Below are 56,718 nucleotides of genomic sequence, written 5' to 3'. Positions count from 1 at the left end.
GCGCGAAGATTGCTGTGTCGTCCCGAGATGAAAATGTCGACCCTGTCGGAACGTGTGTCGGACCAAGAGGGTCTCGTGTACAGGCCATCGTTAATGAGCTGAACGGCGAAAACATGGATATCGTCGAATGGGACAAAGACCCTTCAGTCTATATCAAAAATGCTTTAAATCCGGCTCAGGTCATTGATGTTCAGTTTGATGAAGATCAGCATTCATGTGTGATCGTTGTCCCGGACTATCAGCTGTCACTGGCTATCGGTAAGCGTGGACAGAATGTTCGTCTGGCAGCTAAATTGACTGGCTTCAAGATCGACATCAAATCCGAATCTGATATGGAAGCTCTTGCCAAAGAAGCAGAAGAGCTTAAAGACGATTCTTTCTTTAATGCTTTGAACGATGACAGCGAAGAAGCAGTGCAGCAGGCAGATGCCTTAGCTGATGCAGATACACTGTTTTCTGAAGATGAGACGATAGAAGTTGAAGCACTTGATGAAGAAGAAGTCTCTGACGCAGGAGATTCTACTGTGTATGCTCAAGATAACGATCAGCCTGATGCACAGCCGGGAGAACCTGTCATGGAAACAGACTTTCAGTCTGGTGAACTTGACTCAAACGATGCAGAAGATCTGATCGAATTTGCTGAAGAAAGAGACGGCAGAGGCGAAGAGGATGCAACCGAAGCATCAATGGAAGAAATCGAAGAAGCGACATTCTCAGAAGATGATGAGTATACATTATCTGATGGTGGCGAAGGTGAGCCGCCGTTTACTGACACAGAAAAAAATACATTCCCAGAAAATCAGGAAACCACATTTTCTGATGATGAGAACTTGGGAAGTTAAGAGATCAATTAAGGTGGGCAGTTATGCAGAACCGTAAAGCACCAATGAGAAAATGCATTGCATCTGGAGAAATGAAGCCTAAGAAAGAGATGGTACGTCTGGTCCGAAGCAAGGACGGAGCCGTATCCATCGATCCTTCGGGCAAAAAGAATGGCAGAGGAGCCTACATCTCCCTCGACACTGCGCTGGTTCAGAAAGCGAAAGACAAAAAACTGATCAGCCAGGCGCTGAACGCAACGATCGAGCAGTCGTTTTATGATGAGTTGATCGAGTATATCGAGTACAGACAAGCGCGGATGGAAATTGAAAATGAACAATAAACAACGTGCATTAAATCTGATAGGCCTGTCCCAGAGAGCCGGTCAGCTGATATCTGGAGAAGCCTTGGTACTTCAGGCAGTCAGATCTAAAAAAGCAAAAGCAGTATGTTTAGCATCAAATGCAAGTGAGAACACGAGAAAGCAATTTTTGAATAAGTGTGAGCATTACGACATCCCAGTTGTAACAGAGTTCTCCAGAGAAGAGCTCTCTCATGCTTTAGGGAAGGATCGGACAGTATGTGCCCTTTTAGATAAAGGATTTGTGCATTCCCTTCAAAAATTGCTGTAAAATGAATGGGAAGGTGATTAAATGGGCAAAAAAAGAGTCTATGAATTCGCGAAGGAAAATGGTGTACCAAGTAAGAAAGTACTGGAAACAGCAGAAGGTCTAGGGATCAAGTACAGCAGTCACATGTCGACAATGAACGATGGGGATGTGGACAAGCTAGCTAAAGCAATTAAAGAACCGGTTAAACCTCAGAAAAAAGCGGAATCTTCCCAGTCTGGGTCAAAAGTATCTGCTCAGAATACAAGCAGATCGAACAACAGCAGGACTGGCCAGGCGAATCAGAATGCAAACCGCAATCAGCAGAAAAAATCGACTGGTTCAAATAGGTCACAGCAGAACAACCGACCGGCTCAATCGAACAAATCGAATCAGTCTGCCAACTCAAACAGACCGAATAACCGACCGAACAGTAAGTCTTCTGACAACCAGCCAAGCAGTAAGTCAGAAACTAAATCAAACAATAGAAAAGGACAATCCAACATAAATAAGTCTAATACTAAACCATCATCACAAAATAGAAATACGAATAAGAAACCGGACGCTAACCGTGCAGGGGCAGATGCTCCTAAACGCACTACTGACGAGAAACAGAAACAGCAGTTCGACAATAAGAAAAAACGCAACTCGCGTCAGCACCGCGGGATTCATGGCGGACCTGCAGGACGCAAGCGTAAAGGAAAAAAGAATCAGAAGTCACAGACACCTCCGACCCCACGTAAATTCAAAGAGCTTCCAAAAGTTCTTGAATATACTGACGGCATGACGATTGTAGAGCTGGCTAAGAAGATTCACCGTGAACCAGCTGAAATCGTCAAGAAGCTGTTCATGATGGGAGTCATGGCTACTCAGAACCAGTCTCTGGATAAAGAAACAATTGAACTTCTTGCAGCCGAATACGGTATGGATACAGAAGAAAAAGTTCAGATCGATCTGACTGACTTCGATACCTTCTTTGACCAGGAACCAGTAGAAGAAAACCTTGTTACCCGTCCGCCGACTGTTACTATCATGGGACACGTCGATCACGGAAAAACGACTTTACTTGATACTCTTCGGGAAACTAATGTAACAGAAGGGGAAGCTGGCGGAATCACTCAGCATATTGGTGCCTATCAGGTTGATGTAAACGGCAAGCTGATCACTTTCCTGGATACACCAGGACACGCTGCCTTTACTACTATGCGTGCGCGAGGAGCAGACATCACAGATATCGCAATCATCGTTGTGGCGGCTGATGACGGGGTTATGCCACAGACGGTTGAGGCGATCAACCATGCTAAAGCAGCTGGTGTGCCGATCATTGTAGCTGTCAATAAAGTTGATAAGCCGGGTGCCAATCCGGACCGCGTGATGCAGGAACTCACTGAATACGAACTTGTTCCAGAAGACTGGGGCGGAGATACGATATTTGTTCAGATTTCAGCACTATTCAACCAGAATCTGGAAGAACTGCTCGAAATGATCCTGCTTGTTGCAGAAGTAGAGGAGCTGAAAGCTGATCCTGAACGTCTGGCTATCGGTACTGTTATCGAAGCAAGACTCGACAAAGCTAAAGGACCTATTGCTACCCTGCTTGTTCAGGAAGGAACACTTAGACAAGGTGAGCCAATCGTTGTCGGGAATACGTTCGGACGTGTCCGTACTATGACAAACGATAAAGGGCGCCGAGTAAAAAGTGCTGGACCTTCTACACCAGTAGAAATCACTGGATTGAACGAAACACCACAAGCCGGAGACCGCTTCGTTGTCTTTGAAGATGAGAAGACAGCACGTCAAGTCGGTGAATCCAGAGCGTCTGCAGCAACAGAAGCGCAGCGTTCGACTACAAATAAAGTTACACTTGAGAATCTATTCGACAGTCTGGAAGAGGGAGAACTTAAATCAGTTAACGTTATTGTTAAAGCTGATGTACAAGGTTCGGTTGAAGCTCTGGCTGCCAGTCTTGAAAAAATCGAAGTTGAAGGCGTTAAAGTCAACATCATTCACACTGGAGTTGGAGCCATCAACGAAAGTGATATTACTCTGGCATCTGCAAGTTCTGCCATCGTTATCGGGTTCAACGTTCGTCCGACGATTCAGGCGAAAGAAAGTGCAGACCGCGAAGAAGTGGATATCCGTACTCACCGTGTCATCTATGATGCGATCGATGAAATCGAAGCTGCAATGACAGGGATGCTGGATCCTGAATTCGAAGAGAAAGTTACCGGTCAGGCTCAAGTACGTGAAACTTACCATGTGTCTAAAGTAGGAACGATTGCCGGATGTTTTGTTACTGACGGTGTGATCAAGCGTAACAGTTCCATTAGACTGATCAGAAATGGTATTGTACAGTATGAAGGGGAACTTTCAAGCTTGAAACGATTCAAAGATGATGCAAAAGAAGTAAGAAACGGATATGAGTGTGGATTGACGATCGAAGGCTATAACGATATCAAGGTTGATGACGTGATCGAAGCGTACGAAATGGTTGAAATCGAAAGAAAATAAATATATCCCATCAGATCCGAAATTATTTAAAAAGGACAGGTGAATACATTGCCGAACTATAGAGTAGGTAGAGTATCTCAGGAAATTCAGAAGGAAGTAACAGACATTCTCCGTAAACGAGTAAGAGATCCCAGAGTTGATGGAGTGACTGTAACAGGTGTAGACGTCACAGGCGATCTTCAACAGGCTATGATTTTTTACAGCATATTGTCTGAAGACGAGAGTGAAATAAAAAGCACTCAGGAAGGTCTTGATAAAGCAACTGGACTGGTTCGTAAGGAACTGGGCAGCCGTCTGACTCTGTATAAGACACCTGAACTGAAATTTTCAAGAGATGAATCGATTGCTTATGGAAACAAGATCGACTCACTTCTCAATCAAATAAAAAAAGAACATGAGGAATAAGTTTCTCTAACCAAATAAGCGATCAACTGAGCAGTAAAGAAGAGAATCTTTGTTTTTAAACATCGATTCTCTTTTCTTTTGCCAGTACATATATAAGCGGGTCAGAAGGAGGATATTATGGAAGGGATATTGCCTATATGGAAAGAAGCAGGAATGACCAGTCATGACGTGGTATTTAAACTGAGAAAGATTTTAAAGACAAAAAAGGTGGGTCATTCCGGAACCTTGGATCCAGATGTAGATGGCGTGCTTCCAGTAGCAATTGGAAAAGCCACTAAGATTATCGAGTACATGATGGACTCTGACAAGATTTATACAGGAGAAATTACATTGGGCTATTCAACTACAACTGAAGACCGCTCTGGAGACATCGTCGACCGTAGACCTGTTTCAGAAGCACTTTCTCTCGAATCAATTGATGCGGCGCTTGCTGCGCTGACCGGGAAGATTGAGCAGACGCCTCCAATGTATTCCGCAGTCAAAGTCAACGGCAAAAGACTTTACGAGTATGCCAGGAAAGGGGTCGAAGTCGAACGTCCGACGCGTACTATTGAGGTTCATGATTTTCAGAGGACGTCAGATCCAGTGTTTGATGAAAAGGAACAGATTCTCCGGTTTACCTTCGAAGTCCGTTGCGGAAAAGGGACTTACGTGCGTACACTGGCTGTAGATTTAGGCCAGTCCTTAGGTTATCCTTCACATATGTCTCAGCTTACACGTATCTCCAGCGGTGGTTATTCAAGCGAACAGGCCTTCACTTTAGCTGAAGTAAAGCAGCTTATGGAAGACGATAAAATGGACGCGGCGCTGTTTCCACTGGAAAGTGCGCTGACGGAAATTAAGAAACACGACCTGACGGAAGAAGAATATGCCAAGGTCAAGAATGGTGCACTGCTGGATAAAGCAGACTATGCATGGGATGAATCCGACCGGCTTGTTTTTATGAAAGAGAACAGAGCGGTCGCTATTTATGGCTCACATCCAAGTAAAAGTCAGTTTATCAAACCGATAAAAGTCTTACGAAATGAATAGTAGGTGGAACTCATGGAAATTATAAAGATTCATCATCCATATGATAAAAAAGATATATATTCCGGCGATATCGTTCTCATCCTGGGTTTTTTTGACGGGGTACACCGCGGACATCAGGCGGTCATAAAAAAAGGCGTACAGATTGCCGCTCAAAAAGGGATGAAATCGGCGGTCATGACATTCAACAGACATCCGGCTTTCGTTTACCGAAGCTTCGATCCGGACAAGCATAATTATCTGACTCCGTTGGATCGAAAAGAAAAGATCATGGAAAATTTAGGAGTAGATATCCTTTATGAGGTCGATTTCACATCCAGCTTCGGCCGTCTCTCACCGCAGGAGTTTGTAGATGACTATATAGTGAAATGGCATGCTAAAATCGTCGTTGCCGGGTTTGATTATACCTACGGAAAAGCCCACTTAGCCAATATGGATACCTTGCATGAGTATGCAGATGGGCGCTTTGATATTATTAAGGTGGAGAAAATGCAGGACGAACGAGATAAGATCAGCTCCACCCGTATCAGACGTTATATCGGTGAAGGTCAGATCGAACGGGCGAACAAACTACTGGGATACATCTATGAAACCAGCGGCTTCGTGATTCACGGGGATGCAAGGGGAAGAGAACTGGGCTATCCTACGGCCAATATCTATCCACACCCGTACGTCATGGTACCTAAACGTGGCGTCTATGCTGTCAGGATGCGAGTCAATGGAAAATGGCATGATGGTATGGCCTCAATAGGCTACAACCCGACATTCGGTCATCGGCCGAGCTATTCGATCGAAGTCCATCTCTTTGATTACAGCGAAGAGATATATGGCGAAGATGTTTCAGTCAAATGGGTCTCATATCTGAGAGACGAGATCAAGTTCGACTCTGTCGATGCTTTAATCGAAAGACTGGATCAGGATGAGATAGAAGCGAGAGAGAGTTTGGCAAAGGTCAAAATAAATCAGATTTAATTGTTGACAGACAAGAGTCTATTTGATAAATTATAGATGTATTAGCAGTCGGCTTGTTCGAGTGCTAATTTAATAAATAAATTGATGCGGTGTGAGTGCTCAGCTAGTAAATCAATACGTTTGAAGTCTGTCTTCGTGCCAAGGAGTGATGCACATGTTGACAAAGAGGCAAATAAATATACTTGATGCTCTCATCAGACTCTATACGTCTACAGGGCATCCAATCGGGTCGAAAACAATCATGACTGAAACGGCTATCGATGCCAGTTCCGCAACAATCAGAAATGAACTGAGCTTTCTTGAAAAACTTGGATTCATCCAGAAAACTCATTCGTCTTCAGGACGTGTTCCGTCGATGAAGGGGTACCGGTATTACATCGATCATCTCGTGAAACCTCAGGAAGTAGCTGAGGACAAGCTGCAGATCATTAATGAAGTCCTTGGTAATCATGTCAAGCAGATGGATGATATCATGAATCAGTCAGCCAAGCTGCTGTCCGACTTGACCAGTTATACTGCGATCGTTCTTGGGCCGAAAGCCGAGTCCAGTCGCCTGACCGGATTCAGACTAGTTGCCTTGAATGATAATCTGATTATGGCAATTGTTCAAACAGATGGCGGACTGATAGAGAATAAAGTCTTCAGACTGCCGAAACCGATCGATGAGTCTGATATGGTCAAAGTGGCCAATATATTCAATCAGCATCTGGTCGGCCTGCCTTTAATGGAGGTCGCTAGAAAACTGGAACAGGACATTCCGTTCTTAATCAGAAAGTATGCGTCCAATGCGATGGATATGTATCTGTCGCTTGAATCGGCGTTCAATGCTTCTGCAGAAGACCGTTATCATGTTTCCGGCAAGATGAATCTGCTGGATTTCACTGAAGACATGGACAAACAGCAGCTTAAATCCTTATATTCTCTACTGGACAATAAAGGAAACCTCAATGTGCTGATCGATCCGATTCATGAAGATTTCGTCGTGAAGATAGGTGACGAATTCGACAACGAACTGTTTACCAACTTCAGTCTGGTGACCGCAGCATATCAGGTCAGCGGCCATGGCCGAGGGATACTTGCCGTGTTAGGTCCGACCAGCATGTCCTACGATGAGACATTCGGCGTGCTGGATGTATTCAGAAAACAGCTGACACACACACTATTAAATTACTACCTGGAATAATAAGGAAAAGAGGAATGTCACGTGGATGAAAAAGATGAAAAAGAGTTGAATGAAGACGTATCGTCAAAACAGGAAGAAACAGCTGACGAAGACATTCAGCTTGAAAACGATGAGAAGTCCACAGAAGAAGAGAGCAGCGGGACTTCTGAACTGGAAGAAAAGCAGAAAGAACTGGACGACCTGACAGACAGATATTATCGTCTTCAGGCAGAACTGGCAAACATCCGTAGACGTAATCAGCGGGACCGCGAAGAACTTCTTCGCTACAGCTCACAGTCTCTGGCGAAAGAACTACTTCCTGCACTGGACAATATCGAACGTGCTTTAAGTATCGAAGTCGATACTGAAGCAGGAGAAAACCTGAAAAAAGGTATTGAGATGGTCTACAACAGCCTGCAGCAGGCCTTAGAAAAAGAAGGGATTGAAGTAATCGATCCTGTTGGAGAACCGTTTGATCCCAACTATCACGAAGCGTATACGCAAGTACCTGCGAATGAAGATCAGGACAGCAATGAAGTGGCTCAAGTTTTTGAAAAAGGCTATAAACTGCACGATCGTGTGTTACGTGCAGCCAAAGTATCAGTTACATTATAAAAAAATTCTATAGAAAGCAAAGGGTGATTTAAAAATGGGTAAAGTAATCGGAATCGACTTAGGAACAACGAACTCAGCAGTCGCAGTTCTTGAAGGCGGCGAAGCTAAAATTATTCCTAACAAAGAAGGAAACCGTACAACACCATCTGTTGTAGCATTTAAAAATGGAGAAATACAAGTAGGGGAAGTGGCTAAGCGTCAGGCTATCACAAACCCGAACACTGTCATCTCTATCAAACGTCACATGGGTGAAGATTTTAAAGTTGAAGCTGAAGGCAAGACGTATACTCCTCAGCAGGTGTCAGCATTCATTCTTCAGCACTTGAAAGATTATGCAGAAGATTACCTTGGTGAAGAAGTCACAAACGCAGTTATCACTGTACCTGCATATTTCAATGACTCACAGCGTCAGGCTACAAAAGATGCTGGTAAAATAGCAGGTTTAGAAGTTGACCGTATCGTAAACGAACCGACCGCTGCTTCACTAGCTTACGGTCTGGATAAAGTAGAAAAAGATGAAAAAATTCTGGTATTTGACTTAGGTGGCGGAACATTCGACGTATCTATTCTTGAACTGGGAGACGGCGTATTCGAAGTTTTGGCAACCGCCGGAGATAACCACCTAGGTGGAGATGACTTTGATGAAAAAATCATCGACTACCTAGTTGCTGAATTCAAGAAAGAAAACGGCGTTGACTTAAGTAAAGATAAAATGGCTCTTCAGCGTCTGAAAGATGCAGCTGAAAAAGCTAAAAAAGATTTGTCAGGTGTATCTTCTACACAAATTAGCTTGCCGTTCATCAGTGCAGGAGAATCAGGTCCATTGCACCTTGAAATGACTCTGACACGTGCCAAGTTCGACGAAATCACTGATGACCTGGTTACACGTACGAAGAATCCTGTCCGTCAGGCACTTAAAGATGCAGGACTGTCCAAATCTGACATCGATGAAGTCATCCTTGTTGGAGGATCAACACGTATTCCAGCTGTTATTGAAGCTGTTAAAGCTGAAACAGGAAAAGAGCCTAACCGTTCTGTAAACCCTGATGAAGTTGTTGCTATGGGGGCAGCTGTCCAAGGTGGAGTTATCTCAGGAGAAGTAAAAGACATTGTTCTACTTGACGTAACCCCTCTATCATTAGGAATCGAAACAATGGGCGGAGTATTTACTAAATTGATTGAGAGAAATACTACGATCCCAACAAGTAAATCTCAAGTATTCTCTACTGCTGCAGACAATCAGCCTGCGGTTGATGTGCACGTTCTTCAAGGTGAGCGTCCAATGGCTAAAGACAACAAGACACTTGGTCGCTTCCAGTTGACGGATATTCCACCAGCACCACGTGGTGTGCCTCAAATTGAAGTGACATTCGATATCGATAAAAATGGTATTGTAAATGTTTCTGCTAAGGATCTCGGTACAGGTAAAGAACAGAAGATTACGATCAAGTCTTCATCTGGTCTTTCTGAAGAAGAAATTGAGCGTATGGTGAAAGAAGCAGAAGAAAATGCAGAAGCAGACAAAAAACGCAAGGAAGAAGTAGAACTGCGTAATGAAGCTGACCAGCTTGTCTTCCAAATCGACAAGACATTGAAAGAACTTGAAGGTAAAGTTGATGAAGCGGACATCAAGAAAGCTGAAGAAGCTCGTGACGAGTTGAAAACTGCACTTGAGAACGATGATCTTGAAGAAATCAAGACGAAGCGTGACGCACTGAATGAAATCGTTCAGGAAATGTCAGTTAAACTATACGAACAGGCTGCAGCTCAGCAGGCAGAAGCTGAAGGAGCAGAAGGCGATGTTCAGACAGACGACAACGTAGTCGATGCAGACTTTGAAGAAGTAGATGACGAAGAATAATTGAAGTGAGATTTGAAGAGAAGAAAGCACTTTTAAAGCACCACAAATAAGTGCTTTCTTTCTTTTTGAAAAGAGATACAGAGCCCCTGTAGCTGCTGTGCAAGAAGCCTAACAATCGTAGGACTCAGCTCTACAGAGACGCGTGACAGTAGCAATGGAGGGATAGTATGCCTGAAAAAGAAGATTTTTATGACCTACTAGGAGTTTCTAAAAATGCTTCTAAAGATGAAATTAAAAAAGCTTACCGCAAGCTTTCTAAAAAATACCACCCGGATATCAGTGACGCTCCGGATGCCGACGAGAAGTTCAAGCAAATCTCGGAAGCCTACGAAGTGTTGAGTGATGACCAGAAGCGTGCAGCATACGATCAGTATGGACATGCCTCAACTGATCCGAACTTCGGTGCAGGCGGCGGCTTTGGTGGCGGGTTCGGCGGTGGCCAGGGTGGCTTCGGCGGCGGATTCGAAGATATCTTCGACCAGTTCTTTGGTGGGGGCGGTTCAAGACGCCGTAACCCAAATGCACCCCGCAAAGGTGAGGATCTGCAGTATGTCATGGATCTTAAGTTTGAAGAAGCTATTTTTGGTAAAGAAACAACGATTCGATACAATCGTGAAGAAACGTGTGATACGTGTGCCGGATCCGGTGCAAAACGAGGTACCAGCCCGCAGACCTGTTCGCAGTGTCAAGGTGCGGGTGCGGTAAACGTTGAGCGTAATACACCATTCGGACGTGTCATGACTCAGCAGACCTGCCCGACATGTAATGGATCTGGACAGGAAATCAAAGAAAAATGTACGACTTGTCACGGTTCGGGTCACACTAAAAAACAGCATTCTGTTAAAGTGACTGTACCTGCCGGTGTTGAAGACGGCAATCAGATGCGCGTGCAGAACCAGGGCGATGCCGGAGTCAACGGTGGCCCTTATGGCGACCTGTATGTCGTATTCCGAGTCGAACCATCTGAACTGTTTGACCGGAGAGGATCAGAAATATATTACGAACTACCGATCAATATCGTTCAGGCTACTTTGGGTGATGAGCTTGAAGTACCAACTGTACACGGCAAAGTGAAGTTCAAGATCCCCGCTGGAACTCAGCCAGGTACAACGTTCAGACTGAGAGGCAAAGGTGCACCAAGACTGAGAGGAACAGGTAATGGCGACCAGCACATCAAAGTCCGTGTCGTTGTTCCTGAAAAAGTCACTGAAGAACAAGCTAAACATCTGAGAAACTTTGCGCAGGCCAGCGAGTATGAGGACGTGGTCGAGCAGGTGGATGGCTCGTTTTTTTCGAGAGTGAAGGACGCCTTTAAAGATAAGAATAAATAAAGTGAAACGCGCTCTCATTAAAGCAGGCCAGTATGTCTGTATTAACGAGAGCGTGATTTTTATCGTATATATGATATATTCTATTATCTATAGATTTGAGTAAAGAAATGTGAAAGCATTCAGGTTATAAAGTGTGACAACAGAGACCAAGATCATTCAGTAGGTCAGACAGAGATTGTACTCTCTTGCCATCGTTGGTATAATAGTAAGGAATGTTTTTAGAGGAATGAGGAAAATATAGCAATGGATAAAAAACAAGCAAGAGAACGACAGAAGAAAATCAGAAACTTTTCGATCATTGCCCATATCGACCACGGGAAATCTACGCTGGCTGACAGAATTCTTCAGTTGACTCATACAGTAGCTGACCGTGAAATGCAGGATCAGCTCCTTGATTCCATGGATTTGGAAAGAGAGCGTGGAATCACAATCAAGCTTAATACAGTCGAAGTACAGTATCAGGCTAAAGATGGGGAAACTTATATCCTTCATCTGATCGATACACCTGGACACGTCGACTTCACATACGAAGTCTCACGTAGCCTGGCTGCCTGTGAGGGAGCCATTCTAGTGGTAGATGCGGCACAAGGCGTTGAAGCACAGACGCTGGCTAATGTCTATCTTGCACTGGATAATGAACTGGAAATCCTTCCGATCATCAATAAGATCGACTTACCTGCTGCAGATCCTGAGCGTGTAAGAAAAGAAATTGAAGACATCATTGGACTGGACGCAAGTGAAGCTGTCCCAGCCAGTGCTAAAAGTGGAATAGGGATCGAAGAGATCCTTGAACAGATCGTGGAGAAAGTACCTGCACCAGAAGGGGACATCGATAATCCGCTGAAGGCTCTGATCTTTGATTCTGCCTATGATGCCTATAGAGGGGTAGTCCTGAACATCCGAGTGATGGATGGTACACTCAAAAAAGGTGATACGATTCAGCTGATGAGTAACGGCAAGAAATTTGAAGTCACTGAAGTTGGTGTGCATTCACCTAAGCCAGTCGAAAGAGACGCGCTGATGGTTGGAGACGTCGGATACGTCACAGCTAACATCAAGACCGTCAAGGACACCCAAGTAGGTGATACGCTGACTTTAGCCAACAATCCGACAGATAAGCCACTGCCTGGTTACCGTGAAATGGTACCAATGGTATTCTGCGGTATGTACCCGACGGATTCTTCAAGATATGAAGACTTGCGTGAAGCGCTTGAACGTCTGCAGTTGAACGATGCGGCACTGAAATTCGAAGCAGAAACGTCTCAGGCTCTAGGATTCGGATTCCGTTGTGGATTCCTTGGCATGCTTCACATGGATGTTATCCAGGAACGTCTGGAGCGTGAATTCAACCTTGATCTGATCACAACAGCACCATCTGTTATTTATCACATCAACAAGACCGATGGCGAACAGATCACTGTTTCAAACCCTGCGGATATGCCAGAACCACAGGAAATCGAATCAGTAGAAGAGCCTTACGTCAAAGCGACGATTACCGTACCAAATGATTATGTTGGTGCCGTCATGGAAATCGCTCAGCGTAAGCGTGGCGACTTCATCACGATGGAATATCTAGACGACATTCGAGTCAACGTCATGTACTACATGCCGCTGTCTGAAATCGTTTATGACTTCTTCGACCGTCTGAAATCAAGCACTAAAGGCTATGCGTCTCTGGACTATCAGGAAGCCGGCTATCGCGTCAGCAACCTGGTCAAGATGGATATCCTGATTCACGGAGAAAAAGTCGATGCCTTGAGCTTTATCGTGCACAAGGACTTCGCTTACGCCAGAGGACGCTCAGTTGTAGAACAGCTGAAACAGACGATTCCAAGACAGCAGTTTGAAATTCCAATTCAGGCTGCAATCGGTCAGAACATCGTTTCCCGCTCAACAGTTAAAGCCTACCGTAAAGACGTTACGGCCAAGTTGTACGGAGGAGACGTCACCCGTCGTCAGAAACTTCTGAAGAAACAGAAAGCCGGTAAGAAGAGAATGAAGAACGTCGGAAACGTGGAAATTCCGCAAGAGGCGTTTATGTCTGTTCTTAACTTGGATGACGAATAAACGTTGATATAACAAGGTTGGCTATTTGTTAATACCCTTGAAAATAGAGATTTGCCATCATTTTGCCATCATCTGTCGGCAATTGATGGCAAATCTTCTTTTATTTCATCAAGTTTTCAAACAAATCGACCGTTTCCTTTTTAGTCTTTTTAGTTAGGTGGGAATAGGTATCCATTGTTGTGCTTATTTTGGAATGCCCTAGTCGCTCCTGGATGGCTTTTATTTTCGCTCCGCCTTCTAAGAGGAGTGTGGCATGGGTATGTCGGAAAGAATGGAAATTAAATTCGATTCCAGTGTCTCTTCGTGTTTTATGAACATGCCAGTTTATTGAATAGGGGGTGACTAATTCTCCATTTTCTTTCGTACATACATACTCATTATCGATATAATGCTGGCCATAAAATAATTTATTCTCTAACTGTCTTTTTCTATGCTGTTTAAGAGCATTGACCAAATCGTTTCCTATTCCGATCGTTCGATAGGATGCCTGAGTTTTTGGTGTACCTTCTTCATAACCCTCGTCGTTCATGATAACTATCCTGTTAACTGTTATAGTCTGTTCTTCGTAGTTAATATCACTCCATTTAAGCCCGCATACTTCTCCCCGTCTCATGCCGGTATAAAAGGCGACCATCATAGGAATGTAAAACGGATTAGCTGGACTAACGCTATCTTTTAATCGTTTGAATTCATCAACAGTTATTATCTTTAAATCTTCTTTTGTTACTTTATGTCGTTCATCAAATTTTGGCATACTTATAAAACGGGTAGGGTCTTGTTGGATATATTGGTATGGGAACACTGCACGTCTAAATGCTCCGTTGAGTACAGTTTTTATTATGGCCAACGTTTTTTTAGACAATCCTTTTTCAAAGTTAATATCTATAACTTTCTGAAGAGTGGAAGGTTGTATACTTTTTAATCGGTACCCTCCAATGTAAGGATAGATGTGTTTATCTAAAATGTTTCTATAATTCTTATGCGTATTGTATTTGAGGTTACGCAATACATAGTCATCGTACCAAAACTCTAAATAGTCTTGAACGCTTATGTTCGTGTCGTTGAATACCGCTCCAGATTTCTCATATTCACTGATAGCCTTTCTTAAAGCAGCTAAAGCCTCAGCTTTGGTATCACCACCAGCACGCTCAATAATTTGCCGTTTCCCGTTTATTGGTGCAGCGTCAAAAAAGTAATACCATCGATTGCCTCTTTTTCTTACAGATCCTTTCATCATTTATCATTCCTTTTATAGATAGAGTAGGGGAGTTTAACGTGCAATTGATTGTCTTCATGGTCCATGTAGATGTCTTCTGTTTTATTTAGCTCGATATCTGGATAAATGAACCCAGCAGTTTGTATCTCTTGCCAGTCTCTAGAACTAGTGCGCTGGTCGTTGTACCGTCGTATTTTCAAATGGATGTAATCGTCATAGTAATAAGCAAACATTGACATCTGATGATTCACATCATAAGTCCTGATATCATTGGCTTTGGATCTAGTCAGACTTTTTATGATAAAGTCCGATTCAAGTGTCGTCATATCGATAATAAACATAGTTTTTGCCTCTTTTCCCGTACTTTTATATGTAGAAGTACGAACTTGTGTTCTTTTTTAGTTGAAAAGAAAAGGCCGAAGCCTTTTCAAAAACCAATCAACTCTTAAACTTGTTGTAGATTGAAGTTAATGTACCAAATATTGAATTCTTACTTTTCTGCGGACTCTTTCTTGAAGAAGTTTTGTTGCCACCAGATCGCTTAAATACTTTTTTATATAGTCTGATTAGACTTTCTTCATCTAGATTCATACTAAACTGTATTGAATCTTTTATTTCGGATGGTGTGAATATAGATTTTATTTCAAGGGAGTTAATTGCACCATCAATATTAGTAAATAACTCATCATTGTACTCACTATTTGTAGATAAAACTATTTTTAAATCTTTAGTCATCACTTCTGGGATTTTATATGTATCCATAAAATAATCAAAGTCTTGTAATAAATAGTCCATGCTGTATTGTTCTTGGCTACTGAAGTTAGATACACAACTTTTAACTAAGAAGATATATTGGCCATAATAATCTTCATAACTTCTGCAAATTTTTGATGCTTCCCATAAAGGGAATACTAAATTTCTGCTGAACCTTGTAGTTTCTCTTTGATAGTTATACGAATTTTCTAAACAGTGAATTAGAATTTCCTTGTCGTTTAGTTGTGGGTTATTCTTCTTAGATTCGTATGCATCTACGACAGTAACGTACTGAGATAAATTTCTATGAGCATACATTAGGTAATCAGTTGTATTTATTGTTTCTTTACCATGTTCAGTAGGTAACCAGACTTTTTTTAGCTTTTGAATATAAGTTTCAGTATCAGCTGATTCGATAACTCTATTTATTAAATCTTTCTTTTTTCCAGATACAGGCAGCTGATTATTCTTTAAAATAGACTTTAGTTCGTCTACTTTCAATGTATTCAGTGATTTCTCGGCATCAACATCTAACTTAATATAGCCTTTTCTTACCAAGTGATTTACTATTTTGTTAATATTCGCGCTGTACCTTTCTTTCCAAAAAGACTGATTAAGTTCATAAGCCTCATCTTTACCGTTTAAATAATGCAAAACTAAAATTTCTACTGCATTCATTCTTGTCCTCCTTTACTTATTAAAGACCTGCCCACAATTCTTGCAATGCCATTTGTCTGTTTTGCCTTTTTTTCCAGCAAATCCAGCTAATGTGCCAATTCCTCCAGTTAATAACCCTCCTCCGATTGCTTTGCCTACCGAAAATGATTTTTTGTTATTGCTTATATGTTCGACATCTATGCTCGAACAGCTAGGGCAAGCAACTGTGTTTGCTTGAGGGTTTTCTGCTTCTTGTAACTCTTTAATTAGCTTCTCTTGCTTTTTTAATCTTTCTTCATCGGTCATTGATTTTGATTGTTCTCGTATTTCTTCATAAGTTAACCGTCTTTCACTTACATTTTCTGCTAATTGTTTTCCATCATGGGAAGTTATCGATTTTCCTTGGTAACTTACGGCGTTTATTATTAGCATAAAGGAAGCGAATCCTAAAAATAATAAAATTCTAAAGAACCCAAAATCAGGAACCATCCAAATGAATAGTAAAGATGAAACTATTAAATTTATCATCCAGCCCCCCTTAAATTTATAAATGATAAAGGAAGGAATACCTACAGTTAACAAAAATGCTCCAATAATAACTAATGTATCCATAGTTTGTACACTCATACTCACGAACCCCTTTACTATAATAGTATCTCCGACAACTGCAACGGTACTCCGTACTCATTCAACAAATCAACTGTGGTTTCTGGCAATTTTTCTTGTTCTTCTATATATAAGTTCAGGCACATTGCAGCTGCGAACTTATTCGCTTCTTGCTCCATCTTAGACCTGGATAAACTATTTAGTGTGTAATAACTACATATATCTTCATGCTCTAGTGCATGATGTAATTCGTGTGACAATACAAAGAATCGTTCGGGGGATCCCTCTAATGTGTCACTAAGTAAGATAGTAGGAGTACCTACTAATTTTAGATATTGCCCCATAGGGTTATCTAGATAAGGGACATAGTGCAAATCAATACCGGCGTGTTCGACCAGCGCGAACGGATCTAATGTGCCATATTGATTATATAACCCCTCAATAAGTTCAGTTATGCGTTCACTCACGTTTCCCACCTTCTTTTTTCTTCTGCAATTTATCCCAGAAGAGGGTAGTAAGGATGTCTTTGACTCTTTGTTTTTCTTCTTCGGTTAGAGATTCGCCACCATAAGCCATATTCACGTTGTTTTCTAATAGCGTTTGCAGTTCGAATACATCTTCCGTAGATGCCCATTCTGGAACATCTCTGCCTAATAAATAATCAGTAGACACATTGTAATAATCTGCTAATTTTATTAATGCATCATCAGGGACTCTCCTTTTGTTGGTTTCCCACATCGCTATACTACTTTGCGACATGCCGAGTCTTTCAGCTAGCGCAGCTTGTGAGAGCCCTTTTTTTTCACGTAAATTTGCTAATCTATGCCCAATATTCAATACAAAACACCGCCTTCTTATATCGTGATTATACTATTACAAATAGTAATAGTGAAGCCGAATAAAAAAAATAATTACAAACAGTGATTAAATTCCTTGACAATTACTTTTAGTGATTATATACTGATTACAGATAGTAATTGAAAGCGAGGTGAAAAAGGATGTCAATTCTTAAACATGAAAGAGAAAAGCTTAATAAGACTCAAAAAGAAGTAGCTGATGAAACAGGCATTTCTTACTCTATGATTCAATTAATGGAGCAAGGGAGAAGAAATCCGTCAGATAAGAACAAGGTTAAATTAGCTATGTATTACGGAAAATCTGTAGAGTATCTTTTTTTTAACGGAACTATCACTAATAGTGATTAAAAGTTATCTACTATTATTTTATTCAAAAAGGAGCCGCACTTTCTACAAGAGAAGTACCTAAATGAAGGAGGATGAGGAAAATGAGTACGAAAGTTATAAGCCAGCAGTTAAAAGCTGCGGCGGAAAGAAAGTCATTGAAACAAGTCACTATAGCCAAAGGGACGAATCGAGCCAAAACAACCATCAACGGTTATTTCAGAGGAGATTCAACACCTTTGGAAGCTATGGAAGAAATAGCCACATACATTGACGATTCAGTATTGAATCAGCATTTCACACATGAAGTATTTAGCTGGATTCCGCCGATGGAATCAGAAACGTACAAAATGGATACTTTCACATTAGAAATAATCAAAAACATGGAGCAAGAGGTAAGAGAGTCATTAAGAGGCAGAGCAAAACTAGCCATGACCAAAAGAGAAGACATGTACTCCGAAGAAGACAAAGAAGCGATCCGCCAATATGCCCTGAATTATCTGGATGAAGTATTTATAGAGATCCGGTACATCGTTTCTGTATTTGACAAGCTCGACATGTCGATGATGAGTGCCATTCAGGAGAGAATACCGGATTGGAAAAGAAAGAAATATATAGGAGGGAAGTAAAATGCAAACAAAAGAAAGAGATCAAATTCAAATCATCGTAAATAATGACCAGGCGGTAACTAGCAGCAGAAACGTTGCAGAGAACTTTAAGAAAAGACACGATCATGTGTTAAGGGATATCGATAATTTGCTGTTGGAAGATCGCCCCAATTTTGGGGAGATGTTTTTTGAATCAACAGAGCCTGATTCTTACGGAAGACCTCAGAAAGTTTACTACATGAATAGAGACGGCTTCTCATTCTTAGTAATGGGGTTCACAGGAGCTAAAGCAAGAGAATTTAAACTAGCTTATATCTATCAATTCAACCGAATGGAGCAGCAAATTAAAGAACAGCTTGATACATCACAGTTAAGTCCAGAACTTCAAATGTTCAACGCACTTGGTAAGGCGCTGGCTAAACAAGAATTAGCAACCAAGCAGATTGAGAAGAAGATGGACGGCATTACAGAGCTCATGTCTATGGAAACTAAAGACTGGAGAAAAGAAGTCAACACTATCATTCGTAGAATAGCGATCAAGCAAGGCGGATTCGATAAGTTCAGCGAAACAGTCAATGAAAGTTACGAACGGCTAGAGAGAAAGGCACGTTGCAACCTAACACTGAGGTTAGAGAACAGGAAGAAGAACATGATCGCTCAAGGGTTAGGTAAATCGTCGGTGCAGAAACTTAACAAGTTAGATGTCATTGAAGAGGACCACCGTTTAAAAGAGATTTACGTCACAGTTGTAAAAAGCATGGCGCTTAAATATGGATTATGGGAGGAACAACGATGAGTGATTTAATTTCATATGAATTAAGCAAAGAAGAGTTGTACGAGTTAGCTGCGGACACTATTGAATATTGTTGCGACGGTAAGTTTTACGATGAATTCGGAGAAGTAAAAGGGATGATGTTTCAAACAGCTGAAGACACTTTCATTGAACTTTCGAACGACAAAAATATTTATGTACACAGGACTATCGACAATATTACCCACCGAATTAAGTTGTCTCCGGAAGCATTTTATTCACTCTTCATCCTTTTTGAAAGCATGACCGATAATTACAACGACCGTAACAAGGAGTGATCGTATGGCAATAGAAATAGAACCAATTAAAAAAGAAGTATTCACAGTAAGAGAAACGGCGGCCATCTTAGGCGTGAATGTAAATACCGTTTATGCTCTGATCAAACGGGGCGATTTAAGAAGTTATAAGATGCCAGGTTACAAGATACCAGATTTAGAAATAAAACGCTTTAAACGTTGGGCTTGGGAGAATCAAGTAGATTACAGCGATATATTGAAGAAAGGAGAGTAAGTAGATGAAGAAACTTTTAGTCGTAGCAATCGCCCTTGCAACTGTTGCAGCAGTCACAAAGGCGAAAGATTCAAATAAAATTACTCGAGGTACTTTATCCGCTAAAGATGTAACACTCATCAATTTAGATACTCTAAACTTACCAAGCAATAATGTTGGACTTAGCACGAATAAAAAAACCGTGCATCTTAATGCACCTAGAGTAATTTTAGATGGAGAAACCACTATTAGATAACATCCGTAAAGTTCTTGTTAGGGCTATCGAGTCTTGGAGTAATAACATTCGTATCTACATTGAAATGATAATTGTAGTTTGAATGAAGAGTTACTCCGCTTAGTTTTATATCGAAAATAACAATTACCTCGTCTGGATATTCAAACCTAATAATCTTGTGCTGAGACTCATTTTTGATAACACTTTTAACTGCTGAGTCTGTTGAATAATGAGGGTGCTTATATTCAGCGTTAACCATATGCATCACCTCCTCTCTAAGAGGAGTATATCAAACTAAACACAGAACAGATGTTTAATTTAAAAACAAAGGAGTGATCGCAATGACTAATGAAGAAAAAGCAAAAATCATACTGGAAGCACTGGATGAATACATGATGGTCAATTGGGACTTCGAGAAATACTATGTGAAAGGCGTCAAAAACGGACTGAAAAAGATAGAAAGGAGAGAAGACCGTGAAAAAGCACAGAACCTTAATTCTGCTGATCCTGGTAGGTATCGTATTGACCCTGTTAGCTAGAGAACACGCAGTTGAACGTCGTTTATCACTAGGATTACAACCTTCATGGGGCGGGGAATATCTTATCCTTCCACTGATTCTTATTACGTATTCAGCTGCAAAAGCAGATTGGAGTGTTGATTAATGCAAGAACCAATTATACGACAAGACTTGATCGAATATGCCTTTGACGACTGGAGACGACTAATCAGAAACGGACTGACACCAAGACAGGCACGAATAGACGTGGAACGTGATTATGAATTACTGGAAATTGAAGTAGCTGAGTTGAATAAGCGGATGTTTGAGGAGATGGAAGGGTTGCTGGAAAGGGAGGGAGATTAACAATGGCAAAAGGGAAAACCTACGATGACCTTTATCTAACAGATATTGAAAGAATCATCATAGACAGTTATCGAAACGGCGCCAGGATTGATATTCATTTTCGCGGAGAACAAACAGTAGATGAAGCAATAAGAAAAATAAACAAATTCGGAGAAGTTACGGACATCTGGGAGCTAACACACACCATTGCATTTAGACGCGACGACAACCACCGGAATTTAGATATAACGGCTTATATAGACAAATAAAAAGACACCTCGCACAAGGTGTCAGATCAAACTATGTAATTACATTATATCACACCAGGAGGCAATTAATCATGAAACAGATCAAATTATTGACTATGGAAGTACGAAATTTCAAAGGGTTTAAAGAATTTAAGCTGGAAGCAGACGGCAATGACCTAAAAATTTACGGAGAGAACGCCACTGGAAAGACAACGATCTTTGATGCTTTCTCCTGGGCCTTGTTTGGTAAAGACAGCAGCGACTCTGCTAACTTCGCCTGGAAGCCGTTAGATAAACAGAACAATGAGATCAATCATTTAGAAACTGAAGTTGTTCTTAACCTAGACATTGACGGATCAGTATTAGAACTATCTAGAACAGTTGTTGAGAAATGGACCCGTAAACGTGGAACGGATTCTAAATCATTTGAAGGACACGAAACGACTTACCGATTGGATGGAATCAAGACGACTCAAACCAAGTATAAGAAGAAAATTGAAGAAGTGATCTCTGAAGACACCTTCAAGCAACTAACCAACGTTTATTACGTGGCTGAAACAATGAAGCAGAAAGACCGTAGAGACTTACTCTTTTCCTTGGTTGAAGAAGTCACTGATCAGGAAGTAATCGACAGCAAGAAGGAATTGAAGCCATTAGAAGCCATATTGGACGGTCGTAGCGTAGATGACAAGCGCCAGTTGATTGTTGAAGAGAAACGCAGCGTTAAGAAAGATTTAGACCGTATTCCAGATCGGATTGATGAAGTTGATCGTTCTATTCCGGATCTAAGTAAGTTGGACCAGGTCAAATTGAATAACGACCTGGTAGCTGCTTCTGATGCTATTCAAGCAAAAGAAGAAGAAATTGCGTCGTTCTCAAATGGAAGCAGAGTGACATCGCTTCGATCAGAACTGCAGTCTAAGACAGCTGACTTGCAGACCGCTAGAAGTGAATACCAACTAAAGCAAAACGAATCAGTCCAGGAGCTGCAAGAAAAGAAACAGGATCTATATGAAAAAGCAATTGAAGCCAACAACGCTGTCATGGATAAAGAAAGCGAAGAGCAAGGAATCAAGCGAGAGATCGAATCTAGCAAGAAAGAAGTAGCTGCCATCCTAACTAAAATGGACAACCTGAGAGAGCGATTTAAGCAAAACCAAAGTGAAGTTTACCCGGACTTTGATGAGCATAAGACAACATGCTCTCTATGTGGCCAAGACTATCCGGAAGACCAGCAAGTTGAAATGAAAGAGAACTATGAGAAAGAGAAGGCTGAATTTAACAAAAATAAGGCAGCTAAGCTGGAAGGAATCAACGCCGAGGGTAGAGAGCTTAAAGCTGAGAAAGCAAGCTTAGAAGAGGCAATTCAGGAGAAAGAAGAAGCATTAACTGTCAAGAGCGACATGCATAAACTGGTCAAGAAACGTGATGACCTGAAGAAAGAACACGAAGCCGTTAAACAAGAGATTGAAGAGATCAAGAGTAAAGCAACCCCATTTGAAGACACAGTTCAGTATGAAACATTTAGTGTCGCTATAACTGAACTGAAAGATGAAATTAAGTCTCTGCAGGAATCAGCAGACGAGAAACTGAAAGAGAAGAAAGAAGAGCTTTCAACTCTCAAAGCTGATAGAGAAAATATCCAGGATGAGTTGTATCAATTCAAACTGGTAGATAAACAAGAAGCTCGTAAGAAAGAGCTGATTGAAGAAGAAAAAACTCTAGCAGCACGTTACGGAGAACTGGATAACCAGCTGTATCTGCTGGATGAATTTGTAAGAACAAAAGTATCAATGTTGACGGATCGAATAAATGACCAGTTTGATTTAGTAGAGTTCAAACTCTTTGAAGAACAAATCAATGGTGGACTGAAAGAAGTCTGTGAACCACTGGTCAACGGCGTACCATTCTCAAGCGGATTGAACAGCGCTGCACGCATTAATGCAGGGTTAGACATCATCAATACTCTAAGCCGATTAGAAGGCGTGAGCGCTCCAATATTCATTGATAACAGCGAGAGCATTACCAAGCTAATTGACACCGAAGCACAGACTGTACAGCTGATCGTAACTGAAGGACAAGATGAATTAAAAATCGAAACTAAAACACTAGAAGGAGTGGCTTAAACATGGCGAATGAATTACTAGAAAAAGCATCCGTATTTGAAGTAAATGGTGAAGAAGTGAAACTTACCGGAGCAATGGTCAAAAACTTCTTGGTCAGTGGTAACGGAGAAGTATCTGATCAAGAGTTAGTGATGTTTATCAATTTATGTAAATACCAGAAACTCAATCCATTTCTGAATGAAGCTTATCTGGTTAAGTTTAAAAGTAAAAACGGCTATGACAAGCCAGCGCAAATCATTGTTTCAAAAGAAGCATTCATGAAACGAGCTGAATCTCACAACCAATACGATGGCTTCGAAGCTGGAATTATTGTTGAGAGAGATAAAGAACTTGTCGAAATCGAAGGTGCTGTCAAACTCAACAGTGATGTATTGATTGGTGGTTGGGCCAAGGTTTACCGAAAAGACCGAGAAAGACCAGTCAGCGTCAAAATTTCATTGAAAGAATTCAGCAAAGGTCAAGCGACCTGGAATGATATGCCGCTTAACATGATCCGCAAGACAGCTGTAGTTAACGCTATGAGAGAGGCGTTTCCGGATAATGTCGGGGCTATGTACACCGAAGAAGAAGCGCAGCCGTCCTCTCAACCTCGAAACATTGAAGCAGAAGTAAAAGACGAAGTGAAACAGAATGCTAATCAGACAGTCGTCGATTTTGAACAACCTAAAGAAGAACCTAAACAGAAGCCTAGAAAGTCAGCTGAACCTATTAATGATGAACAATCTCAAGAACAAGGCACGATGTTCGAAAATCTAAACGATGTAGCCAGTGACGGACCGGACTTCTAATCATGGAGATTCAAGTATACGGATCAAGCAGTGCAGGCAACAGTTACATCATAACCGAAGGCAATGAATCACTAATGATTGAAGCGGGAATCGATCTGAAGAAGATGCGTGATGTGAAATGGCAGTCAGTTGTTGGCTGCCTCATCTCACATGAGCATGGAGATCATTCCAAACACGCTCACAAGCTCTTATCAAGCACAGGAGTAGACATTTATACCAGTCAAGGTACAGCGGACGCATTACAGCTTCCAGGACACCGAGTACAGCCATTGAAAGCTCTCGTGCAGCAACAATTAGGCAGCTGGTCCATTCTTCCATTTGATGTCCAGCATGACGTTCAAGAGCCATTAGGTTTTTTCATCCAGACACCTGCTGGAAATAAGATACTATTCGCAACTGACACATACTACATTAAGTACAAGTTCCCAGGCATTACTCATCTGATGATTGAGTGCAATTATGCCCTGGACATCCTTAATGAGAATGTAGCAAATAAGCGTGTAGGAGCGTTTTTAAAGAATCGAGTAGTTAAGAGTCACTTTGAACTAGGAAATGTTAAGAGCTTCATCAAATCGAACGACATGAGCCAATTAGAAGAAGTGTGGCTGCTTCACTTATCGAATAACAATTCAAATGAGCAGCGGTTTAAGACAGAAATACAGGAACTGACCGGCACGCCAGTATATGTAGGGTAGGAGGGAATATTATGGGGGAAAGAAAATCTATATCTAAAAAAATAAGATTTGAAGTGTTTAAAAGAGACTCATTCCAATGTCAATATTGCGGGGAATCTGCTCCGAAAGTAACGCTTGAACTTGATCATATAGAACCAGTTTCTAAAGGCGGAAGCAATGATATAACGAATTTAGTCACCTCTTGTTTCGATTGCAACAGAGGAAAAAGCGACAGGCAATTAAATGATGACTCTGTCATTTCCAAACAACACGAACAGCTGGCTGAACTAAATGAACGCAAACAACAGTTGGAAATGATGATGGAATGGAGAAAAGAATTAATGAATTTGCAAGACGACACCGTGCGGTCGATTGCTGATCATTTTGAAAGCGTGACAGGAGCTTCGATTAACGATACCGGAATGAACGATGTTAAAAAATGGGTGAAGAAATACGAATTTCCTACTCTGCTTGAAGCGATTGAACGGGCAGCTAGCCAATACGATGATTTAGAAAAAGCCTTCACTATGGTCCCTAGAATAGCTTATTACATCGAACATCCGTTAAAGGATTGGGAACAGGACTTGTTTTATATTCGTGGAATAGCACGAAACAAATGTTCGAACTATTTCGATAATGCCAAGGCGATAATTTTATTAAAAGAAGCATATAAATTAGGTGTCAGTATAGATGAACTGAAAGATGTAGCTTACAACACTAGAAATTGGACAGATTTTAGAAATGAAATAGAAGATTATATTGAAGTGATGAGTGATCGGGATGGGTAGAATTAAAAGGATTGTTAACGTAGATTTTTGGCAGGATGATAAAGTGATCGACACCTACTCTGTCGAAGACAAGTATTTCCTTCTGTATCTGATGACTAACCCGAAGAGTAAGCAGCTGGGCATTTACAAATTACCGAAAAAGATAATGGCGTTCGAAATGGGCTACTCGTTAGACACTGTCAAAGTGCTTTTAGATAGGTTTGAAACGAAATACCAAAACATTATTTACAACCATTCAACCCAGGAAATAGCAGTATTGAACTCTTTAAAATATAGCATTGTCAAAGGAGGCAAGCCTGTCGAAGACTTGCTCAAAAGAGAAATCGGAGAGGTTGAAGATGTCGAACTGATCGAACTTACCTACCAGCACTTGACTGATCACTGGCTCCTTTCTTCAAGAGCGTTTGATAAAACGATCAAAGAATTGTTTGAAGAAGAGTTAAGAAAAAGAAAAGAACCAAAAGAAAAAGAATTTAATAATAATAAGAATGACAATGACAATGACAATGACAATGAAGAATCGTACCCCGATTCGTATCACGAATCGTATAACGAATCGTCAAATGAAAAGAAGCAGCAAGTGGTGGCACTGGCTTCATGGGAAAAACTTTGGCTATTCCCTAATGAATTCCAACGGGAAGAATTAATGATGTTGGTAGACAATCATGGAGATGAATTAGTATCAGCGGCGATTAAACTTGCTGGCAGCAAAGATGTAATCAAAGGCAGAGCGTTACCGTTCTTAAATGCTGTTATTAAAGAATGGTCTGACAATAACGTGACGACTGTTGAGCAAGCTAGGGAATATCAAAAGAACAGGAATAAGCAATTCAAGAAAAATGACTGGTCAAATAAGAACAACAGCAATGCCCGTCAAGAATCATTACCTAGCTGGGCCGTAGACGACTATGAAGAGCCAGAGGATGAAATGATTGACGATACTGAATTTAAAAAACGATTGGAACGGATCAGGGCTAGGAAAGGAGCGGAAAAATGAGTGAAGAGAGCAATAACAAACCGCTCTGTCAATTTTGTCAGAAGCCAATAGAAGAGGACTATATTGCTGAGGTGTGGTCAAGTGTCGATTTTAAAGAACACGCATGGCATAAGTCCTGCTGGGATAAACTGACTAAGAACAGTGACGAGGACGATTTAGGTTACTTGTAGTTGAGGAAGGAGCAGACGAATGATGGAGTTAACAGGCGTTTCAAATGAATGCTTTAAATGCAGAAATAGATTTTGTTCAAATGGGATTATATCGATAGCGGATAAAGGAGAAGCGTTTAACGAAATTGCATGCCCGAAACATACTGGCGATTTGTATAAGTATGCTGATGAAGTATTAGGGAAGGACAACGGTGTTTATAGATTGCATGTTAGTTCATCAAGCACATTGTCTAGAAAAATGATGAAAGAAAAAGTAGAGGAGCAGACGAATGAGTAATCGTTATAAATGCATAGAAAGCTTTTATTTACCTATGCTAGATGAAAATGAAAATGAAATCGAAAACGAAGAAGTAAGAGTCGAGAAAGGTACAGTATGGGAAAGACAAGAAGTGTCCTATCTATCTGATGTGAGACTTGAAAATGATACTGGTTGGATAGAGATTGCCAACGAGAGCTTAGCTAGGTATTTCAAAGAACTGACAGAGGAGCAGACGGATGAACAGACAAATTAAATTTAGAGCGTGGGATAGTGAAGCTAATATCATGATTTACTCAGATCACAGGACAAGAAAATTATATGATGCTTATTATGGTTTCGAAATGAACGAAAAAGGTGAATTAGAGTGTCGGTGGGAGGGTGATTTTTTAGAATCACATGTTTTAGATGGTGGCACTTTAGATAATATCATGCAATACACAGGACTTAAAGACAAGAACGGTGTGGAAATATACGAAGGAGACATTGTTGAATACGAGTTGTTCGGTAGAGAAAAGAAAATGACTATTGAATACAATCAAGAAAGTGCATCTTTTAAATATTGCATAGCTGATGAAATTAAATTTACTTTTGATGGTGGGAATAATGAGAGAATGGCAGTCATCGGCGATATTCACGAGAATCCAGAACTATTAGGAGGTCAACGTGACTAAAATCGACGTTACGACAATATTTGGAAGGAGCATCCCATGCAGACAACGAATAACTACAGAGGGCTAAAGGCCAAGCGCAACGGAAGCGGTTTTGAGCGACTGATCGAAGTGACATGTGCTGTTTATAAGAATATGGGAAAGGCTCATATCCAGAAGACTCCGGAGCCGTTTAAGCTCTTGAAGAAAAAAGGGAAGCAGGCAATCGGTGTTTATGAGAAGAAGGCTCAACCCGATTTTACAGGAACAATCAAGGGCGGAAGATCTATTGTCTTCGAAGCAAAACACACGGACTCCACTAATGTCCCTTTTGACCGATTAAGCCCAGCACAAGAGAAAGATCTAGCCTATCACGATCATTTGGGAGCCGTGGCACTGGTTGTGATTAGCTTTTCTCTCAAACGGTTCTATGCGGTGCCCTGGACTGATTGGAAGCACCTGAAAGACACCAGCGGGAAGAAGTCAGTCAATGAGAAGGATTTAGCGGAGTTTGGACTTGAGATTAAAGGCGGACTGCTTGATTTGTTGAAGGAGGGGGGAAGGATGAACGCACAGGAAGCGATACAACAAAGATTAAAAGAAGTTAACCAAACGATAGAAAGATACCAAGAATATATTGGTAGGCAAACTCTTCGGTTAAGGAATGGACAAGCAGGTTATGGCGAACACAAACTTGAGTGTTCTATTGAACGAAGAGAAGAGCAGTTAATGGTTAAGTTAGAAGTTAGAAATGAACTTGAGAATCTTTTAGACACTATCACTCAGGAAGGAGCCGACTCATGACCTACAATAACAAATCCTACCACTTCTACCGCTGCGCAGACGAACGATTCGTGACAGGACACAGCTATTTCGATCATACGAATGGGATTGCAGGGTTTGATACTCTGCAGTCCAGACGAGGCTATATCGGGCATTTAACGGTAGATGAACTGAATAAGGAACTGAACAGACAGAAGCATTTAATGAACGCCAGCGGAATTAATGGACATAAGGCAAGAGCTGGCAACGTGACGAGAAGTTATAGCAGCCGGTATTAGGGAGGGAGCACAGTGAGGAAAGGCAAGCGAAAGGTATACAGAGCGTATAAAAAGGGTCTATTTATCGCAAGAGGCACGTTTAAAGAGATTTCAGATGTCAGCGGACTGACTGAAGGTACATTAAGAAGCTATTCCAGCAAGAGTAAAAGTCTGATATGGGATATATGCCGGACGACGAGCATGTCGACAAAGAACTGGTCAACATGGAACGGATAATGGAGCTGTATAGAGAATATGGCTACACCATTCCAGAATTATCTGAAGTACTGGAGATTAACCAATTTGATTTAGAGCTGAAGATAACTGGACGGAAACACTTCAAGAAAGCAGAAATCGAAGCGATTGAGGATTTGTTCTTCTTAGAGAAGGACGAGCTGATGAAGGAGGAAGTACGATGAATAAGGAAGACATTGACCGAGAAGCGGAACGTTACAAGCAATTCGAATCATCATTCAGACGGATCATGGCTGTGAGGAATAGAGTCGAAGAGGAACTCACGAACCGAACTCATCCACCGGACGAAAACATACAGACTTTTCCGAAATCCAGTGAGCGTATTGCACGAATGATCAGAGAGGAAGATGGAATAAGTGATTAACAATGTCGTTTTAGTAGGAAGATTAACGAGGGACGCTGATTTGAGATACACCAGATCAGGAAGTGCAGTTGCAAGCTTCACAGTAGCGGTAGAGCGACCGTTCACGAATGCTCAAGGTGAAAGAGAAACAGATTTCGTTTCATGTGTCGTATGGAAGAAACCAGCCGAGAACCTAGCTAACTTTACACGTAAAGGCTCAATGGTAGCAGTAGCTGGGCGGATTCAGACCAGGAACTACACAGGGAATGATGGGAAGAAAGTCTTTGTGACTGAAGTCGTTGCAGAAAACATACAGTATTTAGACTCAAAGAAGACGAATGAGAGCCGTTCAGACAGTTCAGAGGGTAATCATTCACAGAGCAACCAAAACAGCTCACAGGGGAAAAATAACGGATATCAGAGACAGGATGAGGATCCTTTTGAAAAGAATGACAGTATTGATATTTCGGATGATGATCTCCCTTTTGATTAGACCCCTGACGAGATAAGCAGGGGATACAAAAAAGACACGTCACTCGAACGTGTCCACCCACCTAAATTATAACACAAGGAGTGACGTGTGTGAGCTTATTTCCAAGAGTTGACAGAGGACTAACTAAACTAAACGTAGACAGATTATTATCACAATACCGAACAATGGTTAGGTTGGCAGATGAAGAGTATACCCCGCGAATTACAGCCACATATTCACTCGATTTAAAGGCGCCTGGGGGAATTAGCGATAATGTAAGCAAGGCAGTAGTGAGACGAGTAGTAGCGGAACAAGAACTTTGGAAAATAGGACGAGCAATGAATAAGTTAGACGCTTATAACCGACAGCTGCTACATGATCGGTACATAAGTAGAGAAAAAAAGAGCGATATACAGATATATAGCAATTTGAATTTAAGTGAATCGACCTTCTATAAAGAATTAACAGAGGCTATGATTGAATTTGCGGAAGCATATGACAGCGGAAGGTTGCTTGTTGAAGTGGCGGACTGAAAAAAATGGAGATTTCTCGGAGATTATGCGGAGGATATGCGGAGATAATCAACAGACCGCTAACAGACAAATGTGAAATAATGATACTATGGTAAAGTGTAGAACACGAAAAACTCAAACTCAGATTGCCTCCTGAACCCGTACTCTCTGATTCTGCACAAACCTAAGGAAGGGCTGTCCAATAGGATGGCTCTTTAATTATATTAGTCATGGCCTTCTTTTTTGATATAATAAAAGAAAAAAAGGAATGATTATATGGATTACATAAAAGAATTCGGGCATAGATGGAAAGGTGACAATTACATGAAGCAAAATGATTTTACATGTGGCTACTGCAATCGCCACACATCATCTAATACAGGACTTATGCTATATGATAATCCCGGATCTTCTGATCAGCACTTTAACCATGGGGTGTATGTCTGTACTTACTGTAATATGCCTACTTTTTTGTGGAGAGACATCCAAGTACCAGGAAATAAATTTGGAAATCCTGTTACTGGTGTCTCTGACACTGTATCTCAGTTGTACGATGAAGCAAGAAAAGCTTTTTCTGTAAATTCATATACTGCAGTTCTTCTTGTCTGTAGAAAGTTGCTAATGCATATCGCTGTTGAGCTTGGTGCTGAAACTGATAAAAATTTCCTATATTACGTGAATTTTCTTAGAGATGAGAACTTTATAACAGCTAAAAGCGATAAGTGGGTAGATGCAATTCGTAAATACGGCAATCAAGCAACGCACGAAGTCAATATAGCAACGAGAGAAGAAGCTGAGAGAATTATTAAATTTACGGAAATGATATTAAAAACTAATTTTGAATATCCAGCAATGATGGAAGATACAGAGTAAGAAAAAGACTCCTAGCGGGGTCTTTTTTTATACATATTTTACAAAACAAACACAGATTGTGGAGGTGGTGGAGATGTGCCTAGAAAACGAAACCCGAAACGGGATCAAGCGTACCAGTTATGGATAGAGTCCAACAAGAATAAGCTTTTAAAAGACATAGCAGAAGAAATAGGTGCTTCTCCTTCATCTGTCCGTAAGTGGAAGTCACAGGATAATTGGGATGGAGAAACGAAAAGGAGCGCTCCGTTTGAAAAGGAGCGTTACGATTCAATGAAGGGAAATAAGAACGCAAAAGGAAATTCTGGAGGTAAAGCTCCACCAGGAAATAAAAACGCAGTGACTCATGGTTTATTTGCTAAATGGCTGCCTGATGAAACACAGGAGATCATGGAGACAATTCAAAATAGAAATGAAGCCGATATGCTTTGGGACTCTATCATGTTCCAGTATACGGCTATCATCCGGGCGCAGAAGATTATGTATGTCTATGATCAGGCCGATATGACTAAAGAAGAAATAGGATCATCCTGGGGACAAGGAGTCGGTGGAGAAAGTTTAACCGTTCAATTTGCCTGGGATAAACAAGAACGCTTCTTGAATGCTCAGTCGAGAGCGCTAAGCACATTATCAAATCTCATCAAGCGCTTTGTATCAATGGCCGATGAAGCTGACGAGAGACGACAAAAACTGACTCTTATGCAGCATCAAATAGATAAGACGAAAGCTGAAGCAGATCGAATAAGTAAAGAACAAGGAGACGATGTTGAAGAAATCGTTATTGTCGATGAATGGGGCGATAATGATGCTTAAACAAAAGAAAAGAACCGTCTTTAGCGTCCAAAAGAACGTGAATCCTCATTTCAAAGAGGTTTGGACATCAAAAAAGCCGTATAACATTCTAAAGGGCGGCCGTAACTCCTTCAAATCGTCTGTTATTGCATTAAAGCTAGTCTTCATGATGGTTGCTTTCATTATGCAGGGCGAAAAAGCGAATGTTGTTGTTGTCCGAAAAGTCGGGAATACGATTCGTGACTCGGTATTCAATAAGATCCAATGGGCAATTAAATTATTTGGTATGACGAATCGATTTAAAGCGACTGTATCTCCGTTTAAGATTACTCATAAGCGAACAGGATCCACGTTCTATTTCTATGGCCAGGATGACTTTCAAAAGCTTAAATCAAACGATATTGAAGACATTATAGCGGTTTGGTATGAAGAAGCTGCTGAATTTAATGATGAAGAAGACTTTGACCAGTCGAATGTCACGTTCATGCGGCAGAAACATGCGCTGGCTCCTTATGTACAGTTCTTCTGGTCTTACAATCCACCTAGGAATCCGTATCACTGGATAAATGAGTGGTCGGACAGGATGACAGGAGAGCCTGATTACCTGGTGCATATATCCAGTTATCTGGACGATGAACTAGGATTTGTAACTGATCAGATGCTCAAGGATATCGAACGAATCAAAAGTAATGATTATGACTATTACCGATATATTTACCTAGGTGAACCAGTCGGTCTTGGTGCGAATGTCTATAACATGAACTTATTCAAACCGCTAGACGAGCTACCTAGTGACGATCGAATCATCTTACTATTCTACTCCATGGACACAGGGCATTCGGTATCGGCGACGACTTGCGGATTTTATGGACTGACAGCTAAAGGCAAAGTGATCAGATTAAATACGTATTACTACAGTCCAGCCGGCAGAGTTAGAAAGAAAGCGCCTAGCGAATTATCCAAGGACATCCATGAGTTCATTACGAAAACGTCAACTCAAGAGTACTGGCGAGGAGCCAGGATCCACAAGAGGACCATCGATAGTGCTGAAGCTGCTTTAAGAAATCAGTACTATGCCGATTATGGCCAGCACTGGTTACCGGTGGCGAAGAAAAAGAAAGTAGATATGGTTGACTACGTCCATGATCTTCTGGCTCAGGGGCGTTTTTATTATCTCAAAATACCATATCCTATTGATATGAAATATGCAGACGACAACGAAATATTTATCGAAGAGCATAAAAAATACCAGTGGGACGAGAAAACACTTAATACTGATGACCCTAAAGTCATTAAAGAAGACGATCACACGGTCGATGAATTCCAGTACTTCTGTACAGCGAATGCTAAAGAATTGAAGCTCAAAGTTTAGGAGGTGGTTATTTGGGACTCATTGAGACAATTAAAAATTTATTCAAGAGAGGAGGGTATGCATTGGCAGGAGAATCACTAAAGACAATCAACGAACACCCAAAAGTTAATATCGATCCAAGAGAATTAGCACGAATTCAACGAAATATTAGCCAATATGAAGGCGATTATCCTAAAGTTGAATATGTTAACTCTTATGGAGACAAGAAAAAAAGAGACTATATGAGCTTAAACATGCGTAAATTAAGCGCTGATGTCCTGTCTGGTCTCGTATTCAATGAGCAATGTGATATCTATGTCTCTGATGCATCGGATGAAGATGAGAATGAGAATACATTGAAGCAGGCTCATGAGTATATCACTCATGTATTTGAGCATAACAAATTTAAAAAGAATTTATCAGACTACCTGGAACCGATGTTAGCGCTAGGCGGACTGGCTGCGCGTCCTTATTTCAACGAGGATAACAACGAGATAGAGTTGTCCTGGGCGATTGCTGATGCATTCTTTCCTCTTAGATCGAACAGCAACGGCATACCTGAAGGTGTGATGAAGGATACTACTATTAAGGTAGAAGGAGATAAGACGTTCTACTATACACTCCTTGAGTTTCATGAATGGGAGAAAAGCGAAACGGGAGACGATCTGTATGTGATCACTAACGAATTATATAGATCGGACAATCAATCAGAGATTGGCAAAAGAGTACCTTTAGAAGACCTTTATGAGGGGATGGAAGAACAAACCTATATCAAGGGCTTGAGTAGACCGCAGTTCAACTATTTAAAGCCAGCTGGTTTCAACAACATCAATCCTCACAGTCCGTTAGGTCTAGGTATTGCAGATAATGCAATATCCACGTTGAAAAAGATCAATGACATATATGATCAGTTCTGGTGGGAAGTCAAAATGGGGCAGCGAACAGTCTTTGTCAGTGATGCTATGGTCAACGTACATTACGACGAGGCTGGTAATGCTCCAACAGAGGTATTCGACCCGGATGTGAACGTTTATAAAGCGATGCACATGGGAGATGACAAAGACCCTGTCAAAGACGTGACGAATGATATCCGGACTGAACAGTATATATCAGCAATTAATCAGTCACTCCGTACTCTGGAAATGGAACTGAAGTTGTCAGTCGGTACGTTCTCGTTTGATGGCCGCAGCATGAAGACTGCCACTGAAATAGTGAGTGAAAATGACCTAACTTACAGAACCAGAAACAAGAACGTCTATGAAGTTGAGCAATTTATCAAGGGTCTAGTCGTGTCGATACTCGAACTGGCTAAATTCTATAAAGTATATAAAGGTCCAATTCCATCATTTGAGGAAATCGGGGTTGATTTTGATGATGGTGTATTCCAGGATAGGTCAGCGCTGTTGAGGTTCTACGGCCAAGCCAAGCAATTTGGATTTATTCCATCAGTCGAAGCGATTCAACGTATATTTAAAGTTCCTAAAAAGACAGCAGAAGAGTGGATGGATTTGATTGTCGAAGAAAGAACAGACATGGACCCGATGGAAATAGAGACATTCAGGAATAGCCGTCAATTTGGTATTGAGGAGTGATTGAATGCCTCGCAGACTTCCGAAAGTTACTCCTACGCAGCTTGACTTATGGTCCAGTAACATGTCAGACCTTTACAACTCGCTTGAAGGAGAAATCATAAAGATACTCATCAAGCGTTTGAATAAAGGACATTCGAACATCACTCAATGGCAGGCTCAGAAACTCTCTGAACTACGATTATTCAATAATGATGTGACTAAGCTCCTGTCTGAAGTGACTGATGTCGCCGAATACGAGATACGCAAGATGTTTGAAGAAGCAGGCGGTGCTATCGTCGAAGATGTAGACAAGGTCGTTCCTGACGCTTCCAAACCAATGCCGAACAACCTAGATAACATCATGAGGGCTTATCATGATCAAGTATGGGGTAACATTGATAACTATATTAATCAGACACTGATCACTACGAATTACACGGGAACCGCTGAACGTGCTTATGTCGATGTGTTAAACCGAACAACTGCCATGTTTAATACCGGTCTCTATTCGTTTGAGGACGCTGTAGAACGCTCCATTACAGAATTAGCTCAAAAAGGGATACAGTCTACATTCATTGACAAAGGCGGTCACTCTTGGAGCTTAGAGAGGTACACCAGAACCGTTTTGAAGTCTACGCTTGGGAACACCTTTGACACACTCCGAAAAGAGCGTATGGCTGAATATGGACTGCATACTGTAGTTGTGACTTCTCATGTCGGCGCACGAACGGAGTGTTCAAGGATACAGGGGAATGTTGTTGATTTGAGGTATCCAAGTGAAATAACTGAAGACCACGTATACAAAAGCATCTATGATCCGTACTGGGGTGCTGAATACGGCACTGCTGGAGGGCACAGAGGTGTGAACTGCCGTCATAATCACATCATATTCATTCCTGGTGTAAGTGTGAATAACCAGCCTCAATATGACAGCAAGTTAAACGCTCGGATTGCTGAAGCACAAACCAAGCAGCGGAATATTGAGCGTCAAATAGTGAAGTATAAGAAGAACTTGATGGTCGCCGAAGAAATGGGAAGTGAAAGAGCGGCTTATTGGAAGCAGATGGTGGCTAAAAGGCAAAAAGCGATGCGCAACCATCTGACAGGAGAAAATGCAGAGTATCTCAGCCGGTCATATCGTCGCGAAAAAGTATATGTTCCCCTCGAAACACTGTTAAAAGATTTCAGTTATGACAACTAAGGAGGAAGTTATGCCAAATGAGCCGTATTATACGATAATTAAGCCTACCTTGCGATTTAAGACAACCATGTTAGCTATTAGCTTATTGAGGTTTGAAAGTCTGACTAAGCGATTTTTGAACGATATTAAACGACATCCGGAGCGGTACATTCGGTATCAGCAGAAGAAGCCGCCAGATAAGGAGTGATGATGTGAGTGAGTTTGAAGAAGCTAAACGAAAGAGAGAACGTGGCGTTTCCAATAGTGAATTTTGGGAAGAAGCTAAAGAAGACGTAGAGAAAGCTGATCAAGCTTTAGTCGTAACCGTTAAAGATGGAGTATCTTCATTTAATCACACAGGCGGAGGTAGTTTAGAAGTTGTAGGTGCACTAGAGCATGCAAAGTTTGTGTTGATTCATAATTCTATTCATTGGGAAGATTAAAGGCGGTGATAGAATTGTATTTCATTTTGAAACCAGCGAAAACTGACAAATGAAAGGAGTTGATCGCTGTGAAAACAGCCTATCTCGTCTTGTATTAACGAAATAATACTTAACAAGTCAGCACTCAATGAGTGCCGGCTATTTTATTGTCTTTATCCGCAGACGCTATAAAGAACGGAAGATCAAATACCCATTAGGGAGGAAACGAAAATGAGTTTATTCGATAGATTAGTAATGAACCTTCAATACTTTGCAGCTGATGATGGAAGTAATGGAGGAAGCGGAGACCCGGCTTCAGATAATTCCGGGAGTAAAGAAACAGGGACTGGCACACCTGAAGACAAGCCAGAGAATGGCAAGACCTTTACTCAAGAAGATGTGAATAGCATTGCTGCTAAAGAAGCGAAGAAGGCTCAAGAAAAGCTGTTTAAAGAACTCGGCATAGAGGACTTTGACAACGCTAAGGAAGGTCTTCAGAAATTCAAAGAGTGGCAGGATTCTCAAAAGACTGAGGCAGAGAAACAACAAGAGGCTCTGCAGTCGCTTCAAGGGGAAAAAGAAGCATTGACGAAGACAGTCTCTCAACTCGAAGCTCAGATTTCTGCAATGAAAGCAGGGGTTAGTGGCGATTCAGTTGAGGATGTGATTGCATTAGCTGAACGACTAGTCACTGATGATACAACGATGGATAAGGCCATTGAGCAAGTCATTAAAAAGTATCCTCAGTTTTCTGCTCAAGCCGATAATGATACACCAACGATTGTTCGCCCTGGTAATCCAAACGGGGGCAAACAAACGGTTAATCCTTTCTCTAAGGAAAACTGGAACTTAACCGAGCAGGGCAAGCTGTATAAAGAAAACCCAGAGCTTTATAAGCAGCTCAAATCTCAAGCTGGGAAATAATTATAAAAGGATGATGTAAAATGCTAAATATCACAAGATTACAAGATGTAATTCAACCGGATATTTTTACTCCATACACAATTCAACGAACCATGGAGCTGTCTGCATTAGTTCAGAGTGGAATCATTACTAACGATGCTGAATTCGATAATTTAGCTAGTGGACCAAACACGTTGATTAATATGCCTTTCTGGAATGATTTGGGTAATGATGAGTCTCAAGTTATGCGTAATGAAGGCGAAATGAATATCGGGAAGATCACTGCCAGCTCGGATGTAGCACGCAAACATGCACGAGTTAATGCGTGGGGAGCAAACGGGTTGTCTGCATTACTTGCAGGGTCTGATCCGATGAACGCAATTGCTGACCTAGTATCAGCTTACTGGGCTAGAGATATGCAGCGTAACCTACTGGCTACTTTGGGTGGAGTGTTCAAAAGCTCATCTATGTCTGAGAAGGTCTATGACATTACCGGACGAGATGGAGACGCTGGAACAATTAATATGAGCACGTTCCTAGATGCGACTCAATTAATGGGAGATGCTAAAGAAGCTTTGACAGGAGTCATGATGCACTCAGCTGTTGAAACGGAGCTGCGTAAACAAGATCTGATCGATTATGTCCCTCAATCAGAGCAAGGTCGTCCGATTCCGTACTTCAACGGTAAGCGAGTGACGGTAGATGATTCTATGGCTTATAACACGGCCAATGGGCAAGCTGAAATGTACATCTTTGGTCAGGGAGCGATTGGATTAGGTAACGGTTCACATCCTCGAATCGTTCAGACCGAAGTTGATCGTAATCCGTTAGCTTATTCTGGTGAAGAAGCGTTGATCAACCGTAAAATCTTCATCCTACACCCTAGAGGTGTCAAGTGGAATGAAGGTGGAGTGATGAACGAGTTCCCTACTAATGCTGAAATCAATACTGGCGCACGTTGGGAAAGAGTGTACGAGCCTAAAGCCGTTCGTGTGGTTAAGTTCGTTTTCAACACTGTTCCTCAGACGTCACAAACAGAACCAACTCCTGCAGGGTAAGGTGTGAATAATGGCTAAATTTAAAGCATTAATCAAATTCAAAGGCACAAAAGAGAAGAAAACCTTTGAAAAAGACGAAGAGTTTGAAATGACGGTCAAACGATCCGATGAAGTTCAAAAGAATATCAAAGAGAAATACGGCATTGACGAAGTCATGGAACGCTTAGACGGTCCAGACAACGATGCTGACAATAAGTCCGGCGACAAAAGCGAAGAGGACGGCGACAAATAGCCCTCCTCTTTTTTGATTGGAGGGAACTAGCATGCCGTATCTTACGTTTATTGAATATCAACAATTGACGGATTTAAGCACAGAAGTAACGGCAGATGCTTTTAAGAAGCTTCTACCAAAAGCTTCAGCCGTTTTAGATGCTGAAACCAGCAACTACTATAAGTTCAATGACATAGAACAGGATAACCCCTTTCGCAGAGACCAGTTTAAACTGGCATTATGCTCTCAAATTGAGTATTTCAATGATTTAGGTGCTACGACATTCGAAAGAATAAACAGCGCACCACAGACGTTTTCTGCAGGGAGAACGAGCGTCTCAAACTCAAGCCGGTATAACCCTAGTGGATCGAATGAAAGTAAGTCGCTGATTGCAGAGGATGTTTTTTTGTATTTGCAAGGCACTGGACTGCTGTATCGGGGAGTGAGGTAACATGATTCCAAAACCTCCTATAGAGTTCTGTATTGATTCGTTCGCCTATCAGGAATATGACGGATTAAACAGCTGGTCAGAACCCAAGTATAAAGAGCCAGTATCCATTGAACACTGTCGAATTGACCGTGGTTCTGAATACAGCTCGACAACTTCCGGTAAGCAGTTGCTCTACAACGCGTTGATTTTCTGCTATGAAGGAATAACCACACCTTTGCCAGAATTCAAGGCTCAATCAAAGGTTATATTTGATGAAACAGAGCATACGATCATAAAGGTTATTCCAATCTATGAGCCTTACCAGAAAGTACTCTATTCATATGAAATAGAGGTGGTTTGATGGTTAGGGTCGAGGTGGATTTGAAAGTGCCGTATGCTAAGTTAAGTTCTTCTGCTATTAATACGGGTCAATTTTTTGCAGCTAATCAGATGCTAGCTGATATGAATCCTTTTGTCCCGATGCGTGAAGGGATCTTGAGAATGACGGGACATGTGACTTACGGAAACAACTCGATCGAATGGGTCACGCCGTATGCGAAACGGATGTTTTATGATCAGCATTCAAACTACACGACGCCTGGCACTGGTCCGAGATGGGACTTAAAAGCGTCAGGGTTATTTATGAATGATTGGATTCGAGTATTTATGATGGGGGCTGGTTGGTAATGGATTTTATCGAACGACTGAATGACAAAATAAACGCAATACCGGCCATGCCTATCCAGTCCAGACTTGGATACTTGGATGCTGTCGAATCACTTGCTCTGTATCCTTTGCCAGGATCAACTATATTGCAGGAGTATATGGACGGTGTGTCTGATCAACGTTTAAATTATGAAATAGCAATGAAATCAAGGTCACAACAGAAAATAAGCGACGTACTTTGGAAAGTGCAAAAGGAATTAAGTCATTTAAACAGTCTTGATAGTAGCAATGGCAGTTTCGAATTTAAAGATATAACCATAACGAACATGCCTTACATCAATCAACTTGATGATCAGGGTTGGTTCGTTTTTTTATTAGATTTACAAGCGAACATAACAGTATATGAGGAGGAAATAAAAGATGCCTAGAAATAAAAATGCAATGCGTGAACATTATGTACAAGCGTATACTCCCGGAGTAGAAGAACCAGGAACAGAATGGCTGCGACTTGCTAAATGGATCTCAACAATTGGAGATGGAACAACTGAAGGAACAGAAGAAGTAGGGTTCATGGACGGCGACGGAACACCCGAGTTGACCATTACATCAGTGGCCGAAGCTTATACACCAGAAGGATACTACGATCCGGAAGATCCAGCACAGGAATTGATTGCAGGATTGAAACATAAGATCGGTGTCGGCCGTAAGATTTGGCACAGAGTGGTCCGATCAGATGGTAAGAAAGAATGGGTCGGACGGGCAACGGTCTCTGCTATCGTAGCAGGCGCTGGTGATGCGACAGCAGATGAAACATTCAGCTGCAATATCCGTTTCGACAAGATTCCGGAAGCGACTGACTTAACTGGGACACCAGCAGGATAAGAGGGGAATATCCTCTCTTTTCTTTACATAAGGAGGAGATAAAGCATGACAGAAGTTATTAATATACCGATTCAACGGACGGGATTTCCGGTTAAGATTGGATCAACTGAGCTGTGGTTTGACAGTTCATTCGAGAACATGAAACGGTTCTTCAATATCGATGATATTGCTAAAGAACGACTCGAAGAAATTAGAGAAAAAGCAGAACATGTTCATTTTCCGGAAGAAATTAATGAAGAGACGATCGAAACAGTCAATGTGGAAGACATGGATACTGCATTTGATGTCAATAAAGAGTTCATAGCGATTCAGTATGACCTGATGTTTGGAGAAGGAACATTCAAACAGCTTTATGCTGATATTCCAGACATTATTGCGTTGGAAAAAGTTCTGGATATTGTCGGGAAATCAGTAGCTGACAAAATAAACGAGCAGGAAGCTGAACGTGTCCAGCAATACTCGTCAAAACGAGCGGCCATATTGGATAAGAAGAAACAAAAGCAGAAGTAGGCGTGATTTATGAAATTGAATGACCCTTTAATCACTACCTATGAGTACAGAGGTAATAACATACCCATAGACCTATCATTCGACAACATTTTAGACGTTTTTGATGCCTTAGCTACTCCTAACCTTTACGAGTTTGAACTCGCTGAAATCTGCCTTATTTTGCTTTTTGGAGAGGGAGTCATTCAGCAAGATGAGTACATGACGGTGTGGAACGATGTCTATGATGCGTTTTTAAATCCAGTCGATGAACAGTTTACGGAATATGACATTTTAGGAAATCCAATGCCAAAGAAGAAAGAAAAAAAGCTCATCAGTTTGGAGAAGGACGCAGAGTTAATCTATGCGTCTTTTTTGCAAGCTTACGGCATGAATTTATTTTCCGAACAATCAAAACTGCACTGGCAAGAGTTCAAAGCGCTACTGAATGGACTGCCTGAAAATACCATTATGAAACAAGTAATTAGTATTCGTAGCTGGAAACCAAAAGAAGGCGAATCAAAAGAGTACAAAGAGAATATGAAGCGACTACAAGAGATGTACAGCTTAGAAGAAGATGATGACGAAGAGGAGGTGGACTAGATGTCAGACGGTAGAGTTAAAATAGCAATAGAAGTTGACGGCAAGCAGGTGGAAGTCGCTTCTGATGGGTTAAGAGGGCTTGAAAAGGACGCTGGCAGAGCTGGCGAAGGTGCGAAGAAAACAGAACGAGGGATAAAGGATTTAGTCATTTCTTTAGGGCTGGTTAAAGTTGGAGCAGCAGCTTTTCAATTACTTGCATCTTCAATGGATACTGCAATCAAGCGATTTGATACGATGAATCAATTTCCTAAAGTTATGGAACAAGTTGGATTCGGGGTAGATGAATCAACTGATGCTGTTGAGCGTTTAAGAGATGGAGTCACAGGCCTGCCTACTCCACTTCAAGACGTTGTGTCAACTGCTAGAGGAATTGCAGTCATGACTAAGGATCTGGATGGTGCAGTAGATACCACGCTTGCACTTAACAATGCGTTCTTAGCTTCTGGATCCAGCACAACTGATGCTCAACGTGGTTTGCAACAATATCTGCAAATGCTATCTAAAGGAGAAGTGGATCTTCAGTCATGGAGAACGTTGCAAGAAACCATGGGGCTGGCACTCAATGAAGTAGCTGAAGCATTTGGATTTGCGGGCGCTTCTGCTCAGAACGACTTGTATGCAGCTCTCAAAAATGGAGATATTACGTTCAGACAATTTAACGAAAAAATTATTGAGCTAGATGGAGCAGTAAATGGATTCGCAGAACGAGCAATGACTGGAAGTGCTGGTATTGCGACATCTATGGCTAATATTCGTACAGCGATAGCAAACGGTGTCGCAGGAGCGATTACAGCACTGGATAATCTTTCTAAAGAGGTTACAGGAAACAACATTGCTGAAAACTTGGACGCTACAAAAGATATTATAGCCGCCGCATTCAATGTCATTAATGGTGCGATTACTGCTTCCATACCGTACTTTAAATTCTTTTACGATGCTGTGAAGTCTACGATTCCGGTAGTGGAGTTTCTTTCTCCGGCTATCATGGGATTAGTAGCAGCTTACGTAGCTTTAAGTGTGATCAATAAAGTAAATACTGCTATTGCTACCAATCAAGCGATACTGTCAGTTGCTGCCTTTTCAAGAAAAGCGCTGACAGTAGTCACAAAAGCTCAAATGGCTGCACAAGTCGCTAATACTACCGCTACAAATGCGGATACGGTCGCTAAAGCAGCTCAAAGCGGGGCTATATCGGTAGGAACTGCTGTCATAGGGATATTCACTGGAGGAATTAAAGCATCCACCGTAGCAGTAGCGCTTAAGACAAAGGCAATAGCTGTACTATCAGGCGCTTTAACATTTCTTACTGGACCAGTAGGACTAGTGATTGCCGGGATCGGATTACTGACTACAGGAGCTGTCGCACTAGTCAAATGGCTGAACCGTTCTACCGAAGAAGGCGAACGATTAGCAGGAGAGACTGAAAATCTTGCTGAAGCTACTGATTCAATGACAAGTTCTTTAGATGATTCATCAAAACAGTATGAAAAGAATCAATCACGAATCGAGTCGAATTCAGAGGCTAATAGAGATCTTGCAGAAAGAATTGCAGACTTATCTGAAGAAGAGAACAAGTCGGCCGCTCAAAAAGAGTTATTAGCATCATATATTGAGCAGTTGAATGGTCAAGTTGAAGGGTTGAACCTCTCTTACAGTGAAGAAGCAGACATGATGAACATGTCTAACGAACAAATTCAAGCAAGACTCGATTTGATGAAAGAACAAGAAGCTGGAACAGCAGCTCAAGAACGATTACTTGAAATTGCAAAAGAGCAGTCAGAAGTCGAGCAACAACTAGCCGAAACAAACAAACTGCGTGAAGAATGGAATCAGAAACTCGAAGAAGGGACTGTTAGAGGAAAAGAGCACAGCGAAGCAGTCGATCAACTTAATGAATCTCAAGGGGCTCTAGAAGAACGTCAACAAACTCTCCGAACAGAGTATGAGCAGACTGAAGAGCAGCTTTCTACAGCCATGGATAATATTGCCAATGCGACTGAAGACAGCGTTGGTCGGCAAACAATTCTCTTTGATGATCTGTCCGAGTCACAACAGCAGACAGTTGAATCTATGAAATCCGCTTGGGAAGACTACAAAAGTGCCGCTACTAATATGTTCGATACTTTAAATGACGAAGTTGAAATAACAGCTTCTGAAATGGCGGCTAATTTAGAAGAGAACCAGCGAGTTATCGCTGACTGGTCAGATAACATAGCTATTCTAGCAGATCGTGGGATTGATGAAGGATTGCTTGAAACATTGAGAGCAGCGGGGCCAGAATCAGCGGGACACGTTAATGCTCTAGTCAATGCTTCTGACGAGGAATTAGAACGCCTGAGCACTGCTTTTGCTGAGGGTGGAGATGTCGCCACGGATGCCTTGAGTAAGTCATTAGGCATTGGAGAATCAGGAGTAATGGATGCTGTTGGTCATTTAGTGACTGATACTGAATCGGCTCTGGCTGATCAGATTAAATCAGCTGACTTTGAAGGATTAGGTGGAAATGTAGCTGAAGGGCTGGCTGGCGGAATTAGTCAGCAATCAATCGAAGCTGAAAAAGCATCCGAGCGAATGGGTGAAGATGTGAGAGATGCAACTAAGGCAACTCTAGGAATCAACAGCCCGTCTACCGTATTTAAAGAATTTGGAGTGAATATCGCTGAAGGGTTGGCTTTAGGTATCAACGATGGAACTTCTAAAGTCATACAGGCTATTGAAAAAATGCTGCAGAATATTCAGACTGATTCCGCTCGTAACTTCCAGAACATCACTAAAGATTATGACCGGTCGGTAAAAGATATAGAGCGGTCACTCAAACAGTTGCCACCTGTAGTGCAGAACGCTATGAAACAAATGTTCGATAGATTGCGAACAGGATCAGCTCAACAGATACGATTAATGAATATGACATCAACTCAACTTGTCACACCGTTTAGTAGTACACCTGGCCGGTTTAGATTTATCGGTGTCAGTGCGATGAGCGGGTTGAATGCCGGTCTTCTGTCCGGTAGAGCCAGAGTAATAGCCACAGCTAATAATATAGCTGCAAGCGTAGCGTCTACGATGCAAAGAGCCCTACGGATCAATAGTCCGTCACGAGTCATGAAAGACGATGTAGGGCGATGGATTCCTGAGGGGATAGCAGACGGAATCGAAGACAAAGCACAAGTCGTTTATGATGCTCTGAATAAAATGACTGGCAACATGATGAAAGTAACGACTCCTGAACTTGCTTTAGGTACTTCACGAATGGCTGTTTCCGCTAACGCAGTACAGTCAACTCCAGTGAGTCAATCTAAGACTATTAGGAATGACAACGGTGTCAGTATCCATATTGAAAAAATTGAGAATCAATCAAATAGCGATATACCACGAATACTAGAAGAAGCCGCATGGATTATGAATCGAGAAAGGAGTCGGTTAGATGACTAATCAGGTATGGTTTGAATACAACGGCGTTAACAGCCTTGATATGTACATGAGAATTGTTTACGACATTTCTTATCCATCTCCCGAATCTGATATCGAATTTGTTGAGGTGCTAGGCAAAGATGGAGAGCTTGCTGTTGACAATAAACGACTAAAAGGCGTTCTTTTTCCTATCCCTGTAGTCATAAATTTGCCGGACAATATGAGCGTCGATGATGCGGCCACTAAAATCTCTGAGTGGCTACGAAATGATGTTGGGTGGCATAAGTTGAGATTCAGCGGATCTCCTGATTATGAATATGTAGCAATTTGTCATGAGCAATTCAATATACAAGAAACATTAAAGCAATATGGACGGACTGTTATAAATTTCCGGCTAAAACCTTACAAATTTCGTCCGGAAGGATCTGCTTTAGCGTTGGAAAATGGAGAAACACTGTATAACCCCGAAAAAAGAGTGTCTAAGCCGTATCTAAGAGTGACAGGTACTGGAGATATTACACTACGAAATAATGGTGCAGATTGGCTGATTCTGCGTAGCGTCGATGAATACATTGAGGTTGATTCAGAAGCAATGAGCGCATTTAAAGGTAATCGCCCAGCAAACAATAAGGTAATAAGTGCAGTTAGACCGTTATTCCCACTGCTGAATCCAGGAGAGAACAGAATAACATGGTCAGGAAATGTAACTAATGTAGAAATAGAAACGAGGTGGGAAGCAATCACATGAGTTACCCAATACTTTATAAAGCGAATGAGGCTGACTTCTCCACACTCGGACTAGGTGTTTTGTCAGATGCAACTTCTGCTCTAGTCACAGAAGAACGAAACGGACAATTTTATCTTATTATGCAATATCCGATTGATGGCATACGCTTTAATGAGTTGAAAAATGATAGAGTAATTAAAGTTGATGCAAGTAATAACTTAAAAGATCAACGGTTCAAGATCGAAAGAATCACTAAACCATCAAAAGGTATCGTCACGGTATACGCCAATCATGTTTCTTATCATTCAGAAGAATTGCAACTAAGGCCAGATGTTAGTTATAACGGCAATGCTCAGAGTGCTTTAACTACATGGAGAAGTAACTTAGTAGATTCCCACCCGTTTACTGTCTATTCTGACATACAGACTGAAGGTAGCGGCAGATGGTCTATAGATAAAGTCGAAAACGCCAGACGTGCGTTGGGAGGCGTTCAAGGTTCGATACTTGATTCTTACGGGGGAGAGTATCGCTTCGATAACTATCATATAGGCTTATATGCTCAAAGAGGCGACGAATCAGGTGCATTGATAGCTTACGGTAAGAATTTAATCGAACTGGAACAAGAGGAAGAAATAGCGTCAACCTACACGTCGGTTTATCCATATTCAGTTATCTATAACGATGACGGCGAGGAAGAATTAATTACCTTGCCTGAGTATTTTATAGATAGCGAATATGTCGCTAATTATGCACGTCGTAAAATACTAACCGTTGACTTCTCGGATGAAGACATTAAGACGGCGGACAGCTTGAGAACAAGGGCGCAGCGTTACATTAAGGAAAATAATGTTGGTGTGCCTAGAGTTAATTTAAAAGTTAAGTTTATCGATTTATCAAAAACATTAGATTACAAACATTTGAAACTCGTAGAAGAAATAAATTTGTGTGATTGGGTCGATATATATTTTGAGAAATTAGATATCGTGCGAAAGGCAAAAATAATCGCAGCTACTTGGGACGTCCTTTTAGAAAGATATCACGAAATAGAAGTAGGCGAATCTAGAGCGAGTTTATCTAGAAGCATCGATACGACGATTGAAAGACGTTTAGATCCTGTGTCGACTCGACTGAACATCATCCAAACTGCTGCAAACGGGAAAAACTCAGTGTTTAGAGGTCCGACCGAACCCCTTGCACGTAAAGTGGGCGACTTATGGTACAAACCCGTAGGCGACGGCGAAATGGAAATGTATCAATGGAATGGCGCCATTTGGGAATTAGTTGTGTCGACAGCGGTTAATAGTGAAATCGACACGCGCATCGAAGACGCTAAAGGTATAGCAGAACAAGCAAGAGACCATTCGAACCTGCTGCAATTAGATGCTGACAGCATACTTGCTGGTCTAGGCATCGAAGGGATTACCGAGATGAATCAGAACATCGTCAATCAGATCAAGGCAAATGTAGGTGACCGCATTGATGAACTGGTATCGAATGTTGACGAATTACCGACCGTTGCCTATGTCAAACAAGAAATAAATAGAGTAGAAGGTAGTATCACTACAGAAATAGCTAAAGTGACCTCGAATCCGTCGGGAACAATTGCTGGTTACAATACATTAGTTCAAACGGCGGAAAGAAACGAACAACTAATCGCTAGTATCAAGACAACGCCTGAGGCTGAAATAGTCGGGTATCAGCGCATCGTTGAACAAGCTGATTTATACGAACGTGTCATAGGGATTACGGAAAATGACATTGACAGCAACGTGTCTCGCATTGTGCAAAGCAGTGGCATTATCCAGACGGAAGTATCTAGTCAGCTAGAACGGGGAACTGAAGACACACTAACAGATAAAACACAGAGATTCATACCACCTAACGCTACAATAACACTCTCGTTATCTAAGCCGATGGCTATAGGTACAGGATATGAGTTCACGTTCTCCGTGAGCCAATCAGTAGATAATGCCACAAGTGTAAGAGTTGAAGGGGCAGATGGCGTACCGGAAGTCGTCAACACTTTGGACGGAAGGACGTATTACAGAATCGAATTTACACCCAATCAAAATATGTCCATTTTAACCGTCCGCAACACATCACCATCGTCCGTAGTTATTCGGGGCGAAAGTCTCGTGCCTGGATTGGGCGTCTTTGATCGATTAGATTCATTATCAACAACGGTCACTCAAGTTGCCGACAGTTGGGTGTTGGGAATTAAAAGCAATGATGATTTAGTTACTGGAATCAATGCGAGTTCGCAAGGCGTACGGATTTTCGGGGAGAATGTTGTTTTGGACGGTAATACGATTGTAGACGGAACATTCACGGTCACTGACACCATATTTGCCCCGAACATGGACATTTCGAAATTTACTGTTGGGACACTAAATGCAGCGAATGTTAATTTAATCAACGTGAACGTGAACAATTTAGTTGGCAACACATCTGAATTTATTCGCAGTGGGTGGAACTCTGCCGCAGGTGGTTCGGTATCAATATCGGGGAGTGGCATATCATCAATTGCTCCCGATAACAGTCAGGTGTACATTCAGAACGGAATAATGGGTGTTCGCAATCCTTCGGGAGCTACACTGGGCCACATCGGGTATCATTTTGAAACAACTAGACCGTTTTATCACATCCAAACCTCACTAGGTACTAACTTTGCTATATCGGCTATGATAGGAACCGCATCAAGCAATGTGAGACGTACTATGTTGGATATCTTCCCAGGTTCGAGTGAAACCTATGTCAGAACTAATGATTTTCGTCATGTTGGAGCTACAGGTGGTAGCACGTTGCCAACTGCTAGGTTTAGCGGTAGCGTAATGGTGGATGCCGAATTGCGGTTATCTGGGGGGAATATAGTTAATCCCTATGGGATTTATTTCAACCATGGAGGGAGTATTTACTCTTTATCTAGTAATTCCCAATTACGAATTGATGCGGGTACGAGCCTGCATCTAAGAACGAGCAACACTAACACTGCCTTGTGGTTCGACAACACACACGCGTATATGCACCGAACACTCTCCATGGAAGGTAATGTAATCACGAACCAGTCAGATGAAAGGTTAAAGCGAGATATCAGTGATACAACGATTAACTCGTTAGAAGCTATCCGGACGTGGAGAATTGTTGGTTTCAATTGGATTGATGAAGATAAAAACGCTCGCTTGGGTCGTCAATTAGGTTTGATCGCACAAGATACGCCAGATTTAGCTTTGTATGACGCTCAATCAGATACTTGGTCGATTAATTCATCTAAGCAGATTATGATGAACACTCATGCGATTCAACAATTAGCAGAACGTGAGAAGAATAATAATTCAATAGCTAGCGCAGCATTAATCAAAGCTGAAACAAACGAGGAAAAAATTAAACGATTAGAAAATGAAGTAGAAGAATTGAAAAGGATGGTAGCCTAATGAAAACGATCAAACTGAGAAATAAAGATGTCGTGCCAGTATATAATGCTTTGGATAAAATTGTTGTTGAAGGTCATAAACCAAGACGCGGTAAAGGACGACTGCAAAAGGCACTGAAAGAAAAAGACAAAGAATATGTCGAAGATTTAAATGCTATACGTGATGACTATTTCCAAAAGACAGAAGATGGAAATTATAAACAAGACAGTCAAGGCAAAGTCGTCTGGATTGATAAGTATAAGAATGACAAAGCTGCTCAAAAGAAAGTCAACGAACAGATTCAAGAATTGCTTGATGAAGAAATCGGCATTGATTTAGTTGAGCATGAGAGCAAAATTAAATCGTTTTACAACGCAGTCATCAATGATGAGTTTAAAGCCGGTGATGACTTGAAGGATGAAGATTTTGAAACATTAATCGATGCGCTAGAAGATGCGTATGATAACGAAAATACAGATGAGGAAAAATAATGGCACTAGATAACGTACAGGGAGGAGTGGATAAACCGTGGCAATTAAAGACATACGATTTGAGACGTTTCTAACGTCCACAGATAGGCTTATAACGATGAAGAGGCCTTTGGTCTATACGAACGATATAAACAGCGCACAGTTGATATTTGACGTGAAAGACATGGCCGAAAGTGACTTGTCAGGTGCGAGTGCAGAAGTGCTGTTATATATGCGAGATGGGTCGTTCTATCAGGTAACGGACGTGACAAGAAATGGTACTGAATTCAGCTATGTTCTCAAAGACAACGAAGGGAAACATTCAGGTACAGCGCAAGCACAACTCATCGTCACAGTTGGGCAAAGAGAATTAGCGACACCTAAATTTGAATTTGTTATCGAATCTGGGTTGGACGGAAAAGTAGCCACAGAGGTTATGATCCATGATTGGACGACACTCACATCGGAGGCACAAAGATATATCGACGATTTCGTAGCTGCAGAAGCAGACAGGCAGACAACTTTTGAAACGAATGAATCGAACCGCCAGCAGACTTTTCAAGCGAATGAATCGGCACGTCAGACGAATGAGAATGAGCGTATCAGCAATGAAGAAGCACGGCAGGCACTCTATCATGAGTTGCTGGAAACGGGTGTTTTGCAGACGAACATCAACGAGAAACTGCAAAGTCTGGAAGAAGAATATGCGCCTAAGTTGACAGAAGTTACCGCACAGTTGGCACAAACTAAGCAGGTATTTAACGAATCGGTCAGCAAAGTAACCGAAGATTCAGAGGTGATATTGGCTCGTGGTGAAGAAGAAACCCTGGGAGTAAGGCTAGATAAAGCAGACGATAGAGACGCTGAACAGGACGAGCGACTAGACACCGCCGAGCAGGACATCAACAACAACAAATTAGCGGTCACGCGCGCGTCTAAAGAAACAAAAGACCTTGCCGCCACCCTCTCTAATGTCAACGTCAATCAAGAAGCTAAACAGACGCTAGAAACAAACGCTAACATTGCCAGTCTACCCGTGAACGCAGGGAACGGTGCACTGGACGCTACCATTAAAGGGTTTACAGCGACTCAGTTGATTAAGAATGGTGACTTTAGTGATGGGACTACAGGATTTGCAGCCCGACCCGGCTCAACCATTACGGTAAATGGGTCAATACTAGAAGTACGGGCGGTGACTGACAACCCCACAGCAGGTGCTCAGCGTTCATTCATCCAACCAATAGGTTCCAAAGTATACATCGGTACAAGATACCGTGCGCCTGCTGGTACTAGATTACAACTATATGATGGTCAAGCGGGTTGGTCGTATTCAGGGTCTACGGGTCAATGGCAGATTAATAGCGGTATAGGCACTATTACTAACAATACAATAATGCGTATCTATGCACCTCTTTTGGTAGGAGAGGTACTCGAGCTGGATTACATTCAAGCTATCAACCTCACCCAAATCTTTGGAGCAGGCAATGAACCGACCAAAGAACAGTGTGACATCATCTTTGACAACTACTTCAACGGCACAAAGTCTTTCACACCTGGACGGGTACGGTCTACATCACCTTATGAGCCCTACACAGAAACTGTCCAATACGTAGAACCTGTCAAACTCAACCGTTTACCTAACGGAGTAGCTGATGAGATTACCGCAGATGGGGACTTTATTCAGAGGGTTGGGGAGCATACGTTGGTTGAGGGGGACGTTATACGTGTTCTACCTAGGACCAACTACAGTCAAGCCCATGTCTTATTTGATAGATTGCCTTCAAGAACAATAAACGCTGTACCAGGCATTCAAGGTAGTTTTCTAGTAGTTAATTGGACAGAAATACATTTTGGTATAGATGGAAATTATGTTCCAAACCTCTATGCAACTAACTTAGCTGATGGAGGTAGACTAGATTTTAATTTCCCCTTAAACACAACCTTAGCAGCGGCCCGAACAGCCCTAGCAGGAACCAGAATCTACTACCAACTAGAAGAACCAATAGTCCGCAAAAATGTCACTACAGGTAACGTCATTGCTCACCCTAAAGGAACGGTCTACTTTGAACAGTATCAAGCAGACGCAGGCATGTACTTTGGTGGATTAACCACTACTAACACGTCGCATGCTATCAAATCACTGGAATCACTCAGTGTAGTGGACTTCATGACAGGTAATGAGGTAGAACTGGACGTGTCCAAAGCGGTTATCACCGGTAACAGTTTCACACACCCTGGTTTATCTGACGGAGACTTAGTCTTCCTGACCTATGAGTTTGACGCACCTGGACCCAACGGGAATAAGTCACTCAAGTTCTATGACTCACGCTACACTATCAAAGATGATGTGACAGGGAAGTTTTACAAGTGGTCTATCAAGATTGTCAACGGGGTCCCGCAAATCACAGTAGAGGGGGTTTAACAATGGAACTGAACGTGATACTCACTAACAGCCTGGCTGTACGTATAAGCATTGACATGATGACACTGGAACAAGTCCCACCCGTTTACAGAGAAGCGGTGGCGGCACGGTTGGCGGAGATAGAGGAAAACAAAAAGAAAATGGTTGTCGAAGAGGAAGAAGAACAGTCAGAGAAATCAAAAGAGCAACCCTAATCGTTGAAGCAAACTACGAAATAACCACTTAGAACAATCGCTGTAAATTACGAAAGGAGAAGAAAATGATTGAAAATAATAATGGGCATTTAAGTCCTGAAGATTTTATAAGAGAAATGAAAAACAGATGTTTAAGTGTTGGTGATTTAATTTTATTGTACGAGCAGTACAAGAGATACAATTATATGTCAAAACGAGAAGTAGATGAGGCTTTAGAACCTGAACAATCACTGTAAATTGTGTGAAAGTGATATTGCGTAATCGATGAACCATACTGTCGGTTAAATGAAAAGAATAAAAAAGCAAGAGCTGCTCATTGAGTGGCTCTTTTATTATGCACAAAGAAAGGAGCGTGAAAAATGACAAATAAGCAACTGGAAAAAGACATGTTAAAAGCAAAAAAGAGGCGCCCTAGTTTTTTCGATACAACTCTAGCCGTATTCAGTATTCTGTACGGCCAATTTATCATACAAGTCGAAGGGTATTTAATCACAATCACAGAGCCGTACTTCCATCCTTTACCAAATCGATTGATTGGTGCGCTGTTAGTACTTGCTGGAGCAATTAAGCTGATCGGTATACTGACGGATTACACGCCGATGAGAAAGGTAGGTATATGGGCGTTATCCGGCCTATGGAGTGGTCTGTTCGTTTTGGCGCTCACATTTAGCTTCGGGTCAGGATACCCCAACAGTGGCTACTTGTTCAATGGATTCATATTAGCCGTCTGTTTGCGAGTATCACTGAGGGGGAATTATGACTAATGGATGTAAGTACAGTAATTGGAATGGTACTAAGTAGTACAGTGATTGGGGCGCTTATATCAGGTGCATTTACCCGAGTAAGCGAGAAAGAAAGCAATGATATTAACTTATTGGATCGGGCCTACAAAGAAATCGAACGGTTGGACGATCAGGTGGCGGAAAGAGACAGAATCATAGCAGAAAAGGATATAATTATTGAACGATTGAAAAAGGAAAGGAGCATGTAAGTAATGGAAACAGTACTAAATGAAGCGGTAGCACTATCAGCAGTAATGGCTCCGGTCATTGCTATTTTTGTGCAGCTATTTAAGACAGCAGATCTAAACAAGCGGTGGCTACCGTTTATCAGTATTGGCCTAGGTATTGCCGTTGGAGTGGTATTCGCATTAGCTGGCGGAGACGATTTATTCCTGTATGGGCTGGCCGGACTGTTGAGCGGTGCAGCGAGTTCGGGTCTCTACGACAGTGTGAAAAGTGTTAAATCAGCGAAAGGGGAGTAAAATATGAGTAAAGTATATTTAATCATTGCAGGACACGGACACCAAAGAGACGGTTCGTTTGATCCGGGTGCAACTGGATTTATCACTAAGGGTGAATACCGGTACATGGTGGAGAACCTATTTCCACTCATGAAGAAGTACGTCCCGAAAGACGCAAAAGTCATTTTCTACGATGAAAAGAAGGTATCGAATCACGGTAACTTAGTCCAATTGGTTAATGAGCACAAAGCAGATGAAGTCATTGAGTTCCACTTTGATGCCTTCACTAACCAAGCCAGAGGTGGCCATGTCATTATCCATTCTGACTACTCCCCAGATGACATGGACTTACGCATCAGAGATGCAATCGGCAGCATGGTAGGCCTTAGATTTACTCACAGAGGACACCAAGGCATCAGTGGAAGGAGTAACCTATTTAATGTCAACGTGGCCAGAAACAACGGGATCACATACAGACTACTGGAATTAGGTTTCGGAACGAACAGAACAGACGCTGATATTATGCTTCAGCGAACAGACGAGTATGCTAAGAAACTAGTTGAAGCCATTATTAACGCTAAGGTTGAAGATTCTAAGCCGGCGAAAGAACCAGCTAAGCCATTAGGTCACAGCTATACGGTGCAGGCCGGCGACACATTAAGCGCCATTGCTAAAAAGTACAATACCACAGCGGCAGAATTGGCGAAGTTTAACGAGCTGTCTGATCCTAACTTAATTCGAGTAGGCGAAGATATAGAGATTCCGATTGCTGTCAGTGGTCCAGCACCTCAGCCAGTTGTACGGCCGTCATCGACTCCTAAGCCAGCACCTAGACCACAGGTTACTCAACTAGCCATTGATGGGTCATTCGGTCCGGCAACGACTAGGCGACTCCAACAAGTCTTAGGTACTCAAGTAACGGGAGCAATCGGTGGACAGCAGCGCACAGCCATAACCGAAAATATTGCAGCTGTACGGTTTGGTTCTGGCGGTTCAATGGTCGTTAGAGAGATGCAGAGACGCTTAAATCTTCCGTCTAACCAACGTGGCGGACTGTTTGGCCCATTAACATTAAGAGCCTTACAGCGTCGCATGGGTACACCAGTCACTGGCGCTATCAGCAGGACGAACAGTGCAGTCGTAAAAGAATTGCAGCGCAGATTAAATCAGAATAGATTCTAAAAGTATAAAAATACCCCTCACCTTAATCGGTGGGGGATTTTTATTTTGTATTGGTGGGTGTGAGCGATTGTGATATAATAATATCAACTCTTATAAGGAAGGAACGTTTCTTTTGCAAAATATAACTGTTTACGTGGATGATTCTGGAGTTTTACATAGAAATGAACAGTATTTTATTTATGCTGGATACATTTTTTTAGATAAAGAAAGTAAAGAAGATGCTAAAAGAAAGTACAGAACATTATTGAAAGAAATTGATGCTGAATTAGTCTGGAACAAGGAATATAAAGCCGCAGAATTAGAAAACAAACATAAAAGAGCTTTATTTAATATATTGAAAGACTGCCATAGTTTTGGAGTCTGTATTAAAAATGAAAGTATTTATGACTCCATAATGTTAGACAAAAAGAGCAGGACAAGATATAAAGATTATGCGTTGAAAAGAGCGATAAAAGAAAAAGTCGTTAATCTAATTAATGAAAAGCTTATAGATCCTGAACAACCCGTTAGCTTTCATTTTTTAATTGATCAGCAAGGCACTGCCACGGATGGTCTCTACGGGTTTTCTGAGAGTGTGAAAGAAGAGTTTTCTAGGGGCATTATAAATTTTAATTATGGCAAAATACATAAGCCAATATTTCATGATATATGTTTAATACAAACAGAATATTGCGATTCTTCAAACAATTATTTAATACAAGCTGCAGATATTTTAGCAAATAGGCTGAGAGCATCGTATGTTTTGAAAAATAGAAAACTTAGAAAGATTTCTAAACATAATTGTTTACATTTACCATAAAGTGTAGTACAATTTGGTCACAGGTAAGGAGACTTACACTGTTTACAGATGAAAGTGATTATTGAAATTAAGCGTATCTTAAGTACGCCGCTCCATCTGGCCCCTAAAGAGGGGTTTTATTATAAGAGTTAAAGCCTTCTTTAAAAGGTTGGCTTTTTTTTATGCTTTCTTTTAACGTACCATTCCGCTGAGTCCATGTACTCCACATGCCTAATCAAGTAAATACTAACCTTCTTCATCTGGCCATCTTTCAATTGCAAATAAATATTTTCTCCGGTATACCCTTTGACTATGCATTTTACATCTGGATAATAATGACCATCTCTTAATACGTTCGCTTGAATAGCAACTGGCTTTTTCAATATGTATGCCTTATATAACACCTCAGATACTTCTTCGGTAGTCATCTGTTCTTTCTCCACGCCGTATTGTTTCTTGTTATCTTCTTTCATCTGTTTCAAAGCAGCGTTGTGATCAGACAACATTAATCCTTGCCACTTCATCTTTCCTCTATCTTTATAGCCTAGCCGATCAGGACTAAGCACAACTACTTCTTCCTCCATGTTTACACCCCATAAACCGAATATGTGTTCCTTTTATAAATCTAATCTTAGACTCACTAACTAAAATAGTCAATTATTTTAAATAGTTTCGTGAGTTTTAAAATAGATGGGTAATATATATAGTAGAATAATATGAGGAGGCAATAGTATGATGAACGAACTAAATGGATTGATAATGTCTATAAAAGAGCAAGTGTCTGAATACGGAGGCGGCAGTAAAGTATCGATCATCTATAGCACTTTAGATGGCAGCTACATCGACCACTATATAAATGGAATCCAGGAAGACTACATACCTAACATACTGCAGCAACGATCTATGGGTGTTAAATTGCACACCAGTACTTTGGGGGAGTTATATAAAGCTGCATTGAAGGAAGGTATAAGAAGAACGGAATAAATAAAAGACAGTGAATAAAAAAAGAACCTTATCATATCAATGCTTCATAACCTATTAATCGAGCCCAGTAAGGAGCATAATAGAGCAGATTAGTAGTCTGCTCTATTGCTTTAGCCTTCCGTCTTTCTTCCATCATTGAAATAATTAAAATTAGATAGTCATATGGATATATATGGAAGATATAGAAAATAGCAACTCATAAAATGTTGGTATCAATAGACTTATATGGATAATATAAAGCGATAATACATGTTTTAAAACACTGATCATACAAGAGGCATTTATGTCTGTTCTTAACTTGGATGACGAATAAACGTTGATATAACAAGGTTGGCTATTTGTTAATACCCTTGAAAATAGAGATTTGCCATCATT

At 41.4% G+C, this 56,718-nt stretch carries 71 protein-coding genes and 2 pseudogenes (1 of these 73 cut by a window edge); 65 read left to right on the top strand and 8 right to left on the bottom strand.

Features of this window, described 5'->3' with window-relative positions; genetic code table 11:
• The 12 genes and pseudogenes from nusA to lepA form a co-directional block, all read left to right on the top strand.
• Positions 1-342, top strand: a pseudogene (gene nusA, locus BLR76_RS01245) (transcription termination factor NusA) (its annotated part extends 694 nt beyond the left edge of the window); the annotation flags it as partial.
• Between the two features lie 523 nt (positions 343-865).
• Entirely contained in the window at positions 866-1,162 is a 297-nt protein-coding gene (gene rnpM, locus BLR76_RS01240; RefSeq protein ID WP_091264467.1) for an RNase P modulator RnpM, read from the top strand.
• Positions 1,152-1,451 carry a L7Ae/L30e/S12e/Gadd45 family ribosomal protein gene (locus tag BLR76_RS01235; protein ID WP_091264464.1) on the top strand — a complete coding sequence of 100 codons (300 nt, stop codon included), beginning with the start codon at positions 1,152-1,154 and terminating at the stop codon, positions 1,449-1,451. Before rnpM ends, BLR76_RS01235 begins: the two co-directional genes overlap by 11 nt.
• Positions 1,452-1,472: 21 nt before the next feature.
• Positions 1,473-3,938, top strand: coding sequence for a translation initiation factor IF-2 (gene infB / locus BLR76_RS01230; RefSeq protein WP_091264461.1), 2,466 nt, complete (start codon positions 1,473-1,475; stop codon positions 3,936-3,938).
• 48 nt (positions 3,939-3,986) lie between these two features.
• Positions 3,987-4,343: a 30S ribosome-binding factor RbfA gene (gene rbfA / locus BLR76_RS01225; RefSeq protein WP_091264458.1), complete on the top strand. Its 357-nt coding sequence runs from the start codon at positions 3,987-3,989 to the stop codon at positions 4,341-4,343.
• A 117-nt stretch (positions 4,344-4,460) separates the two neighbouring features.
• Positions 4,461-5,375 carry a tRNA pseudouridine(55) synthase TruB gene (gene truB, locus BLR76_RS01220; RefSeq protein WP_091264455.1) on the top strand — a complete coding sequence of 305 codons (915 nt, stop codon included), beginning with the start codon at positions 4,461-4,463 and terminating at the stop codon, positions 5,373-5,375.
• A gap of 12 nt (positions 5,376-5,387) precedes the next feature.
• On the top strand, positions 5,388-6,344 hold the full coding sequence (locus BLR76_RS01215; protein WP_091264453.1) for a bifunctional riboflavin kinase/FAD synthetase: 957 nt from the start codon (positions 5,388-5,390) through the stop codon (positions 6,342-6,344).
• A 154-nt stretch (positions 6,345-6,498) separates the two neighbouring features.
• Positions 6,499-7,527, top strand: a complete 1,029-nt coding sequence (gene hrcA / locus BLR76_RS01210) for a heat-inducible transcriptional repressor HrcA (RefSeq protein ID WP_091264450.1) — start codon at positions 6,499-6,501, stop codon at positions 7,525-7,527.
• Positions 7,528-7,545: 18 nt separating this feature from the next.
• Positions 7,546-8,121 (top strand): annotated as a pseudogene (gene grpE / locus BLR76_RS01205) (nucleotide exchange factor GrpE); the annotation flags it as partial.
• Between the two features lie 34 nt (positions 8,122-8,155).
• The gene (gene dnaK / locus BLR76_RS01200) at positions 8,156-9,982 is read left to right on the top strand and encodes a molecular chaperone DnaK (protein WP_091264446.1); all 1,827 of its coding nucleotides are present in this window, start codon (positions 8,156-8,158) and stop codon (positions 9,980-9,982) included.
• Between the two features lie 167 nt (positions 9,983-10,149).
• Entirely contained in the window at positions 10,150-11,313 is a 1,164-nt protein-coding gene (gene dnaJ / locus BLR76_RS01195; protein ID WP_091264444.1) for a molecular chaperone DnaJ, read from the top strand.
• A gap of 243 nt (positions 11,314-11,556) precedes the next feature.
• A complete protein-coding gene (lepA, locus tag BLR76_RS01190; protein WP_091264443.1) occupies positions 11,557-13,380 on the top strand; it encodes a translation elongation factor 4 in 1,824 nt (607 codons plus the stop codon).
• Between the two features lie 100 nt (positions 13,381-13,480).
• Here lepA and BLR76_RS01185 read toward each other — a convergent pair whose 3' ends face one another.
• The 6 genes from BLR76_RS01185 to BLR76_RS01160 form a co-directional block, all read right to left on the bottom strand.
• On the bottom strand, positions 13,481-14,614 hold the full coding sequence (locus BLR76_RS01185) for a tyrosine-type recombinase/integrase (protein ID WP_091264442.1): 1,134 nt from the start codon (positions 14,612-14,614) through the stop codon (positions 13,481-13,483).
• Positions 14,614-14,937 (bottom strand): hypothetical protein, encoded by a 324-nt coding sequence (locus BLR76_RS01180; RefSeq protein ID WP_091264439.1) that lies wholly within the window; start codon positions 14,935-14,937, stop codon positions 14,614-14,616. Before BLR76_RS01180 ends, BLR76_RS01185 begins: the two co-directional genes overlap by 1 nt.
• Positions 14,938-15,034: 97 nt before the next feature.
• Positions 15,035-16,027, bottom strand: a complete 993-nt coding sequence (locus BLR76_RS01175; protein ID WP_091264435.1) for an SAP domain-containing protein — start codon at positions 16,025-16,027, stop codon at positions 15,035-15,037.
• 12 nt (positions 16,028-16,039) lie between these two features.
• Positions 16,040-16,633 (bottom strand): hypothetical protein, encoded by a 594-nt coding sequence (locus tag BLR76_RS12155; protein WP_091264433.1) that lies wholly within the window; start codon positions 16,631-16,633, stop codon positions 16,040-16,042.
• 17 nt (positions 16,634-16,650) lie between these two features.
• Positions 16,651-17,079, bottom strand: coding sequence for an ImmA/IrrE family metallo-endopeptidase (locus BLR76_RS01165; protein ID WP_176759570.1), 429 nt, complete (start codon positions 17,077-17,079; stop codon positions 16,651-16,653).
• The gene (locus BLR76_RS01160) at positions 17,072-17,449 is read right to left on the bottom strand and encodes a helix-turn-helix domain-containing protein (RefSeq protein ID WP_091264428.1); all 378 of its coding nucleotides are present in this window, start codon (positions 17,447-17,449) and stop codon (positions 17,072-17,074) included. The genes BLR76_RS01165 and BLR76_RS01160 overlap by 8 nt, the downstream gene beginning before the upstream one ends.
• 161 nt (positions 17,450-17,610) lie before the next feature.
• Between BLR76_RS01160 and BLR76_RS01155 the strand changes: the two genes are divergently transcribed.
• The 6 genes from BLR76_RS01155 to BLR76_RS01130 all read left to right on the top strand — a co-directional run bounded on the left by BLR76_RS01155 (position 17,611) and on the right by BLR76_RS01130 (position 19,957).
• The gene (locus tag BLR76_RS01155) at positions 17,611-17,817 is read left to right on the top strand and encodes a helix-turn-helix domain-containing protein (protein ID WP_091264425.1); all 207 of its coding nucleotides are present in this window, start codon (positions 17,611-17,613) and stop codon (positions 17,815-17,817) included.
• 80 nt (positions 17,818-17,897) lie between these two features.
• Positions 17,898-18,422 (top strand): hypothetical protein, encoded by a 525-nt coding sequence (locus BLR76_RS01150; protein WP_091264422.1) that lies wholly within the window; start codon positions 17,898-17,900, stop codon positions 18,420-18,422.
• Between the two features lies 1 nt (position 18,423).
• Positions 18,424-19,197, top strand: coding sequence for a Rha family transcriptional regulator (locus tag BLR76_RS01145; RefSeq protein ID WP_091264420.1), 774 nt, complete (start codon positions 18,424-18,426; stop codon positions 19,195-19,197).
• Complete coding sequence (locus BLR76_RS01140; protein ID WP_091264417.1) at positions 19,194-19,490, top strand: hypothetical protein; 297 nt, start codon at positions 19,194-19,196, stop codon at positions 19,488-19,490. Before BLR76_RS01145 ends, BLR76_RS01140 begins: the two co-directional genes overlap by 4 nt.
• Before the next feature lie 4 nt (positions 19,491-19,494).
• Positions 19,495-19,722: a helix-turn-helix domain-containing protein gene (locus tag BLR76_RS01135; protein WP_091264414.1), complete on the top strand. Its 228-nt coding sequence runs from the start codon at positions 19,495-19,497 to the stop codon at positions 19,720-19,722.
• 4 nt (positions 19,723-19,726) lie between these two features.
• Positions 19,727-19,957, top strand: a complete 231-nt coding sequence (locus BLR76_RS01130; RefSeq protein WP_091264412.1) for a hypothetical protein — start codon at positions 19,727-19,729, stop codon at positions 19,955-19,957.
• Here the strand turns inward: BLR76_RS01130 and BLR76_RS01125 are convergent.
• Positions 19,950-20,195, bottom strand: a complete 246-nt coding sequence (locus tag BLR76_RS01125) for a hypothetical protein (RefSeq protein ID WP_091264409.1) — start codon at positions 20,193-20,195, stop codon at positions 19,950-19,952. The genes BLR76_RS01130 and BLR76_RS01125 overlap by 8 nt on opposite strands.
• An 82-nt stretch (positions 20,196-20,277) precedes the next feature.
• On the opposite strand from BLR76_RS01125, the gene BLR76_RS01120 reads away from it, so the two are divergent.
• From BLR76_RS01120 to BLR76_RS00905, 46 genes are all read left to right on the top strand, one after another.
• A complete protein-coding gene (locus BLR76_RS01120; RefSeq protein ID WP_091264406.1) occupies positions 20,278-20,475 on the top strand; it encodes a hypothetical protein in 198 nt (65 codons plus the stop codon).
• Between the two features lie 123 nt (positions 20,476-20,598).
• Entirely contained in the window at positions 20,599-20,799 is a 201-nt protein-coding gene (locus tag BLR76_RS01115) for a hypothetical protein (protein ID WP_091264404.1), read from the top strand.
• Positions 20,800-20,801: 2 nt separating this feature from the next.
• Positions 20,802-21,047 (top strand): hypothetical protein, encoded by a 246-nt coding sequence (locus BLR76_RS01110; protein WP_091264402.1) that lies wholly within the window; start codon positions 20,802-20,804, stop codon positions 21,045-21,047.
• Positions 21,048-21,118: 71 nt separating this feature from the next.
• Positions 21,119-23,152: an AAA family ATPase gene (locus BLR76_RS01105; protein ID WP_091264399.1), complete on the top strand. Its 2,034-nt coding sequence runs from the start codon at positions 21,119-21,121 to the stop codon at positions 23,150-23,152.
• A 2-nt stretch (positions 23,153-23,154) separates the two neighbouring features.
• On the top strand, positions 23,155-23,940 hold the full coding sequence (gene bet / locus BLR76_RS01100; protein WP_091264397.1) for a phage recombination protein Bet: 786 nt from the start codon (positions 23,155-23,157) through the stop codon (positions 23,938-23,940).
• A 2-nt stretch (positions 23,941-23,942) separates the two neighbouring features.
• Positions 23,943-24,635 (top strand): MBL fold metallo-hydrolase, encoded by a 693-nt coding sequence (locus BLR76_RS01095; protein ID WP_218121373.1) that lies wholly within the window; start codon positions 23,943-23,945, stop codon positions 24,633-24,635.
• Between the two features lie 11 nt (positions 24,636-24,646).
• Complete coding sequence (locus BLR76_RS01090; protein ID WP_091264391.1) at positions 24,647-25,402, top strand: HNH endonuclease; 756 nt, start codon at positions 24,647-24,649, stop codon at positions 25,400-25,402.
• On the top strand, positions 25,395-26,399 hold the full coding sequence (locus tag BLR76_RS12150; RefSeq protein ID WP_091264390.1) for a DnaD domain-containing protein: 1,005 nt from the start codon (positions 25,395-25,397) through the stop codon (positions 26,397-26,399). The genes BLR76_RS01090 and BLR76_RS12150 overlap by 8 nt, the downstream gene beginning before the upstream one ends.
• Positions 26,396-26,569: a hypothetical protein gene (locus BLR76_RS11735; RefSeq protein WP_176759569.1), complete on the top strand. Its 174-nt coding sequence runs from the start codon at positions 26,396-26,398 to the stop codon at positions 26,567-26,569. Before BLR76_RS12150 ends, BLR76_RS11735 begins: the two co-directional genes overlap by 4 nt.
• A 19-nt stretch (positions 26,570-26,588) precedes the next feature.
• Positions 26,589-26,846 (top strand): hypothetical protein, encoded by a 258-nt coding sequence (locus BLR76_RS01080; protein WP_091264387.1) that lies wholly within the window; start codon positions 26,589-26,591, stop codon positions 26,844-26,846.
• On the top strand, positions 26,839-27,081 hold the full coding sequence (locus BLR76_RS01075; RefSeq protein ID WP_091264382.1) for a hypothetical protein: 243 nt from the start codon (positions 26,839-26,841) through the stop codon (positions 27,079-27,081). The genes BLR76_RS01080 and BLR76_RS01075 overlap by 8 nt, the downstream gene beginning before the upstream one ends.
• Positions 27,065-27,499 (top strand): YopX family protein, encoded by a 435-nt coding sequence (locus BLR76_RS01070; protein WP_091264381.1) that lies wholly within the window; start codon positions 27,065-27,067, stop codon positions 27,497-27,499. Before BLR76_RS01075 ends, BLR76_RS01070 begins: the two co-directional genes overlap by 17 nt.
• Before the next feature lie 36 nt (positions 27,500-27,535).
• Positions 27,536-28,279 carry a Holliday junction resolvase RecU gene (locus BLR76_RS01065; RefSeq protein WP_091264378.1) on the top strand — a complete coding sequence of 248 codons (744 nt, stop codon included), beginning with the start codon at positions 27,536-27,538 and terminating at the stop codon, positions 28,277-28,279.
• Positions 28,276-28,536 carry a hypothetical protein gene (locus BLR76_RS01060; protein ID WP_091264375.1) on the top strand — a complete coding sequence of 87 codons (261 nt, stop codon included), beginning with the start codon at positions 28,276-28,278 and terminating at the stop codon, positions 28,534-28,536. The genes BLR76_RS01065 and BLR76_RS01060 overlap by 4 nt, the downstream gene beginning before the upstream one ends.
• A gap of 155 nt (positions 28,537-28,691) precedes the next feature.
• Positions 28,692-28,934: a hypothetical protein gene (locus BLR76_RS01055; RefSeq protein WP_091264372.1), complete on the top strand. Its 243-nt coding sequence runs from the start codon at positions 28,692-28,694 to the stop codon at positions 28,932-28,934.
• A complete protein-coding gene (locus BLR76_RS01050; protein WP_091264371.1) occupies positions 28,931-29,134 on the top strand; it encodes a hypothetical protein in 204 nt (67 codons plus the stop codon). The genes BLR76_RS01055 and BLR76_RS01050 overlap by 4 nt, the downstream gene beginning before the upstream one ends.
• Positions 29,127-29,606 (top strand): single-stranded DNA-binding protein, encoded by a 480-nt coding sequence (ssb, locus tag BLR76_RS01045; RefSeq protein WP_091264368.1) that lies wholly within the window; start codon positions 29,127-29,129, stop codon positions 29,604-29,606. The genes BLR76_RS01050 and ssb overlap by 8 nt, the downstream gene beginning before the upstream one ends.
• Positions 29,607-29,695: 89 nt before the next feature.
• Positions 29,696-30,118, top strand: a complete 423-nt coding sequence (locus tag BLR76_RS01040) for an ArpU family phage packaging/lysis transcriptional regulator (protein WP_091264367.1) — start codon at positions 29,696-29,698, stop codon at positions 30,116-30,118.
• Between the two features lie 255 nt (positions 30,119-30,373).
• The gene (locus BLR76_RS01035) at positions 30,374-30,970 is read left to right on the top strand and encodes a DUF4145 domain-containing protein (RefSeq protein WP_091264364.1); all 597 of its coding nucleotides are present in this window, start codon (positions 30,374-30,376) and stop codon (positions 30,968-30,970) included.
• A gap of 75 nt (positions 30,971-31,045) precedes the next feature.
• Positions 31,046-31,780 carry a phage terminase small subunit gene (terS, locus tag BLR76_RS01030; RefSeq protein WP_091264363.1) on the top strand — a complete coding sequence of 245 codons (735 nt, stop codon included), beginning with the start codon at positions 31,046-31,048 and terminating at the stop codon, positions 31,778-31,780.
• Positions 31,773-33,131 carry a PBSX family phage terminase large subunit gene (locus tag BLR76_RS01025; protein WP_218121375.1) on the top strand — a complete coding sequence of 453 codons (1,359 nt, stop codon included), beginning with the start codon at positions 31,773-31,775 and terminating at the stop codon, positions 33,129-33,131. The genes terS and BLR76_RS01025 overlap by 8 nt, the downstream gene beginning before the upstream one ends.
• 11 nt (positions 33,132-33,142) lie before the next feature.
• Positions 33,143-34,702 (top strand): phage portal protein, encoded by a 1,560-nt coding sequence (locus BLR76_RS01020; RefSeq protein ID WP_176759568.1) that lies wholly within the window; start codon positions 33,143-33,145, stop codon positions 34,700-34,702.
• A 4-nt stretch (positions 34,703-34,706) separates the two neighbouring features.
• Positions 34,707-35,882 (top strand): phage minor capsid protein, encoded by a 1,176-nt coding sequence (locus BLR76_RS01015; protein ID WP_091264360.1) that lies wholly within the window; start codon positions 34,707-34,709, stop codon positions 35,880-35,882.
• Between the two features lie 191 nt (positions 35,883-36,073).
• Positions 36,074-36,304, top strand: coding sequence for a hypothetical protein (locus tag BLR76_RS01010; protein WP_091264358.1), 231 nt, complete (start codon positions 36,074-36,076; stop codon positions 36,302-36,304).
• A gap of 210 nt (positions 36,305-36,514) precedes the next feature.
• Complete coding sequence (locus BLR76_RS01005; RefSeq protein ID WP_176759567.1) at positions 36,515-37,207, top strand: hypothetical protein; 693 nt, start codon at positions 36,515-36,517, stop codon at positions 37,205-37,207.
• Between the two features lie 20 nt (positions 37,208-37,227).
• Positions 37,228-38,244, top strand: coding sequence for a major capsid protein (locus BLR76_RS01000; RefSeq protein ID WP_091264355.1), 1,017 nt, complete (start codon positions 37,228-37,230; stop codon positions 38,242-38,244).
• Between the two features lie 10 nt (positions 38,245-38,254).
• A complete protein-coding gene (locus BLR76_RS00995; RefSeq protein ID WP_091264352.1) occupies positions 38,255-38,476 on the top strand; it encodes a hypothetical protein in 222 nt (73 codons plus the stop codon).
• A gap of 31 nt (positions 38,477-38,507) precedes the next feature.
• Positions 38,508-38,906, top strand: a complete 399-nt coding sequence (locus tag BLR76_RS00990) for a head-tail connector protein (RefSeq protein WP_091264351.1) — start codon at positions 38,508-38,510, stop codon at positions 38,904-38,906.
• A 1-nt stretch (position 38,907) separates the two neighbouring features.
• Complete coding sequence (locus tag BLR76_RS00985) at positions 38,908-39,246, top strand: putative minor capsid protein (protein ID WP_091264348.1); 339 nt, start codon at positions 38,908-38,910, stop codon at positions 39,244-39,246.
• A complete protein-coding gene (locus BLR76_RS00980) occupies positions 39,246-39,572 on the top strand; it encodes a minor capsid protein (RefSeq protein WP_091264345.1) in 327 nt (108 codons plus the stop codon). The genes BLR76_RS00985 and BLR76_RS00980 overlap by 1 nt, the downstream gene beginning before the upstream one ends.
• Positions 39,572-39,979 carry a minor capsid protein gene (locus tag BLR76_RS00975; RefSeq protein WP_091264343.1) on the top strand — a complete coding sequence of 136 codons (408 nt, stop codon included), beginning with the start codon at positions 39,572-39,574 and terminating at the stop codon, positions 39,977-39,979. The genes BLR76_RS00980 and BLR76_RS00975 overlap by 1 nt, the downstream gene beginning before the upstream one ends.
• On the top strand, positions 39,972-40,433 hold the full coding sequence (locus BLR76_RS00970) for a phage tail tube protein (protein WP_091264341.1): 462 nt from the start codon (positions 39,972-39,974) through the stop codon (positions 40,431-40,433). The genes BLR76_RS00975 and BLR76_RS00970 overlap by 8 nt, the downstream gene beginning before the upstream one ends.
• Before the next feature lie 45 nt (positions 40,434-40,478).
• On the top strand, positions 40,479-40,943 hold the full coding sequence (locus BLR76_RS00965) for a hypothetical protein (RefSeq protein ID WP_091264339.1): 465 nt from the start codon (positions 40,479-40,481) through the stop codon (positions 40,941-40,943).
• A gap of 9 nt (positions 40,944-40,952) precedes the next feature.
• The gene (locus BLR76_RS00960; RefSeq protein WP_091264336.1) at positions 40,953-41,522 is read left to right on the top strand and encodes a Gp15 family bacteriophage protein; all 570 of its coding nucleotides are present in this window, start codon (positions 40,953-40,955) and stop codon (positions 41,520-41,522) included.
• Entirely contained in the window at positions 41,523-44,954 is a 3,432-nt protein-coding gene (locus tag BLR76_RS00955) for a tape measure protein (protein WP_091264333.1), read from the top strand.
• Positions 44,947-45,681, top strand: coding sequence for a distal tail protein Dit (locus BLR76_RS00950; RefSeq protein ID WP_091264331.1), 735 nt, complete (start codon positions 44,947-44,949; stop codon positions 45,679-45,681). The genes BLR76_RS00955 and BLR76_RS00950 overlap by 8 nt, the downstream gene beginning before the upstream one ends.
• The gene (locus BLR76_RS00945; RefSeq protein ID WP_091264329.1) at positions 45,678-49,091 is read left to right on the top strand and encodes a phage tail spike protein; all 3,414 of its coding nucleotides are present in this window, start codon (positions 45,678-45,680) and stop codon (positions 49,089-49,091) included. The genes BLR76_RS00950 and BLR76_RS00945 overlap by 4 nt, the downstream gene beginning before the upstream one ends.
• Complete coding sequence (locus BLR76_RS00940) at positions 49,091-49,561, top strand: DUF1617 family protein (protein ID WP_091264327.1); 471 nt, start codon at positions 49,091-49,093, stop codon at positions 49,559-49,561. Before BLR76_RS00945 ends, BLR76_RS00940 begins: the two co-directional genes overlap by 1 nt.
• Before the next feature lie 37 nt (positions 49,562-49,598).
• On the top strand, positions 49,599-51,962 hold the full coding sequence (locus BLR76_RS00935) for a BppU family phage baseplate upper protein (protein ID WP_091264325.1): 2,364 nt from the start codon (positions 49,599-49,601) through the stop codon (positions 51,960-51,962).
• 2 nt (positions 51,963-51,964) lie between these two features.
• Entirely contained in the window at positions 51,965-52,156 is a 192-nt protein-coding gene (locus BLR76_RS00930; protein ID WP_091264323.1) for a CD1375 family protein, read from the top strand.
• Positions 52,157-52,221: 65 nt separating this feature from the next.
• A complete protein-coding gene (locus BLR76_RS11730; RefSeq protein ID WP_176759566.1) occupies positions 52,222-52,392 on the top strand; it encodes a hypothetical protein in 171 nt (56 codons plus the stop codon).
• A 123-nt stretch (positions 52,393-52,515) separates the two neighbouring features.
• Entirely contained in the window at positions 52,516-52,920 is a 405-nt protein-coding gene (locus BLR76_RS00925) for a hypothetical protein (protein ID WP_091264320.1), read from the top strand.
• Positions 52,920-53,147, top strand: coding sequence for a hypothetical protein (locus BLR76_RS00920; protein WP_091264318.1), 228 nt, complete (start codon positions 52,920-52,922; stop codon positions 53,145-53,147). The genes BLR76_RS00925 and BLR76_RS00920 overlap by 1 nt, the downstream gene beginning before the upstream one ends.
• A 3-nt stretch (positions 53,148-53,150) precedes the next feature.
• Positions 53,151-53,420 carry a holin gene (locus BLR76_RS00915; protein ID WP_091264316.1) on the top strand — a complete coding sequence of 90 codons (270 nt, stop codon included), beginning with the start codon at positions 53,151-53,153 and terminating at the stop codon, positions 53,418-53,420.
• A gap of 3 nt (positions 53,421-53,423) precedes the next feature.
• A complete protein-coding gene (locus BLR76_RS12145; protein WP_091264313.1) occupies positions 53,424-54,581 on the top strand; it encodes an N-acetylmuramoyl-L-alanine amidase in 1,158 nt (385 codons plus the stop codon).
• Between the two features lie 112 nt (positions 54,582-54,693).
• A complete protein-coding gene (locus tag BLR76_RS00905; RefSeq protein WP_091264312.1) occupies positions 54,694-55,380 on the top strand; it encodes a DUF3800 domain-containing protein in 687 nt (228 codons plus the stop codon).
• 140 nt (positions 55,381-55,520) lie between these two features.
• Here BLR76_RS00905 and BLR76_RS00900 read toward each other — a convergent pair whose 3' ends face one another.
• Complete coding sequence (locus tag BLR76_RS00900) at positions 55,521-55,943, bottom strand: YolD-like family protein (RefSeq protein WP_091264310.1); 423 nt, start codon at positions 55,941-55,943, stop codon at positions 55,521-55,523.
• A 148-nt stretch (positions 55,944-56,091) separates the two neighbouring features.
• Here BLR76_RS00900 and BLR76_RS00895 point away from each other — a divergent pair, with 148 nt between their 5' ends.
• Positions 56,092-56,343 carry a hypothetical protein gene (locus tag BLR76_RS00895; RefSeq protein ID WP_091264308.1) on the top strand — a complete coding sequence of 84 codons (252 nt, stop codon included), beginning with the start codon at positions 56,092-56,094 and terminating at the stop codon, positions 56,341-56,343.
• The last annotated feature ends 375 nt before the right edge of the window (positions 56,344-56,718 follow it).

The organism is Alkalibacterium thalassium (assembly GCF_900101165.1).
Taxonomy (GTDB): Bacteria; Bacillota; Bacilli; order Lactobacillales; family Carnobacteriaceae_A; genus Alkalibacterium; species Alkalibacterium indicireducens.
This window is presented reverse-complemented; position numbering and strand designations above follow the sequence as displayed.

Bases quoted from the DNA above. Each gene is read 5' to 3' on its own strand.
- rnpM (WP_091264467.1), top strand. From the start codon at position 866: ATGCAGAACCGTAAAGCACCAATGAGAAAATGCATTGCATCTGGAGAA.
- BLR76_RS01235 (WP_091264464.1), top strand. From the start codon at position 1,152: ATGAACAATAAACAACGTGCATTAAATCTGATAGGCCTGTCCCAGAGA.
- infB (WP_091264461.1), top strand. From the start codon at position 1,473: ATGGGCAAAAAAAGAGTCTATGAATTCGCGAAGGAAAATGGTGTACCA.
- truB (WP_091264455.1), top strand. From the start codon at position 4,461: ATGGAAGGGATATTGCCTATATGGAAAGAAGCAGGAATGACCAGTCAT.
- BLR76_RS01215 (WP_091264453.1), top strand. From the start codon at position 5,388: ATGGAAATTATAAAGATTCATCATCCATATGATAAAAAAGATATATAT.
- hrcA (WP_091264450.1), top strand. From the start codon at position 6,499: ATGTTGACAAAGAGGCAAATAAATATACTTGATGCTCTCATCAGACTC.
- dnaK (WP_091264446.1), top strand. From the start codon at position 8,156: ATGGGTAAAGTAATCGGAATCGACTTAGGAACAACGAACTCAGCAGTC.
- dnaJ (WP_091264444.1), top strand. From the start codon at position 10,150: ATGCCTGAAAAAGAAGATTTTTATGACCTACTAGGAGTTTCTAAAAAT.
- lepA (WP_091264443.1), top strand. From the start codon at position 11,557: ATGGATAAAAAACAAGCAAGAGAACGACAGAAGAAAATCAGAAACTTT.
- BLR76_RS01185 (WP_091264442.1), bottom strand. From the start codon at position 14,614: ATGAAAGGATCTGTAAGAAAAAGAGGCAATCGATGGTATTACTTTTTT.
- BLR76_RS01180 (WP_091264439.1), bottom strand. From the start codon at position 14,937: ATGTTTATTATCGATATGACGACACTTGAATCGGACTTTATCATAAAA.
- BLR76_RS01175 (WP_091264435.1), bottom strand. From the start codon at position 16,027: ATGAATGCAGTAGAAATTTTAGTTTTGCATTATTTAAACGGTAAAGAT.
- BLR76_RS12155 (WP_091264433.1), bottom strand. From the start codon at position 16,633: ATGAGTGTACAAACTATGGATACATTAGTTATTATTGGAGCATTTTTG.
- BLR76_RS01155 (WP_091264425.1), top strand. From the start codon at position 17,611: ATGTCAATTCTTAAACATGAAAGAGAAAAGCTTAATAAGACTCAAAAA.
- BLR76_RS01150 (WP_091264422.1), top strand. From the start codon at position 17,898: ATGAGTACGAAAGTTATAAGCCAGCAGTTAAAAGCTGCGGCGGAAAGA.
- BLR76_RS01145 (WP_091264420.1), top strand. From the start codon at position 18,424: ATGCAAACAAAAGAAAGAGATCAAATTCAAATCATCGTAAATAATGAC.
- BLR76_RS01140 (WP_091264417.1), top strand. From the start codon at position 19,194: ATGAGTGATTTAATTTCATATGAATTAAGCAAAGAAGAGTTGTACGAG.
- BLR76_RS01135 (WP_091264414.1), top strand. From the start codon at position 19,495: ATGGCAATAGAAATAGAACCAATTAAAAAAGAAGTATTCACAGTAAGA.
- BLR76_RS01130 (WP_091264412.1), top strand. From the start codon at position 19,727: ATGAAGAAACTTTTAGTCGTAGCAATCGCCCTTGCAACTGTTGCAGCA.
- BLR76_RS01125 (WP_091264409.1), bottom strand. From the start codon at position 20,195: ATGGTTAACGCTGAATATAAGCACCCTCATTATTCAACAGACTCAGCA.
- BLR76_RS01120 (WP_091264406.1), top strand. From the start codon at position 20,278: ATGACTAATGAAGAAAAAGCAAAAATCATACTGGAAGCACTGGATGAA.
- BLR76_RS01115 (WP_091264404.1), top strand. From the start codon at position 20,599: ATGCAAGAACCAATTATACGACAAGACTTGATCGAATATGCCTTTGAC.
- BLR76_RS01110 (WP_091264402.1), top strand. From the start codon at position 20,802: ATGGCAAAAGGGAAAACCTACGATGACCTTTATCTAACAGATATTGAA.
- BLR76_RS01105 (WP_091264399.1), top strand. From the start codon at position 21,119: ATGAAACAGATCAAATTATTGACTATGGAAGTACGAAATTTCAAAGGG.
- bet (WP_091264397.1), top strand. From the start codon at position 23,155: ATGGCGAATGAATTACTAGAAAAAGCATCCGTATTTGAAGTAAATGGT.
- BLR76_RS01095 (WP_218121373.1), top strand. From the start codon at position 23,943: ATGGAGATTCAAGTATACGGATCAAGCAGTGCAGGCAACAGTTACATC.
- BLR76_RS01090 (WP_091264391.1), top strand. From the start codon at position 24,647: ATGGGGGAAAGAAAATCTATATCTAAAAAAATAAGATTTGAAGTGTTT.
- BLR76_RS12150 (WP_091264390.1), top strand. From the start codon at position 25,395: ATGGGTAGAATTAAAAGGATTGTTAACGTAGATTTTTGGCAGGATGAT.
- BLR76_RS11735 (WP_176759569.1), top strand. From the start codon at position 26,396: ATGAGTGAAGAGAGCAATAACAAACCGCTCTGTCAATTTTGTCAGAAG.
- BLR76_RS01080 (WP_091264387.1), top strand. From the start codon at position 26,589: ATGATGGAGTTAACAGGCGTTTCAAATGAATGCTTTAAATGCAGAAAT.
- BLR76_RS01075 (WP_091264382.1), top strand. From the start codon at position 26,839: ATGAGTAATCGTTATAAATGCATAGAAAGCTTTTATTTACCTATGCTA.
- BLR76_RS01070 (WP_091264381.1), top strand. From the start codon at position 27,065: ATGAACAGACAAATTAAATTTAGAGCGTGGGATAGTGAAGCTAATATC.
- BLR76_RS01065 (WP_091264378.1), top strand. From the start codon at position 27,536: ATGCAGACAACGAATAACTACAGAGGGCTAAAGGCCAAGCGCAACGGA.
- BLR76_RS01060 (WP_091264375.1), top strand. From the start codon at position 28,276: ATGACCTACAATAACAAATCCTACCACTTCTACCGCTGCGCAGACGAA.
- BLR76_RS01055 (WP_091264372.1), top strand. From the start codon at position 28,692: ATGGGATATATGCCGGACGACGAGCATGTCGACAAAGAACTGGTCAAC.
- BLR76_RS01050 (WP_091264371.1), top strand. From the start codon at position 28,931: ATGAATAAGGAAGACATTGACCGAGAAGCGGAACGTTACAAGCAATTC.
- BLR76_RS01035 (WP_091264364.1), top strand. From the start codon at position 30,374: ATGGATTACATAAAAGAATTCGGGCATAGATGGAAAGGTGACAATTAC.
- BLR76_RS01025 (WP_218121375.1), top strand. From the start codon at position 31,773: ATGCTTAAACAAAAGAAAAGAACCGTCTTTAGCGTCCAAAAGAACGTG.
- BLR76_RS01015 (WP_091264360.1), top strand. From the start codon at position 34,707: ATGCCTCGCAGACTTCCGAAAGTTACTCCTACGCAGCTTGACTTATGG.
- BLR76_RS01005 (WP_176759567.1), top strand. From the start codon at position 36,515: ATGAGTTTATTCGATAGATTAGTAATGAACCTTCAATACTTTGCAGCT.
- BLR76_RS01000 (WP_091264355.1), top strand. From the start codon at position 37,228: ATGCTAAATATCACAAGATTACAAGATGTAATTCAACCGGATATTTTT.
- BLR76_RS00995 (WP_091264352.1), top strand. From the start codon at position 38,255: ATGGCTAAATTTAAAGCATTAATCAAATTCAAAGGCACAAAAGAGAAG.
- BLR76_RS00990 (WP_091264351.1), top strand. From the start codon at position 38,508: ATGCCGTATCTTACGTTTATTGAATATCAACAATTGACGGATTTAAGC.
- BLR76_RS00985 (WP_091264348.1), top strand. From the start codon at position 38,908: ATGATTCCAAAACCTCCTATAGAGTTCTGTATTGATTCGTTCGCCTAT.
- BLR76_RS00980 (WP_091264345.1), top strand. From the start codon at position 39,246: ATGGTTAGGGTCGAGGTGGATTTGAAAGTGCCGTATGCTAAGTTAAGT.
- BLR76_RS00975 (WP_091264343.1), top strand. From the start codon at position 39,572: ATGGATTTTATCGAACGACTGAATGACAAAATAAACGCAATACCGGCC.
- BLR76_RS00970 (WP_091264341.1), top strand. From the start codon at position 39,972: ATGCCTAGAAATAAAAATGCAATGCGTGAACATTATGTACAAGCGTAT.
- BLR76_RS00965 (WP_091264339.1), top strand. From the start codon at position 40,479: ATGACAGAAGTTATTAATATACCGATTCAACGGACGGGATTTCCGGTT.
- BLR76_RS00960 (WP_091264336.1), top strand. From the start codon at position 40,953: ATGAAATTGAATGACCCTTTAATCACTACCTATGAGTACAGAGGTAAT.
- BLR76_RS00955 (WP_091264333.1), top strand. From the start codon at position 41,523: ATGTCAGACGGTAGAGTTAAAATAGCAATAGAAGTTGACGGCAAGCAG.
- BLR76_RS00950 (WP_091264331.1), top strand. From the start codon at position 44,947: ATGACTAATCAGGTATGGTTTGAATACAACGGCGTTAACAGCCTTGAT.
- BLR76_RS00945 (WP_091264329.1), top strand. From the start codon at position 45,678: ATGAGTTACCCAATACTTTATAAAGCGAATGAGGCTGACTTCTCCACA.
- BLR76_RS00940 (WP_091264327.1), top strand. From the start codon at position 49,091: ATGAAAACGATCAAACTGAGAAATAAAGATGTCGTGCCAGTATATAAT.
- BLR76_RS00930 (WP_091264323.1), top strand. From the start codon at position 51,965: ATGGAACTGAACGTGATACTCACTAACAGCCTGGCTGTACGTATAAGC.
- BLR76_RS11730 (WP_176759566.1), top strand. From the start codon at position 52,222: ATGATTGAAAATAATAATGGGCATTTAAGTCCTGAAGATTTTATAAGA.
- BLR76_RS00925 (WP_091264320.1), top strand. From the start codon at position 52,516: ATGACAAATAAGCAACTGGAAAAAGACATGTTAAAAGCAAAAAAGAGG.
- BLR76_RS00920 (WP_091264318.1), top strand. From the start codon at position 52,920: ATGGATGTAAGTACAGTAATTGGAATGGTACTAAGTAGTACAGTGATT.
- BLR76_RS00915 (WP_091264316.1), top strand. From the start codon at position 53,151: ATGGAAACAGTACTAAATGAAGCGGTAGCACTATCAGCAGTAATGGCT.
- BLR76_RS12145 (WP_091264313.1), top strand. From the start codon at position 53,424: ATGAGTAAAGTATATTTAATCATTGCAGGACACGGACACCAAAGAGAC.
- BLR76_RS00900 (WP_091264310.1), bottom strand. From the start codon at position 55,943: ATGGAGGAAGAAGTAGTTGTGCTTAGTCCTGATCGGCTAGGCTATAAA.
- BLR76_RS00895 (WP_091264308.1), top strand. From the start codon at position 56,092: ATGATGAACGAACTAAATGGATTGATAATGTCTATAAAAGAGCAAGTG.